The sequence below is a fragment of the Streptomyces odontomachi genome (assembly GCF_024435355.1).
Lineage (GTDB): Bacteria > Actinomycetota > Actinomycetes > Streptomycetales > Streptomycetaceae > Streptomyces > Streptomyces odontomachi.
Genome location: NZ_JAMJWG010000020.1, coordinates 1 through 57,671, shown reverse-complemented (window position 1 = coordinate 57,671; position 57,671 = coordinate 1). Strand labels below are relative to the sequence as shown.

The 57,671-nt window shown below is 70.5% G+C and carries 42 protein-coding genes, 1 pseudogene and 1 CRISPR repeat array (1 of these 44 running past the window's edge); of the genes and pseudogenes, 19 read left to right on the top strand and 24 right to left on the bottom strand.

All coding sequences use genetic code 11. The annotated features are described in order from the left end of the window. The 16 genes from cas6e to NQO67_RS32585 form a co-directional block, all read right to left on the bottom strand. Positions 1 to 759: the 5' portion of a type I-E CRISPR-associated protein Cas6/Cse3/CasE gene (gene cas6e / locus NQO67_RS32650; protein WP_255953973.1), read on the bottom strand. Its footprint begins 24 nt before the window's first position; the window shows 759 of its 783 coding nt (coding positions 1-759); it begins with the start codon at positions 757 to 759; the stop codon falls past the left edge of the window. Then, on the bottom strand, positions 759 to 1,490 hold the full coding sequence (gene cas5e, locus NQO67_RS32645) for a type I-E CRISPR-associated protein Cas5/CasD (RefSeq protein ID WP_255953972.1): 732 nt from the start codon (positions 1,488 to 1,490) through the stop codon (positions 759 to 761). Before cas5e ends, cas6e begins: the two co-directional genes overlap by 1 nt. Next, positions 1,487 to 2,692, bottom strand: coding sequence for a type I-E CRISPR-associated protein Cas7/Cse4/CasC (cas7e, locus tag NQO67_RS32640; protein WP_255953971.1), 1,206 nt, complete (start codon positions 2,690 to 2,692; stop codon positions 1,487 to 1,489). Before cas7e ends, cas5e begins: the two co-directional genes overlap by 4 nt. Further along, positions 2,689 to 3,372 (bottom strand): type I-E CRISPR-associated protein Cse2/CasB, encoded by a 684-nt coding sequence (gene casB, locus NQO67_RS32635; protein ID WP_255953970.1) that lies wholly within the window; start codon positions 3,370 to 3,372, stop codon positions 2,689 to 2,691. Before casB ends, cas7e begins: the two co-directional genes overlap by 4 nt. After that, a complete protein-coding gene (gene casA / locus NQO67_RS32630; protein WP_255953969.1) occupies positions 3,369 to 5,078 on the bottom strand; it encodes a type I-E CRISPR-associated protein Cse1/CasA in 1,710 nt (569 codons plus the stop codon). Before casA ends, casB begins: the two co-directional genes overlap by 4 nt. Next, complete coding sequence (cas3, locus tag NQO67_RS32625) at positions 5,062 to 7,995, bottom strand: CRISPR-associated helicase Cas3' (RefSeq protein ID WP_255953968.1); 2,934 nt, start codon at positions 7,993 to 7,995, stop codon at positions 5,062 to 5,064. The genes casA and cas3 overlap by 17 nt, the downstream gene beginning before the upstream one ends. Before the next feature lie 248 nt (positions 7,996 to 8,243). After that, positions 8,244 to 9,736: a CRISPR direct-repeat array (repeat unit 29 nt; unit sequence CTGCTCCCCGCGCCCGCGGGGATGGTCCC). A gap of 283 nt (positions 9,737 to 10,019) precedes the next feature. Further along, a complete protein-coding gene (locus NQO67_RS32620) occupies positions 10,020 to 10,496 on the bottom strand; it encodes an IS30 family transposase (RefSeq protein ID WP_445195112.1) in 477 nt (158 codons plus the stop codon). A 150-nt stretch (positions 10,497 to 10,646) separates the two neighbouring features. Then, positions 10,647 to 12,077 (bottom strand): pentapeptide repeat-containing protein, encoded by a 1,431-nt coding sequence (locus tag NQO67_RS32615; protein WP_255953967.1) that lies wholly within the window; start codon positions 12,075 to 12,077, stop codon positions 10,647 to 10,649. A 148-nt stretch (positions 12,078 to 12,225) separates the two neighbouring features. Then, a complete protein-coding gene (locus tag NQO67_RS32610; protein ID WP_255953966.1) occupies positions 12,226 to 12,897 on the bottom strand; it encodes a transposase in 672 nt (223 codons plus the stop codon). 181 nt (positions 12,898 to 13,078) lie between these two features. After that, positions 13,079 to 13,861, bottom strand: a complete 783-nt coding sequence (locus NQO67_RS32605) for an ISL3 family transposase (protein ID WP_255953965.1) — start codon at positions 13,859 to 13,861, stop codon at positions 13,079 to 13,081. A gap of 12 nt (positions 13,862 to 13,873) precedes the next feature. Continuing rightward, complete coding sequence (locus tag NQO67_RS44655; RefSeq protein ID WP_374119217.1) at positions 13,874 to 14,551, bottom strand: helix-turn-helix domain-containing protein; 678 nt, start codon at positions 14,549 to 14,551, stop codon at positions 13,874 to 13,876. A 443-nt stretch (positions 14,552 to 14,994) separates the two neighbouring features. Next, positions 14,995 to 15,456 (bottom strand): SAM-dependent methyltransferase, encoded by a 462-nt coding sequence (locus NQO67_RS32600; RefSeq protein ID WP_255953964.1) that lies wholly within the window; start codon positions 15,454 to 15,456, stop codon positions 14,995 to 14,997. Positions 15,457 to 15,490: 34 nt separating this feature from the next. Beyond that, positions 15,491 to 16,459, bottom strand: coding sequence for an NsdA family TPR-like regulatory protein (locus NQO67_RS32595; protein ID WP_255953963.1), 969 nt, complete (start codon positions 16,457 to 16,459; stop codon positions 15,491 to 15,493). Next, on the bottom strand, positions 16,383 to 16,877 hold the full coding sequence (locus NQO67_RS44895) for a hypothetical protein (RefSeq protein WP_508493682.1): 495 nt from the start codon (positions 16,875 to 16,877) through the stop codon (positions 16,383 to 16,385). Before NQO67_RS44895 ends, NQO67_RS32595 begins: the two co-directional genes overlap by 77 nt. Positions 16,878 to 17,259: 382 nt before the next feature. Next, positions 17,260 to 18,294, bottom strand: a complete 1,035-nt coding sequence (locus tag NQO67_RS32590; protein ID WP_255953962.1) for a hypothetical protein — start codon at positions 18,292 to 18,294, stop codon at positions 17,260 to 17,262. A gap of 135 nt (positions 18,295 to 18,429) precedes the next feature. Further along, positions 18,430 to 18,849, bottom strand: coding sequence for an NUDIX hydrolase (locus NQO67_RS32585; protein ID WP_255953961.1), 420 nt, complete (start codon positions 18,847 to 18,849; stop codon positions 18,430 to 18,432). 83 nt (positions 18,850 to 18,932) lie between these two features. On the opposite strand from NQO67_RS32585, the pseudogene NQO67_RS32580 reads away from it, so the two are divergent. The 5 genes and pseudogenes from NQO67_RS32580 to NQO67_RS32560 all read left to right on the top strand — a co-directional run. Next, a pseudogene (locus NQO67_RS32580) lies at positions 18,933 to 19,295 on the top strand (amidohydrolase family protein); the annotation flags it as partial. Positions 19,296 to 19,397: 102 nt separating this feature from the next. Next, positions 19,398 to 22,883: an nSTAND1 domain-containing NTPase gene (locus NQO67_RS32575; protein ID WP_255953960.1), complete on the top strand. Its 3,486-nt coding sequence runs from the start codon at positions 19,398 to 19,400 to the stop codon at positions 22,881 to 22,883. 647 nt (positions 22,884 to 23,530) lie between these two features. Next, on the top strand, positions 23,531 to 24,745 hold the full coding sequence (locus tag NQO67_RS32570) for a helix-turn-helix transcriptional regulator (protein WP_255953959.1): 1,215 nt from the start codon (positions 23,531 to 23,533) through the stop codon (positions 24,743 to 24,745). A gap of 648 nt (positions 24,746 to 25,393) precedes the next feature. Further along, positions 25,394 to 26,392 carry a TIGR03842 family LLM class F420-dependent oxidoreductase gene (locus tag NQO67_RS32565; RefSeq protein WP_255953958.1) on the top strand — a complete coding sequence of 333 codons (999 nt, stop codon included), beginning with the start codon at positions 25,394 to 25,396 and terminating at the stop codon, positions 26,390 to 26,392. 186 nt (positions 26,393 to 26,578) lie between these two features. Next, positions 26,579 to 28,189 carry an NCS1 family nucleobase:cation symporter-1 gene (locus NQO67_RS32560; protein ID WP_255953957.1) on the top strand — a complete coding sequence of 537 codons (1,611 nt, stop codon included), beginning with the start codon at positions 26,579 to 26,581 and terminating at the stop codon, positions 28,187 to 28,189. Positions 28,190 to 28,499: 310 nt separating this feature from the next. On the opposite strand, the gene NQO67_RS32555 is transcribed toward NQO67_RS32560, so the two are convergent. The 6 genes from NQO67_RS32555 to NQO67_RS32530 all read right to left on the bottom strand — a co-directional run bounded on the left by NQO67_RS32555 (position 28,500) and on the right by NQO67_RS32530 (position 36,588). Further along, complete coding sequence (locus NQO67_RS32555) at positions 28,500 to 30,203, bottom strand: FAD-dependent monooxygenase (protein WP_255953956.1); 1,704 nt, start codon at positions 30,201 to 30,203, stop codon at positions 28,500 to 28,502. 157 nt (positions 30,204 to 30,360) lie between these two features. Continuing rightward, positions 30,361 to 32,295 (bottom strand): glycoside hydrolase 5 family protein, encoded by a 1,935-nt coding sequence (locus tag NQO67_RS32550; RefSeq protein ID WP_255953955.1) that lies wholly within the window; start codon positions 32,293 to 32,295, stop codon positions 30,361 to 30,363. Between the two features lie 119 nt (positions 32,296 to 32,414). After that, positions 32,415 to 33,458 carry a LacI family DNA-binding transcriptional regulator gene (locus NQO67_RS32545; protein ID WP_255953954.1) on the bottom strand — a complete coding sequence of 348 codons (1,044 nt, stop codon included), beginning with the start codon at positions 33,456 to 33,458 and terminating at the stop codon, positions 32,415 to 32,417. Continuing rightward, positions 33,455 to 34,282, bottom strand: a complete 828-nt coding sequence (locus NQO67_RS32540) for a carbohydrate ABC transporter permease (RefSeq protein ID WP_255953953.1) — start codon at positions 34,280 to 34,282, stop codon at positions 33,455 to 33,457. Before NQO67_RS32540 ends, NQO67_RS32545 begins: the two co-directional genes overlap by 4 nt. Positions 34,283 to 34,298: 16 nt before the next feature. Beyond that, positions 34,299 to 35,237, bottom strand: coding sequence for a carbohydrate ABC transporter permease (locus NQO67_RS32535; protein WP_255953952.1), 939 nt, complete (start codon positions 35,235 to 35,237; stop codon positions 34,299 to 34,301). 61 nt (positions 35,238 to 35,298) lie between these two features. Next, positions 35,299 to 36,588: an ABC transporter substrate-binding protein gene (locus NQO67_RS32530; RefSeq protein ID WP_255953951.1), complete on the bottom strand. Its 1,290-nt coding sequence runs from the start codon at positions 36,586 to 36,588 to the stop codon at positions 35,299 to 35,301. A gap of 406 nt (positions 36,589 to 36,994) precedes the next feature. Between NQO67_RS32530 and NQO67_RS32525 the strand changes: the two genes are divergently transcribed. The 8 genes from NQO67_RS32525 (at position 36,995) to NQO67_RS32490 (ending at position 46,351) form a co-directional block, all read left to right on the top strand. Beyond that, positions 36,995 to 38,263, top strand: coding sequence for an RICIN domain-containing protein (locus NQO67_RS32525; RefSeq protein ID WP_255953950.1), 1,269 nt, complete (start codon positions 36,995 to 36,997; stop codon positions 38,261 to 38,263). Then, the gene (locus tag NQO67_RS32520; RefSeq protein WP_445195110.1) at positions 38,263 to 39,660 is read left to right on the top strand and encodes a lectin; all 1,398 of its coding nucleotides are present in this window, start codon (positions 38,263 to 38,265) and stop codon (positions 39,658 to 39,660) included. Before NQO67_RS32525 ends, NQO67_RS32520 begins: the two co-directional genes overlap by 1 nt. 272 nt (positions 39,661 to 39,932) lie before the next feature. Next, entirely contained in the window at positions 39,933 to 40,181 is a 249-nt protein-coding gene (locus NQO67_RS32515) for a DUF2630 family protein (protein WP_255953949.1), read from the top strand. Positions 40,182 to 40,631: 450 nt separating this feature from the next. After that, the gene (locus NQO67_RS32510) at positions 40,632 to 42,245 is read left to right on the top strand and encodes an ABC transporter substrate-binding protein (protein WP_374119216.1); all 1,614 of its coding nucleotides are present in this window, start codon (positions 40,632 to 40,634) and stop codon (positions 42,243 to 42,245) included. A 5-nt stretch (positions 42,246 to 42,250) separates the two neighbouring features. Continuing rightward, a complete protein-coding gene (locus NQO67_RS32505) occupies positions 42,251 to 43,204 on the top strand; it encodes an ABC transporter permease (RefSeq protein ID WP_255953947.1) in 954 nt (317 codons plus the stop codon). A 62-nt stretch (positions 43,205 to 43,266) separates the two neighbouring features. Next, on the top strand, positions 43,267 to 44,100 hold the full coding sequence (locus tag NQO67_RS32500; RefSeq protein ID WP_374119220.1) for an ABC transporter permease: 834 nt from the start codon (positions 43,267 to 43,269) through the stop codon (positions 44,098 to 44,100). After that, complete coding sequence (locus NQO67_RS32495) at positions 44,097 to 45,260, top strand: ABC transporter ATP-binding protein (RefSeq protein WP_255953946.1); 1,164 nt, start codon at positions 44,097 to 44,099, stop codon at positions 45,258 to 45,260. The genes NQO67_RS32500 and NQO67_RS32495 overlap by 4 nt, the downstream gene beginning before the upstream one ends. After that, positions 45,257 to 46,351 (top strand): ABC transporter ATP-binding protein, encoded by a 1,095-nt coding sequence (locus tag NQO67_RS32490; RefSeq protein ID WP_374119215.1) that lies wholly within the window; start codon positions 45,257 to 45,259, stop codon positions 46,349 to 46,351. The genes NQO67_RS32495 and NQO67_RS32490 overlap by 4 nt, the downstream gene beginning before the upstream one ends. 256 nt (positions 46,352 to 46,607) lie before the next feature. Here NQO67_RS32490 and NQO67_RS32485 read toward each other — a convergent pair whose 3' ends face one another. Then, positions 46,608 to 47,924, bottom strand: a complete 1,317-nt coding sequence (locus tag NQO67_RS32485; RefSeq protein ID WP_255953945.1) for a polysaccharide deacetylase family protein — start codon at positions 47,922 to 47,924, stop codon at positions 46,608 to 46,610. 309 nt (positions 47,925 to 48,233) lie between these two features. Between NQO67_RS32485 and NQO67_RS32480 the strand changes: the two genes are divergently transcribed. The 6 genes from NQO67_RS32480 to NQO67_RS32455 all read left to right on the top strand — a co-directional run bounded on the left by NQO67_RS32480 (position 48,234) and on the right by NQO67_RS32455 (position 56,624). Then, entirely contained in the window at positions 48,234 to 50,351 is a 2,118-nt protein-coding gene (locus NQO67_RS32480) for a transglycosylase domain-containing protein (protein WP_255953944.1), read from the top strand. A gap of 4 nt (positions 50,352 to 50,355) precedes the next feature. Further along, complete coding sequence (locus NQO67_RS32475) at positions 50,356 to 51,045, top strand: response regulator (protein ID WP_255953943.1); 690 nt, start codon at positions 50,356 to 50,358, stop codon at positions 51,043 to 51,045. 10 nt (positions 51,046 to 51,055) lie between these two features. Then, complete coding sequence (locus NQO67_RS32470) at positions 51,056 to 52,555, top strand: sensor histidine kinase (RefSeq protein ID WP_255953942.1); 1,500 nt, start codon at positions 51,056 to 51,058, stop codon at positions 52,553 to 52,555. Further along, the gene (locus NQO67_RS32465) at positions 52,552 to 53,097 is read left to right on the top strand and encodes a hypothetical protein (RefSeq protein ID WP_255953941.1); all 546 of its coding nucleotides are present in this window, start codon (positions 52,552 to 52,554) and stop codon (positions 53,095 to 53,097) included. Before NQO67_RS32470 ends, NQO67_RS32465 begins: the two co-directional genes overlap by 4 nt. Before the next feature lie 162 nt (positions 53,098 to 53,259). Next, positions 53,260 to 55,062, top strand: coding sequence for a gamma-glutamyltransferase family protein (locus NQO67_RS32460; protein WP_255953940.1), 1,803 nt, complete (start codon positions 53,260 to 53,262; stop codon positions 55,060 to 55,062). A 149-nt stretch (positions 55,063 to 55,211) separates the two neighbouring features. Then, entirely contained in the window at positions 55,212 to 56,624 is a 1,413-nt protein-coding gene (locus NQO67_RS32455) for a phytoene desaturase family protein (protein WP_255954076.1), read from the top strand. A 51-nt stretch (positions 56,625 to 56,675) separates the two neighbouring features. Here NQO67_RS32455 and NQO67_RS32450 read toward each other — a convergent pair whose 3' ends face one another. Then, positions 56,676 to 57,479, bottom strand: a complete 804-nt coding sequence (locus NQO67_RS32450; RefSeq protein ID WP_255953939.1) for a ribonuclease BN — start codon at positions 57,477 to 57,479, stop codon at positions 56,676 to 56,678. Positions 57,480 to 57,671: the final 192 nt, after the last annotated feature.

Below are 57,671 nucleotides of genomic sequence, written 5' to 3'. Positions count from 1 at the left end.
GAGCGGAGCGAGGGTGAGAAGGCCACAGCCATAGGCGCGGGCTCGGCCGATGCCCTGGGTGAGGGAGCGGCGCATCGCGTTCGGGTCGGTGACCTCGAGGTGTCCTTCGAAGGTGACGGTGACGACAGTGACTGGCCCCCTGCGGCCATCGGCGGCGCCGGACTTGTTGAAGGCCAGGGAGCGGGCGTCCCGTATGGCCAGCTCGTACCGGTCGCCGGGGTGGGGCCGCTTCTGATGGGTGGTGCCCTCAGGAAGGAGCCGCCGGTCGTCGGGCTTCTCGCAGATGCGGAAACCGAGGCGCTCCTGGCGCCTGTCGTCGAGCAGCCATCCCATCTGGTGGATGGGTGTCAGATGCGCGGTGATCTTCTGCTCTTCGCCTTCCTTGCGGCGGATCTTGTGCACGGGGTTCGCCGTCAGACGGAACGACCAGCGATCGCCGGCGGTCAGACGATCGAGGAGTGGTGCGTAGGCCCGGGTCTGCCAGCCGGGATTCTCGCGGGTGGCGACGGCGGGCCAGCCGGCCTGCTCCACCAGGTGCGTCAGGTCCGGCTGACCGGGGCTGACGATATAGAGCAGGACCTCGGCGCGAGCCATCTGATCCAGACGCCACAGTACCCGGGGCGAGTCCGGAGGGGGGCTGTCGGAGGGCAGGAGCTGCGGGAACGACGACATGACTGCCGCGTGCATGGCCTGCGGTGAGGAGAGAAGCTTTCGGGCACCGGGCCGCGCAGTGTTGACGCGGAAGCGGGAGATGAACATCAGTCGCGCTCTTCCTCCAGGGCAGCGAGGGCATCGAACGGATCGTGGTTGTCGTTGCGGCTGCTGTCGGCCGGGATGGGCAAGGGGACCGGATCGGAGATGACCGTGCGCAGGGCGTGCCGGCGGTGCGCGGCATCGAAGCTGACGGGCTGGTCACGCAGGACGTCCGCGTTCCTGGCGGACTCGCCGTCGCCCATCTCGCGGAGCACGGGGAGGTTCTGCGGGGCTTGCCGGCGCTTTCGGTACCAGGCGGAGGCCTGCCAGGGCACGTTCGCCAGAACGTCTTCCAGGCACCCGCCCTTGTGCAGGTCGAGGCAGAGGGGCTCGGAGGGCGGGCAGGAGCGTCGCCCGAGGAACGGCGGGTACACCGGAGTGCGTAGTGCGTCCCGCAGGCTGGTGAGCAGAGCGTGGTCGCCCTCGACGGCCGCGACGAACACGGCGTCGGCGAGGTAGAACCTTTCCGACAACGGCATTGATACCCCGGTCACGGCGTGGTGCGCGGTCTGGAAGTCACGGATACGCGTGCCGGGCTGGTCGATACGGACCCCGAACCGCAGCGCGGCCAGGGGTGCGAGGCGGGCGTCGTCGTCGCGATCGATGCCGGCCGCGGAGGCGAGCAGGCCGATGACGCCGCTCTTGGTCGGCGCTGATTCGGTGGTGCGGCGGGTGAAGCGGGATGCGGCTCCCCAGGACTGCAGGGGGCCGGCCAGACGCAGGGCAAGCACGCTCATTCGGGCTTCTCCAGGCGCTCTGTCACGGCCTTGCCAACGGCCTCCACGAGCTCACCCATGGTCTCGGTCTGAGTGCCGAGGTCGACGAGCTTCTGGGTGTTCGGGCCCACGCGCAGCACCCACGTCTGGGTGGTCTCCGGGTCGCCATAGGCGCGTTCGACATCGGACCCGTAGGCGGCGAGCCGGTCGGAGGCCTCACGCACGTGCCCACCGGCGTCGCTGCGGACCGGGTCCTCGAAAGCAGACACGAAGCTGATCGGTCGGGTGGCGCGGAGCTTGACGACGACGGCGTCAGGCTGCGTGTGATGCCCAAACGTGTTGATCTTCCCTGTGGGCAGCGAGGCGATGAAACTGTGCACGAACGCCTCGACGGCACGGCGTACAGGCTCGGTGCGCGGCTCGTCCTCACGCAGGCCCTGGCCGAGGTTGGCGGCGAGCTGGTGCACGCCGAGGGCCGCGTAGCGGTACAGGGTGGCGGAGTTGAAGTCGACGGTGCCGATCATCCCGGCGCCGGTCTCCTCGTCCTTGTTCTCGTCGTCGACGGCCGTGTAGTAGTCGGACTCGTTGTCCACCCGGTGGACGCTGATGGCGTGGGCGACCTGGACGGCGGCGTCGACGTTGATGTCGGCGATGTCTGCGACCATGCGGCCGAAGAGGGCGATGTCGACTGAGTGCCGGGTGTCTGCGATCTCCTTGGCGCGGGCCTTGTTCTCCTTGGTCTTGAGGAACGCTGTGATGTCCGCGGCACCCTCCAGGGCGAGGTGTGCCAGGCCGTCGAGCTGCCGGGAGCTCAGGAAGACCAGGTATTTGCTTTCCGGTGCGGGGGTCGGGGCGTCAGGGTCCTCGTTCTTCTTCGCCTGGTCGGCCTTGCGCTTGGGGACCTCGGTCTTGAAGCCGGCCGCCTTCACCGTCTCGTCGGCCAGCTTCAGTGCCGCCTCACGCTCTACGGTGCCGTCGAGCCCGGCGATCCGGTCGGCGAGGAGCTCCACCACCTTCTTGGTGCGCACACCCAACTCGGCGGGGTCCAAAAGGTGCTCGTCATCGAAGTAGGTGCGGATGGCTCGCTTCCACGCCTGGCTGGAGACACGGGCACGCGGGACACCCCCGTAGACGGCCGTCTTGGGTGCACCCGTGTCGTCCCGGTTGAGGTTGCTGGGCGGGACGGTCTGCAGGGCGTGCACGTCCAGGAAGATGCGGTTCACGAATGGTCCTTGTCGGTGTGCGGAGCGGTGGGGTTGTCGCCTGTGGGCTGCCGGGGCCTGCGCGGCGGGGTGTGGAAGGAACGGCCCCACGCACGGCGCACGGCGGACGGACCGTCGGGCCACTGCCACACGTACAGCTGGCCAGCCAGCAGGCCGTAGTCGAGTGGGATGCTTTTCCGGCGCAGCAGGGCGACGATGTCGCGCAGCCGCTGGGCGAGAGAGACCAGGTCTGGTGCGGTGCCGGCGCGGACCAGGCGCTTGCGTACGGGCTCGTCGATGTCATCGGGTGGCATCAGCCGCCGCACGGCCGCGCCGAGGCTGGCTGGCTGCCCGGGGGAGTGGCACCGGTGCATGGGTTCGCCGCGGGACTGCTGGTGGAATGCCCACAGAGTCAGCGCTGCGTGCACCGCGTTCTCGGCGCGCATCACCTCAGGTTCGCTCAGGTGCCTTGGCCCGCCCTCCTCCTGGGAGTGCAGGGCGCCAGTGTCGATCAACGTCCACAGGTCCGGCGATTCCCCCGCCTCCCGGCCCGCACCACGGCGCAGGCGAGCGAGGGCGGCGACGGAGTGCGACTCGTCGGCGAGGTAGCCCCTCTGCCAGCCGCTGATACTCGCCCTTGTGAGTTCGGCGATGCGCGCGCTCACGCTGGGGTCCTTGGCCGGGGCGGAGCCGGTCGTCATGCGTGCACCTTCGCTTCGGTCGCGGTTTGGTCGGTGTCCGGGCGGCCGCCGCTGTCGGGGGCGTCGGGGTCAGCAAGTTCTCTGGCGAGACGTCCCCGGAACCATCGGTCTGCGAGGCCCGTGTTCAGCCAGTGAGTCGCGTTCTTTCTGTCCGTGTAGACCCGTCCCTCCCACGCAGCGTCACCTGCGGCGGCGATGAGACGATCACCGAGACGACTCACCGTTCCTCGAACCTCGCGCTGCCATGTCTGCCGATGTTCGAAGGGGTCCGTGACCTGGGCCATTTCGGCCAGCCATTGCCGGTATGGATGTTCCAGTGCGTCGAATCCGGTTGTCCGCGCGGCCGACTTGGGGCCCTCCGCCTCGGAACCCACGGCCCGGGCCAGGTCAGCCGCCAGATCTCCGAGGACGCGAACCGCCCTATCGGCTTCCTCAGCCGCGGCGACGGCCTGCCGAGCGTATCTACGGTCTTGTTGGTGAAGGAGGACGACGGGCATCTCCAGGCGGTCGTCGACGACCTCGTCGATCACGGACTGTTGGGTGCCGTAACTGACACCCACCAGTCGGGTGCGTATGAGTGAGTGGCGGGGGAGGTGGCGGTCGGCCACCAGCCGGGCGACCCACTCGAGAATCCCAGGCCGGAGGCGTGGCGCCGCCTCGCTTCCGCCACTGCTCTCCAGCCGGTCGGCGACGAGGGCTGCGATGCCCCGCCAAGCCGAGCGGGCCGGATCGTGTTCCAGGGGCAGATACACCGGGGACTGGCCCAGCTTCTTCTCCTGTGCGGGACTGCGCCGCCACGAAGTCATCGGCTCCTGATCGTGCATGTTCCTTGAGGCGAGCGGATCGCCGTACCCGAGGACAACCCCGTGGACGCCGTCCGTGTCGTAGTGCAGGCGCACTCGTCGGGACTGCCATGTGTAGAGGTCACGCAATCCGGTCGCGGAGCGCTGATCGGATCCGGGCCCGCAGGGCTCGCGGCGCCACGCCGGCAGGTCGCTGGAGGAGAAACTCAGTCCCTCGGTGTCCGCTGCCACCAGGTTGAGCAGCAGGGTTTCACGGAGCGTCGCACCCTCGACGAAGACGCCGCCCAGCCCGCCAGCCCATCCGGTACCGAGGGGGTAGACCTTGCCGCCCTTGACCCGCTTGTCGTCGACCATGCCGGTCTTGATGCCGGAGGTGTCGTAGGCGTGAACGTGGACTACCCAGCGGGCGGCCTCGGCAAAGCTCAGCCGGTCCACGTCCGGCATCCGCGCGCTGAAGAACGGGTCGCCGGCAGGTACGTCGGCCACGATGCGGTTGAGGGAGAAAACCTCGTCCTTCGCTGTGCGGAGCCCGGCGGTCTGCATGAACGGCGCCGTGGGGTGAAGAAGGTCGAACCGGTCGCGGTGCTGCGCCAGATAAGCCTGGACGGGCGCGAAGCAGTCGGGCTCCCCCCACAGTTCGCTCCAGTCCTCGGCGTCATCTGGCCCGTCCAGGGCGTCGTGGGCGACGGCCAGGAGAAGCCGCACGAGAGCGAACTCCTGGGTGGCCAGGTCGCCCACGATCTGCCGCAGATCATTGGCCTGTGCGAAAACCTCGCTCAGTGACAGCTCGTCCTCCGATCCGTTGCACCGGAGCACTCCGATCCACGGTTGGTTGGTCAGATCGAAGGACAGTGCCCCTTCGGCGCCTGTGGCAGCAGCAGGGGGTTCAGTCGTTTGAGTCATGGGTTACCTCAAGGCCGTCTTCCGGGCTGTACCGGAGGGTGAATCCTGCCAGCCGGGTCCGACAGTCCTCGTCGAGAGCGAGGATCAGCTGGTCGGCGAGCCAAGGACTCTCCTTGCCCTGCCAGTGGGGTAGATACAACTGCTCCAGTTCGGCGATGGCACGGTCCATGATCTCGGCGTAGGAGAACTGCATCGGCAGCCGCAGCCCGCAGCTCGCCGCCGTGCGGCCCGCGAAGCGTACTGGTGCCGCGTTCTGCGGGAGTTCGATGCCGGCGCGCGGCCGTTCCCTGCCGTCTGGCTTGAGCCAGGGCAGGGTGGCGAGGCTTCCGTCACCGCGTCGCTGGACGACGACGACTTCCAGGCTGTCCCGGGTGTCACGGACCTGGGCACGCCCGGTCGGAGTGTCGTCGGTGTCTCCCACACCGGCGGCGACCCAGCCGAACAGCGGCCGCCCGGGTTTACCGACATCTCCCAGGCGGAACACGGCGGCACGCTCCGTCTGATCGTCGTGGTGCTGCTTGAACTGCGCGTGGGCTTCGCTGAGCGCGTCCTGCCAATGCTCCGGCCCGACGGGCTCATCGCTGTAAGCGCTCTGCACCAGAGGGCTGATGTCCGCCGGTAACCGCACAGGCCGCTCGGTCCCGCCGTCGAGGTGAGGGCGGAGGACGGCCGCTGACCGCAACAGCGCATACCGCCCGTACACGGCAACAGATCCGTGCACTGGCTCGGGTACATCCGCTTTCCAGTCGACGCCGGTCACCAGGCACCGTGCGGTCCGTAGACGCTCGGGCCGGTCACTCTGGTGTGGCCCGCGCTGATGGCGGTGCAGGCGGCCCATACGCTGCAGGAGAAGGTCCACCGGGCACAGGTCGCTTACCAGCAAGTCAAAGTCGACGTCAAGAGACTGCTCGGCGACCTGGCTCGCCACCACGATGTGCTGCCCGGCGGGCCTGTCGTTCGGCTTCTCGGGAGGACCGAAGAGCCGGAGCAGTGTGCTGTCCTTCTCCGCACGGTCGAGATCGACGAAGCAGGAGTGGGCAACAGTCACGTTCTCGGCGCCGAACCTTGCCCGCAGAACCCGAGCCGTCTCCAGCACCCGCCTGACGGTGTTCCGGATGACCAGTACGCAACCACCGTCCGTCAGTTCACTGTCCAGCCGGTCCGCGAGCACGCTCAGATCGTCGAAGATCCGCTCAACCTCGACCTCTGCGGACCGCGCCGAGGCCTGCGGGTGCCGGACCAGCGCGCTCCCGCCCGGAGCGACGGCAGTCAGCAGCGGGTAGGCACCTGATTCCGCCACATCCTCGGCAGCCGCCCCGGCACGCCCGCCGTAAGCCTCGACGAGCTCTCGGCGACGCGAGGCCGGCAAGGTCGCGGAAAGCACCACGACCGGCACCCGGTACGCCCCCAGCCATGACAGCACCCGATCCAAGTAGACACTCATGTATGTGTCGTAGGCGTGCGCCTCGTCGATGACGACGACCTTTCCGGCAACGGCGAGGTGCCGCAGTGCCAGGTGCCGGCTCTTGAGTCCGGCGAACAACAGTTGGTCGATGGTGCCGGCGACGAACGAGGCCAGCATGGCCCGCTTACGGCCTCGCAGCCAGGCATGCGCCACGAGCTCGGCGCCGGCCCTCCTGTGGTTGTGCCCTGTCCTGGACGTTGCTCGGGATTCGGTGTGAGCGCCATCGAGGTCGACAGCCGCCACGCTGCCGGCCCTGGACATCAGCCCGGCGAATCGCTCGTTGAGAGCGGCTTTGGAGTGCGCCAAGTGCACCGAATAACGAGTGCCGTCTGCCGAGGGCAGCCGGTCCAGCCAGTCGAGCAGTCGCGGAAACATGGCGTTGCCCGTGGCCATCGTGGGCAGCGCGAAGAACACTCCGCCCGCCCCCGAGCGTGCGGCGAAGACCTCCGCAGCGGCGAGCGCCGCCTCCGTCTTGCCTTCTCCCATTGGCGCCTCGATGACCATCAATCCGGGGAAGTCCATCTCCCGCGCCAGGGCCACCGCCGCCTCCTGGACCGGACGCGGCTCGGCACCGTTCGCGAGATCGAAACGGGAGGTGAAGAGGTCCTGCACAGAGCCGTGCGGTTCCTCGACCTGCCACGGAGCGGGCAGATCAAGCCCTCCCCAGGCTCTGCTGAGCCGCTCCTCGTCACTGTGGGATGCGGCATCGGGGAAATACGGGAAGAGGTCCGGGTTGCTCGCGATCCAGTCGGAGACGATGACGATCGAGGTGAGCAGCACCTGAACGGGCTGCGGCAACTTGACAGCCCTGCACGCCTTGAGTAACTCCTCGACACCGAAACGAACGGCGCACGCGTTCAACAGCTCGATCTGCACATGGCGCCAGGTGTTGCTACTTGGACCAGGTGTCCGCAGCAACTCCTCATGGTCGTCCAATGCCTTGATCTGGCCCGGCTCCGGCGGTACACCGTGATGGCCGCCAACGGCCACCGTGAACTGGCCGGTCTGCGCTCCCCGCCAGCCGTGTCGCTCCTCAAGCCACTCGGCGAGCAGGAGCTGCCCGGCAAGGCCATGCGGTGCTAACCGACGATCCCGTCCCATCGCCGCACGGGAACGCATCTCCAGGCCCTGGTCACGCATCGCGTCGGCGAGCAACTCGACCTGGCAGGCGAAGGCAGGCGTGGCCTTACCGATGTCATGAACACCAGCGAGCCATACAGCCAGGGCACGCGCGTCCTCGTCGCCACCTGGGAGCGCTTCGCTGATCAGCCTGCGCACTCCGAGCGGCAGCCACTGATCCCAAAGCAGCCCCGCCACAGCAGCACTGTCTTCCATATGACGCCACAACGGCAGCCAGCCATCAGTATCGCGATCATGCTTCGCCCATACCGCCCGAGCAGGCGCCCCCAGCTTGCTCAGCAGGCTACCGTGGGCACTTCCCCCACTGGTCATATGAGATATGTACATGATGTCTGTATCTCTGGATGGGTGTTTCGATGATATTTCGGCAGTTTCAGCCTTGAGAGTGAGTGGGCGTCATGCCGGTGGGCGGACAGGAGGATCTGGGGGTGGCGAGCCAGAACGTAGTGTGGTTGTACATGTCGAAGATCGGCCGGAGGCCGGAAATGGGCAAATTGCCGGCATCTGTAAAACTTGCTGAACCTGCGCTCTGCTCGTTGTAAAGCTGCAGGTCGTGAAGTCTGCTCCCCGCGCCCGCGGGGATGGTCCCTACCCGCAGACCCTCACCCGGGCGGCGGTCAACTGCTCCCCGCGCCCGCGGGGATGGTCCCTGGCCATGCACGACGCTGACCGAGGACACGGCCTGCTCCCCGCGCCCGCGGGGATGGTCCCTCCAGCTCGGCTCGGGCAACGCGGCCGGCGCCCTGCTCCCCGCGCCCGCGGGGATGGTCCCAAGACCTCACCTGCGCTCCCGGATGTCCTCGCCTGCTCCCCGCGCCCGCGGGGATGGTCCCCCGGCCTGTTCGGCGTCCGCGCTCGTCGACGACTGCTCCCCGCGCCCGCGGGGATGGTCCCTGGGCGGTGAGACGGAGACCGGTGCGCGACAACTGCTCCCCGCGCCCGCGGGGATGGTCCCTATGAGCGCGGCATGACGTTGTGGGAGGTTCACTGCTCCCCGCGCCCGCGGGGATGGTCCCCCGGATTGGCTGCTAGCGGAGGTGCTAGACATCTGCTCCCCGCGCCCACGGAGATGGTCCCGACCCGAAGCATGGGCGCGGACTGTGCGGCCCCTGCTCCCCGCGCCCGCGGGGATGGTCCCTCATGCACGGTGGGCTCGACGGTGCCACGATCCTGCTCCCCGCGCCCGCGGGGATGGTCCCCGAGCCAAGCGGGAAGACGGCACCCTCGACCTCTGCTCCCCGCGCCCGCGGGGATGGTCCCGTTGGCGGCATGCCGGGAGAAGTGGCGGTCGACTGCTCCCCGCGCCCGCGGGGATGGTCCCTCATCGCCGTCCTGCGCGTGCGGGCCGAGGACCTGCTCCCCGCGCCCGCGGGGATGGTCCCTCCATCGGCTGCGTTGGTCTGTGGCAGATCAACTGCTCCCCGCGCCCGCGGGGATGGTCCCGACAGCACCGGTGCGCCGGACCCACAACAGCCCTGCTCCCCGCGCCCGCGGGGATGGTCCCTCTCCTCGGCGAAGCGGCGACCTGGCCTTCGTCTGCTCCCCGCGCCCGCGGGGATGGTCCCGCGCTGTCACTCGATCTGGTGCTGTCCGGTCGCTGCTCCCCGCGCCCGCGGGGATGGTCCCCGGTCCGACTGGACCGGCCGGGACACGACCAGCTGCTCCCCGCGCCCGCGGGGATGGTCCCCGTGCCCGACAGCCCGCGCTCGTCGGCGTGCTCTGCTCCCCGCGCCCGCGGGGATGGTCCTATGCAACCTCGCAGGTCAGGGCCGGTTGAGGGCTGCTCCCCGCGCCCGCGGGGATGGTCCCGCGGGCACCACCCGCCACCGAGCCACAACGGACTGCTCCCCGCGCCCGCGGGGATGGTCCCAACGAAGCCCCGCACCAGACCGGTGCGGGGCTCTGCTCCCCGCGCCCGCGGGGGTGGTCCCGCGGGCGCTCCGGTGGTCGCCGGGTCGAACGCCTGCTCCCCGCGCCCGCGGGGATGGTCCCGTCCGAGCCATCCACGAAGCGGCCGACGAGATCTGCTCCCCGCGCCCGCGGGGATGGTCCCCACGCCGGCCGGGCCGCGCAGAACGCGTTCGACTGTGTCGGCGTCGCTTGAATCGTGACCCGCTGGGGGCGCTTGGGTTCTAAGGCGGATTCGCATGATCGTCGCAACGTTGCAGGCTCAGAGTGCCAGAGCCGCGGCGAATGCCTGAGCCGGGGTCTGCCAACGCAGTGTCTTGCGGGGTCGATTGTTGAGCCGGTGCTCAATGACACGGAGGTCGTCAGCGGTGTGCAGGGACAGGTTCGTGCGCTTGGGCAAGTACTGCCGGATCAAGCCGTTCGTGTTCTCATTCGTCCCTCGCTCCCAGGGACTGCCGGGGCGTGCGAAGAAGATCCCGTCGGTGAAGTAGGGGCGCGAGTTCATGATGACGGGCCATCTCGGAGCCCTGGTCCCAGGTGAGGCTCCGAGGCGCCCGTTCCGGCAGCATGGTGAGGGCGGCGATGAGGGCGTCACGCAACTGGCTGGCCGAGTGCCCCGCCCGCAGCGGGACCAGGCGGAGATAGCGAGTTCGCCGGTCGACGAGTGTGGCGACGGCGGACTGACTGCGGGCGCCCACGACGAGGTCGCCCTCCCAGTCACCGAGACGCTCGCGCAGTTCGATGACCGGTGGCCGACGGTCGATGAGGGCGGCGGGTGCAACGAAACGGGGCATGCGCTGGTCGGGGCGGCGGCGTCGCTTTCTTAGCGGCCGGCCGGTGCGAAGTTTCCTGGTGAGGGTCCTGCTCAAGCCACCCTTGGCACCTTGGTAGAGGGCTCGGTAGATGGTCTCGTGACAGAGGTGGCTATGGCGGCGTTCAGTGGGATCTGTCAGCGATCACGGGAAGTCGTCACGGTCGGTGACAGCTCCCGGACGATGCCACCGCACCTCTGCATTACGTTGTTCGGCGCTGTAGAACCAACAGCGCCGTGGGGTTCATGATGTGGGTGAGGACCACTCTGAGGGCAACAGCAGGCCGAGGGGCAGCGGCTGTCCATTGATGGGCACCAGGCCGTCTGGCGCCGTACCCATCGCAGCCCCCTCGGGTCCGTCCCCGCGAAAGTCGACGGTGCTGCCGGTGAAGTGGACGTCGCGGAAGTCTACGCGCGCGATGAAGCCAGCGCGGGCGAAGATGACAGTGCCGCCGCTGAAGTGGGCGTAGCGGAAGCCGACAGCGCAGGCGCCGAAGCCGGCGTGCGTGAAGTTGACAGTGCCGGCCGCGAAGTGGGCGCTGGCGAACTTGACGGTGATTCTGGTGAAGGGGACTTCGATGAAGTTGACGGTGCTGCCCTCGAAGATGGCTTTGGTGTAGTCGACGGTGCCGTCTTGGAAGGAGGCCCGGGTGTAGTTGACGGTGCCGCCCAGGAAGTGGGCCTCGGTGAAGTTGACGGTGCTGCCGTCGAAGATGGCTTTGGTGTAGTCGACGGTGCCGTCTTGGAAGATGGCCCGGGTGTAGTTGACGGTGCCGGCCGCGAAGTGGGCGCTGGTGAAGTTGACGGTGCTGCCGTCGAAGATGGCTTTGGTGTAGTTGACGGTGCCGCCAAAGAAGTGGGCCTCGGTGAAGTCGACGGTGCCGCCGCGGAAGTGAGCCTCGGTGAAGTTGACAGTACCGCCGAGGAAGTGAGCGTCATGAAATGAGAAGGGGCCGACGAAGTGGGCGTCGGTGAAGTTGACGGTGCCGTCGGAGAAGATTGCCTTCGAGAGGTCGCCTCCGTCGAAGACCGCACCGGTGAGGTCGAAGTCGCGACCTTGCCAGGTGTGGGGGTGGTCGGCGTCCAGACGGAGGTGGTCGCGGATGAGACGGATGACGGTGTGTCGTACTTGGCGTAGAGCGAGGTGGTTGTGCAGGGCGGCCGTGTTGTCGGGAAGATCGGTCTCGGCTGTGTAGGGGAGGCGGAGGTAGGCGCACAGAACGTCAATGCAGGTCTGCCGCAGCCCCGTGGTTGGGGCGTCGTCGGCGAGGCCTGCCAGGGCATGGACACCGCCCAGACATACTGCGGGGGAGGCATCGCCGAGCTGCGTGACCGCGGTGGTGAACCGCTCCGTGTGCAGACGGGTAGCCTCGCGTTTCGCGCCGTCTTCATCAATGCGCTGCCTGCGGTAGGCCACGACAAGGGCGATCAGGCCGCCGGCGCCGGCAACGACACCGAAGGCGAGTTTCACCAGATCGAACAGTGTCTGTGAGGTGAGTCGGTGTTCAGGCTTGAGGCCCTGCACCCCGAGCAGCTTCCAGCCGGTGGTGAAGACCGCTGTGGCGGTGGCGAGCGCGAAGACGAACGTGGCGGCCAGTACGATACCGATCGGCCAGAGTCGTAAGCCGCGTTCACGCCGGCGGCCGACCGAGTTGCGGAAGCGGGTGAGGCTCATGCCTGACAGGATGGTCCACACCCGGTTCGTGGTTGCGGCCGGCTCTCCCTTGCCCGTCGGGGCAGGCTGGTCGCCAGGCCAGCTGACCTCTGGCTCAGACGGCTTGACTCGGGATCTGTCAATGATCACAGGGAGCTGTCACGGTCGGTCACTGAAGCAAAATCATCTTTCGGAGTAGTTCGAGTTCAGCGCGCCCGTATAGCTGCCTTTTGATCTTTTTAATGCGATTCACAGCGCCCTCGGTGCTGCCCGAACTCCAGTGGAGGGTGAGCCCGGCAGTGACGGCATTGAGGTCGCCGGTGAGGCCGTGGGCGAAGCTGATCAGTCCGGGCAGGTTCGCGGTGCGAGTCTCGTCTATCCAGGCGGGCAGGAGGGCACCGGTCTGCTGGGTGAGCATGTCACCGAACTTCCGGACGAGGTGGTGTGCGGTGGCCAGGTCGGGGCTGGCGTTCAGAACGGCTTTGAGACGCTGGTGTTCCTCCTCGGTGAGTGTGGAGGGGTGGCGGGTGAGCCAGCCGGTGACCTGTCGGACGCTCGGTGGTGCCGGAGGCCGGGCAGGATGAGTGGGCCACTGCAGGCGGCTGCGAGCCCAGTCGCGCAGACTGCTGTAAGGAACCGGTTGGCCTTGGCTGGCGAGTTCCTCTCGCAGGGCCTTCAGGGTGATGGCTCCCTCGGTCTCGTCGATGCGTCGCTGCAGGTAGGGGCGGTGGACATCGAGGTGGCTGGTCCGGGTGCGGCGGCCGGTAACGGCGTCCTGCCATCGGACCGCGCGGGCATACCGCTGGACGGTGTGGCGGCCCCAGCCCAGGTGACGGGCCATAGCACGTAGGCCCATGCCCTCGCTCAGGAGGCCATGGACTAGGGCATGATGGGCGCGCATGCGCTCGGCCCGGCGCCCGGTCAGTAACACGTCGTCGGGGATCGACGTCGTTTCACGTGAGCTGTCCGTCGAGGTGGTAGCGACTTCGCCCTGGGGCGCTAAGGTGACGTTCTTGAGGTGATCACGGTAGGGCCGCGACGCACTTCTCGATCGCCTGACCGAGGTTCTGCCACAAATGGAAGCGATCCGCGACCTGCACGGCATTCGGGGCGCCGAGCGCGGCGCCTTCGGCGTAGGCCCCAGCCGTGTCTCTGCAGATCACCTCCACGCCGGGGTGGGCTGTCAGCCATGCGGCCAGTGGCGCTGCCTCGCGGCCCGGCAGCACCTCAATGGGCCGGTGCCGTTCAGCGTCGGTGATCACCGTGGCGTAGGAGTGGCCGCGTTTGGTGGCGAAGTCGTCGACACCGAGCGCGCGCGGGGTGTTGCAGACCGGATCAGGCATTGCCCGGATCCTGTCCAGCAGCCCCATCCTCCCCGTCTCCAGGCCCATGGCCCTGGCCATCTGCGCCCCGGCACGGCCGGCCAAGGCGAGCGCGATCCGGTCCAGCAACACGGCCAGCCCGTCCGTAACGCGAGCATAAGGCCTCGTCAGACCTGGTATCTGCTCGGCAAAGGTACGCTTGAGGCACGCATCGTTAGCACACACGAAGCGCCTGCCACTCAGCAGAATTCGTACTGCGTGTCCGGCCAACGGAAGATCCTGCAAGCGGCGCTCGTAGCCGTCATGCACACGGGCCGATGCCCGGCCACAGGACGGACACGAGCTCGTGACGCGCCGACCGCATAGCCGCACCACTATCCCGTCCGTCCGGTGCACCGCGGTAGAGATCCGCACCTCGAAGCCCTCGAAGAGCAGGTCCTGCCAGGTGATTTCGTTGTGATCCATGTCCTCGACATAGACCACCGACGCGAGGGTTCAATCCGGCACACCCGAACATGTCGGTGCGTCACACCCGATCTTGCGCGGCAGGGCGCACTCCGGCTCGCGGACCCGAATCGAACACCCTCCTTCACTAAACGTGACGGCTCCCCGTGATCGCTGACAGATCCCACTGAACGTCGCCCTAACCAGACAGAGGTGCCGCTCGGGGCGGTCGGGCCAGCGGTTCCTGAGGTGGGCGGCGATCTGCTCCGGGCTCCACTCCCTGTCCAGCTTGGACTGAACCTCTGCTTTGAGCTCGGGATCCGTGGACAGCTTGGAGCGTCGGGAACGTCTGGCGCGTTCGCGGCCGCGGTGGTGGGCCAGGTCGGCGTCGTATCTGCCGTAGTCGTGTGGGCGGCTGTTGCGCCGCAACTCCCGGCTGACCGTCGACGGTGCCCGTCCGAGCAGGCAGGCTATTTTCCGGATCGCCAGGCCGCGGCCACGCAACGAGGCGATCCTCCGGCGCTCCAACAGCGACAAGTACCGGCCCGAACGCGAGGCGTCTGGCAGATAGTCCGGTTGCAGGCCGCCGTTCTCCGCCCGCCACCGGTAGCCCGTCTTGCGCCCGATCCCAAGGCGCCTGTACGCCTCGACGCTGCCTACCCCGGGCGCCAGAAGGCGCCAGTACTCGGCCTCAAGCTCCAGCCTGCGCTTACGTCCCCGCCTCGCCATCAACACTCCATAATGATCAAGGAATGTTGCGACAGGCGTTAGAACCCAAGCGTCGATAGTGGTCTACTTTTCAGCCGTCGCCGACACGACTGCTCCCCGCGCCCGCGGGGATGGTCCCAGGACCTCGGAGTGCACCGAGCCCCACTTGCCCTGCTCCCCGCGCTGGCGGGGATGGTCCCAGCGCGCCGACCTTGCCCTGCTGGCGGATCGCCTGCTCCCCGCGCCTGCGGGGTTGGTCCCGTGTCGGCGGACTCGATGCTGGAGCACATCGTCTGGCTCCCCGCGCCCGCGGGGATGGTCCCCACTTCAACGACACGCCCGCGGGCGGGGCGCTGTGCTCCCTGCCCCAGCCCTGTTCTCATGTGATCGCGACACCGCTTTCCCGCTCAGTTGCCCCGCGCCCCAGGGCCCTACGACGTGGGGTTGTCGGAATCCAGGATCTGTCAGTCCCAGTAGCTCTTGAGCATCTCGCTAGGCCAGGCAGGCTCACGTACTTCCCCACGTGGCCCCATGGCATGGAAGTAGGGCGCGAGATCGTATATGGGGGTTCCGACGACGGCATCGAGGTCGGTGACGTGTAGGGCCAGGCCGTCGACCTTCAGCAGCCGGGGGAAGCTGGTGGCCAGTTGGTTCGGGCGTCGGTGGTTTCTGTGCGCGAACGTTCCCGACGGCGCCCAGCGGGGGTCGTTCCGTGGGCTGCGTGCGTGGAGGGCGACGTCATCAGGGGATGCCTGGTTGAAGTGCCAGGTCACGATCAAATGGGAGAAGGAATCGAGACCTTTGACGACGTCGAGTGGGAACTTCGGGTCGAGTTGGATGATGGATGTGACGCCGCCCCAGTTGTCATCGGCAACCTCTTGACGGCCTTCGACCACGACACCGATGGGCTCGATCTCAATGGTCATGGTCATTCTTCTCCTCGTTCCTGGTGTGACGCGATCAAGCTACCTGTCGGAGGTAGCCGGCGGCCCTGGTTTCCAGCTCCGTAGCAGCGGGAATGCCCCGGCGCCGGTACGGCGAAAGGAGTTGGCGCATCTCCACCACGCGCTGCCTGGCACGCCCGGAGTAGATGCCCTCCTCTATGGCGTCGAGGGCTTTCGACCACGTTGCACATGCCTCTTCTACGGTGCCGGTCGCGATCTGTGTTGCGCCGAGGTACCCGAGCGTCACCGCATGCGTCCGCTTGAATTCGGTGCCTCGGGTCCGCACGCCGCGCTCGAACTGGCCGATCGCCCCCTTGTGATCGTTCAGCTCTCGAAGAGTGCAGGCCATTTCGTGGGCCAGTGACGCTTCGCCGAAGAAGAAGGTGCGGGTGGGTTCTTCGATTCCGTCGTGCGCGTTGCGTAGATCGTCCTCAGCGCGGGCCAGAGCCCTGGCTGACGCATTCTTCTGCCCGGTTGCGGCGAGGCAGCGGGCGTGGACGACGGTGATCAGCGCTCGCTCGCGTGGAGTCGCGGACTGGTAGCGCTGACCGGCGATCGACGCGGAGGACAGGTTCAGAGCGGTGTCGCACAGCCCGAGGTCGAGCGCCTGATGTGCCATGGCGCGCAGGATGTGACCCGAGAGAGGGGCGTCGACTGCGCGGGCCGCCAGCTTGAGGCCGAGTGCGAAGTACGGCTCGGCGATCTCGTGCTCGCCGTTGTCGAAAGCCATCCATCCGCTCAGGTAGGAGGCTTCGGCGGCGGCCGAGAACATGTCCCGGAGGGTTCGGTCGTCGGGGAACCGGCCCACCAGATAGCCGGCAACTTCCTCGCGTAGGTACTGGACAAGGGCCCTGCGGCCGTGGCCGCCCCCGCGGCGTTGGTCAATGCGGGAAAACGCCAGCGTCATCTCACGCACGCTTCTCACGTCGCCGCGGCCGACGCGCTGTGTGCCCTTGTGTTCTGCGTCTGCTGGTCTCTTCGCCATCTCGACCCACCAGGAGTCGGGGGAAGGGTGAGGGTGGTGGCTGAGTACACCCCGCCACGGAGCAGGTTGCGCCGGTTCGGATCCAAGTCGGTGCTCCCAAGTCGTTGAGCGAGATCAGCGGATCAACGCTCCAGTCCAGCACCCCCTGTACTGGCGAGTGTGGTGCTGCAAACCCGGCCTCGCTCGCCGTGACGACGCGTTTCAGCCGACGGGACAGTGCCTCGCACATGATTATGGGGGCCTGCCCAGAGGGCTCATGCCCGGCTACCCAGTGCTGCACGTGTTGCCGCTGCACGTGCACGTACTGGGTGAGCCGACTTTCCTTGGCAACCCGGACGAAGGCAGCGGCTGCCTGAGCCCGTGACCAGTCAGCCTCTTTGAGGAGAGCTTCGAACCGTCTGTTCCGTTCGCGCGCCATCATGCGTCCCGTGCTAGCTATGATCTTGTGTCACTTTTGTCATTCTTAATGGGCTGTGTATGCCCGCGCGGATTCGGTCGTACCAACCTATGGCCGACGTTAGGTATCGGGTCTGGGAATCGCGCGAGACTTCACGCTGAAGGGATGCCCAGTCACGCGGCAACGAAAATGATCTTGTGTCGCGTTTGATGGCGCGGGGCCCCTTCGCTGGTATCCGAGCAGTCTCCTCTCCGGTTGGCTCTACGTATTCAGGAGTGACTCGCTGTGAGGAGAACCAATGGCTCAGCTGTGCAGGCCCGGACGGGCCGATCGCCAAGCCGACCGGTGGGGACGCGAATCTGTCGGCCGAGACAGCCAGCTGACGCCCGCAACCGGAGCCCGTTTACGCAGCGATCTCTTGATGTATCTGATGCAGGGAATCAGCTGCGGCCTCGTTGATCTCCGGCAGCCGCCCCGCCGCCGCACGCATGACGCGCTGCAGTTGGTGAGGAAGGCGCTGGCGGGTGGCCTCGTCGATCGCGGCGTTCAGGTACCGGGCCGCGTTGCTGCAGTCGTTGGCAGTGAGCCGAACATGGGCCACGGTGACGAGCTCGATGACCCGCCATTGCGGTGCAACGGTGGTCGTGGGAGCAGGGCTTCCCTGCTCGACCAGTCGTATCGAGGCCTTGCGCCGGCCGGTGGAGATGAGCCCGCGCAGCTGGATCTCGTGCAGAGAGAAGGGGTTGAACAGCGACGTGTGCTCGACTTCGTCGAGGAGCTGGTCGGCCTCTCGCATCACTCTGTCGAAGAGTTCCTGGTTGCGAAGCGAGCCAGCGGCGCGCGCGAGGAGCGGCAGGGTGGCGGCGCGGGCCGCTCGGTCGGGCGCCAGATCCACCGCACGCAGGAGCCGGTTGACGGCGGCTCCGAGGAGACCGGCTTTCCGCAGCTCGTTGCCGTGCATGCGCATCACCGAGGAGGCGAAGGCGCGGTCGTCGAAGCATCGGGCGATGTCCGTGCTCTTCGCGGTCCAGCGTGCGGCGGTGCTGAGCCGCTCCTCGGGCAGGACGTTGCCGAGGGCGACGCCAAGGCCGACGCGGGCCCGGGCGAGCAGGGGCAGGACGTCCCGCTCGGTATGCCCGTCCTCCACGCGGGCTTCCAACCGGGCAACCAGTGGCCAAAGCTCGGCGACGGCTTCGGAGGCGTGCCCGGACTGGCGGGCGATCCCGGCGAGGCGGACGGTGGACTCGCCGAACTGCACTACGGCGCGGTGGTCGGTGTCGGCGGGGTCGGTGACGCCGAGCACGTGTGGGGGAAGGCTCAGGGCCTGGGCAATGTGCCGGCGGGAGCCGATGTCATCGAGGGTGCGTTTGCCCAGTTCCAGGAGCGAGATGTACGTCTTGTCGTAGCCGAGCTGCTTGCCGAGCTCGGTCTGGTTCATGCCGTGCACGGTGCGGTGGAAGCGCAGGATGGCACCGAGGTCGCGGGCGGCGAGGACGGCTTCGGCCTGCGGAGTGGCCCAGTGCCACAGTGCGTGTCGCGAGCGACGTGTCAGCTGCCCAGCGCTCACGGCCGGTCACGTCCGTTCGTACCAGGCGGCGATGGATTGCTTGTATCCGTCGGGCATGGTCAGGTGGGGGACTTCGTCTGCGGTGAACATGTCCAGTTGTTTGTGCTCGTGGCTGATCACGGGTGCCATGTTCGGGGTGAGGACGTCGCACCCGTAGGTGACGATGACGACCCGCCGGTCCGGCATCGCCTCGGGCAGCGGCTGGTAGATCCAGACGTCCAGGAGCGGGCCTGCCTTCACCGCCCAGCCGGTCTCCTCCTTGATCTCCCGTTCGAGCGTCATCTCTGGTGTGGCATCGGTGGGCTCCAGGCGTCCACCGGGCAGCTCCCACTCCTCGCGTTCGTTCTTCAGCAGCAGCACGCGTCGGTGATTGTCCATCGCCACGCCCTTGACGGAGACGGGCCAGGTGGGGGGCGAGTACGCCATCGCTCTCCTCGGGTTGCGGTCAAGACCCAGGGGCGGTCGGAACGTACCACGCTCCTCACGCGGAACGTCCAACGTGGGCGCATTTGGAGAACCGCATGGACCTGCTCCACCAGGCGGTCGTGGAGGGGCATCTGACGCGCCGGCGCTGGATCGACATCGCCTGTGCCACCCCGGCGCGGATGTTCGGCCTCTACCCCAGGAAGGGCACCATCGCGCCGGGCGCCGACGCCGACGTCGTGCTCTACGACCCGACCGCCGAGCAGACCCTCTCCGCGGCGACCCACCACATGAACGTCGACTACTCGGCGTACGAGGGAAAGCAGATCACCGGCCGGGTGGAGACCGTCCTGTCGCGCGGCACCGTCGTCATCGACCGGCGGGAGTACACGGGCCGCGCCGGACACGGCCGTTACACGCCCCGCGGCACCTGCCAGTACCTGGGATAGGACGGCCGGCGAGCGCCGGCACCCCCGCGCACGGCCCGGCCCGTCCGCCGTGCCGGCCGGCGGCCGGAGCGCGACCACAGGTTCTCCCTATACGGTGACCGGATGGGGCGCCCTGAGAAGCCAGTTGACGTCGAGGAAGGGCCGGTTGCGCGGTTCGCCTCCGCGCTTCGGCAGCTTCGCGAGCAGGCGGGCGGGCCCACCTACCGCCGGCTGGCCGAGCGCACCGGCTACTCGCCGACCGCCCTGTCGCAGGCCGCCGCCGGGCAGCGGCTGCCCTCGCTTGACGTGGTCCTCGCCTACGCCGTCGCGTGCGGCGCCGATCGGGAGGAGTGGGAGCGGCGCTGGCACGAGACCCGCGAGGCGGTACGGGAGGCCGACGACGACCTCAGCTGCCCGTATCCGGGTGCGGCACCGTTCGATGAGGACGAGCACGAACTGTTCTTCGGCCGGGAGCCCCTGGTGCGGCATGTGGCACGTACCGCACGGGACGAGGGCCTGTGCCTGGTGACGGGGCCCTCGGGGGTCGGGCTGACGTCGTTGTTGTGCGCCGGCGTGGCCGCGGCCCTGCGCGGCGACACCTCCGTCCAGGGCGGCGTGCAGCTGGTCCGTCCGGGGAGCGGGTCGCCGGGTGACCAGGACAAGGGTCCCACGGGAGCGTGCGCCTGGCTGGTCCTCGACGACCTGGAGCAGTTCCTCGACGGCCTGCCCGACGAGGGAGCGCGCGAGGAGTTCGTCGGACTGCTGAAGAACGCGCGTGAGCCCGGCGGAACGCTGCGCGTGGTGGCCGGGGTCCGCGCCGACCGGGTCCGCCGGTGGGGCGCGGAACTCGGTGCGGCAGTGGTTCCCGTGGACAGGATGCAGCGGGCAGACGTACGCCGCGCCGTGGTGGAACCGGCCGCTGCCCGCGGTGTCCTGGTCGAGCGGGCCCTAACGGCCCGGTTGATGAGCGACGGCGAGCGCACTTCTTGCGAGCTGCCCTTGTTGGCCACGGCGCTGCGCCGGCTGTGGCGGCTGCGCCATGGCAGGACGCTGACCCTGGAGGCGTACGAGTCCTTCGGCGGCCTCGTCGGGCTGGCCGCGAGCACGGCGGAAGAGGCGTTCGTGGGCATGCCGCCGGAGTTGGCGGGAGCGGCCCGGCAGGTGCTGATGCGGCTGCTCGTGACCGACCCTGCCGGTACGGTACGGGCGCGCGCCGTGGAGTGGGCGGAGTTCGGCGCCGACGCACGGACCAAGGCGGCGCTGGAGCACCTGGCGGCCCGCCGTGTCGTCGTACTGGGCGAGCACACCGTGGAGCTCGCGCACGACGGGCTGGTGCGCGGCTGGCCGCGGCTGGCCGCGTGGGCCACGGAGTACCGCGCGGACATCGAGGTGCAGCGGCTGGTGACCCGGGCCGCGGCCTCGTGGCGGGCGCTCGGCCGTGACCGGGGTGCCCTGTACCGCGGCGAGCAACTTGCCGCCGCCCAGCGGCTGTCGCTGACGGCCTGTGCCGCGGAGCGGGAGTTTCTGGACGCCTCCCGCGACAGCGAGGCGGCGGAGCACGTCCGGATCCGTCGGGCCAATTACCGGTTGCGGATTCTGGCCGGCGCCCTGGTGCTGCTGCTGACCGTGGTGATGACGGTCGCCACGGTGGCCGTGCGGGAGCGGCACACCGCCGAGTCGCGGCAGTACGCGGTCCAGGCGCAGGCCGAGTTGGCGTCCGACCCGGCCGCGGCGCAGCGGCTGGCGATCCGGGCCTACACCACCGCGCACACCGCGGACGCCCGCGGTGCACTGCTCGGCATGGCCTCCTCGCAACCGTTCCAGCGGCGCTTACGACCGGGGGCCGGGCTGGTCAAGGACGTCGACTTCAGCCCTGACGGCCGATTATTGGCCGCGGCCGGGCAGAACGGCACCGCGACCGTGTGGCTTTCCGCCTCGGGCCGCCAGACAGCGGTACTCGGGCGGGCCGGCCCAGCGGCGCGGGCGCTGCGGTTCAGCCCGGACGGGCGGCTGCTGGCCATCGCCGACCGCAGCGGCACGGTCACCTTGTGGAACACCTCCACCTGGCACCAGGCGGGCCGGCTGGAGGGCCCCGAACAGATCCTGGACGGAGTGGCGTTCACCCCCGACGGGACGTCACTGGCGGTCGTGGGCAGCAGCGACGACGTCACCGTCTGGGACGTCGCCGAGCGATCCGTGCGCACGGTGTTGCACGACTGCGGCGGCGCACGGTCCGAAGTGACCTACAGCCCGGACGGCACGTTGCTCGCCTGCGCGGGGCAGGAGGGCGCGGTGGTGGTCTGGGACGCCCGGCACCCGTCCCGGAGCAGGCGGCTGGTGCCGCAGGAGCACCACCCCCTGTACGGAGTGGCCATCAGCCCGGACGGGCAGACGCTGGCAGCCGGGGGTCCGGGCGCCCGCGTCGAACTGTGGAATGCGCACGACGGACACCACCTGGGCACGATTCAGGGCAGCTACACCGCACGCGAGCTGGCCTTCGCGCCCGACGGCATCCTGCTCTCCGCCGACTACGGCGGAGAGGTGATCCGCTGGGACGTCCGGCGCCGGGCCGCGATCTCCTCACTGACCGGGCAGAACGGGGCCGTGATCGCCGTCGCCGTCAGCCCCGACGGCCGTACGGTCGCCTCGGCCGGCGGCGACGGCACCGTGCTGGAGTGGCAGCGCGACCGCATGCCGTTGGCCGGCCACACCGGCTGGGTCACCTCCGTGGACGTCAGCGCGGACGGGAAGCTCGCGGTGTCCGGCAGCGTGGACGGTAGCGTCACCCTGTGGGACACCCGCACCCGCACGCGCCGTGCCGTCCTGTCCGCGCATCCTTCGGATGGCGCTCTCGCGGTGGCCTTCGACCCCGGCGGAGCGTGGTGGGCGGACACCGGCACCGACGGCCGCGTCATCGTCCGTCCGACCGCGCACCCCACCCGTGCCCGCGTCCTGGGGCACGCACCCACGGACCTCACCACTCTGGCCGCGTGGCGCGACGCGGTGGTGACCGGCGGCGGAGACGGACAGGTGCGGATATGGGCGCTGCATCCCGCGCCCGGCCGGGCCGCCTACCGAAAGCTCGGCACGCTGCGCGCCTCGGTGGGCACCGTGGCCGCGGCGCCCGACGGGCACACCGTGGCGGCTGCGACCATCGACGGCGCGGTCCGGGTGTGGGACACCCGCAACGGCGGGCGAGCGTGGTCACCGCCGGGCAACGCCTGCGGTGCGGCAACCGTCGCCATCAGCCCGGACAGCCACCGGCTGGCCTGTGCCGGCACCGACGGCACCATCCACCTGTGGGACCTGCGCACCCACCGGCCCGCCGGTGACCTGCCCACCGCCCACGCCGGGACGGTGCTCACCCTGGTCTTCAGCCCCGACGGGCGCCTGCTCGCCAGTGGTGGCAGCGATCGCACCGTGACGCTCTGGGACACCGCGGGCTCCAGCCGCTGGGCCACCCTCCAGGGCCACACCAACACGATCAACACCGCCCGATTCAGCTCCGACGGCACGGTCCTCTACACCGGCAGCGTGGATCGCACCATCATCCCTTGGACGATCGACCCGGACCAGGCAATGCGTACGCTGCGCGAGGAGGTCGAGTGAAGCGGCCACGGGTTCGGTTTTTCTGACGGTGCCGTGCCGCGGGGTTCCAGCCCTCCTTCCCTGTCGGGTTCTTCTCCGGTTCTTCGCCGTCGCCGGCCTTTTCTCCGCGAACCGGCCCGGCATACTGTTGGCCATTCCTGGTCCGGCCCGTCACGCTCCAGGGATATCACCGTGATCCGTGCGCATCGGCCGACTTTCCGGAGATCGTGAATACGGCCTCGTCCTCTGTGCCGACGAGCCCCCGGTGTGCCGACGAGCCCCCGGCTCCCGTACCCATCGCCGGCCGGCAGCATGTGATCCACCTCGCCTGGCCCGGTCCGAGCCCGCACTGGGAAGCGTTTCGCGGAGGTCGACTCCTGGAGGAGCGGGCGCGGGGCGGTGGCTTCCGGTTGATTAGCACGTCGACCGGGGTTGGTGAACAACGTCGGAGCGTTGTTGTCTCGGATGCGGCGCGATGCCGGAGGCGTTCGGCGCAGCCGCGCGCACCGTGCTCGGGCCTGGCCGCGTTCACCGAACTCCTGCCCCCGGCGGGAAATTCTCCTACGAGACGTTCTTGCCCGCACGAACAGGTCAATTTTCCCCACTCCTTGTTCTTGACGACTCATTGCCGCCAGAAAACAATCGGCACTTGCTCGCTAGGGATCGTGATGATCGACCGCACTACACGGCAGCCCGAACCCCTTCTCGCCCGCGCCGAGCGCCATCTCGACGGGGGCGTCACCGTCCCCCGGATATCGGTGATGCCCGTACATCCCGGCACACCGGCGTCCGAGGGCCATCGAGGAGACACGTGTGACGTTGCCGAGGCCGGCTTACAGCACCAGCCCACCGTCGACACGCAGGTGTCGCGCCTCGACGACGTGAGCAGAGCCCTGTACCTGCGGGCGCTCGCGCACCGCACCATCGACCACCGCGCCGCCGCCGAGGAGCTCGCACTGCCCTGCGAGGACGTGGACGCGGCTCTGCGGACACTGGTGCAGCTGCGGCTGCTGCGCCGCGGGGACGACGAGGAGCAGCTGGTCCCCGTCGACCCCCGCATGGCCGCGTACCAGGCCGCCACGGCATTCGAGCGAAACGTGCGCCAGTACCGGGAAGAGATGAACCAGGCACTGGGCGTCCTGCGTCGCCTGGCGGGCGACTACGACGCGGCCTTCAGGGCCGATGCCGCCACCCGGACGCCGTACGGGTTGGAGGTGCTCCACGATCCCCAGGCGGCTCGCAACCGCCTCAGGCTCGAGGCGGAGCAGTGCCACAACGAGATGATCACGGTCCAACCGGAGGGCGCCCACTGGCCGTACGCCCTGCCCGACCTGCTGTCGGGCTCCACCGTCCACGTGGAGCGCGGGGTGACGACGCGGATCCTGTGCCAGCACACCGTGCGGACCAGCCTGGCCATGCAGCCCAGCGTGCGCGGGGCCGTCGAGGCCGGAGCCGAAGTGCGCACCCTGGCAGAACTCACCACCTGCATGCTGGTCTTCGACCGCAAGGTTGCCTTCGTCCCCCTCGATGATGTGCAGGACCGTTCGAACGGGGCGGTCGTGATCACCGACCGCCATCTCGTCCGCTTCCTCTGCTCGGTCCACGATCGCCTGTGGCGTGAAGCCGTCCCCTACAAGGGACTGGCCAACGGTTACCAGGGAAAGGTCGGGGCCCTGGAGAAGTCGTTGCTGCGCGGCCTCGCCACCGGAGAGAAGGACGAGGTCATCGCCCGCCGGCTGGGGATGTCGGTACGCACCTGCCGACGGCGCATCTCCGCTCTCTTGCAGGAACTCGGGGCGACCAGCCGCTTCCAGGCGGGTGTCAGGGCAGCACGCCTCGGCTGGCTCGACAAACCCGACGGCATGGTGGAACGCGAGCGCTGACCGTACGCGGCGCGTCCCGCGCGACCGCAGGATCTGCCGTGCCGGATCCCTGTGCCGGATCCCTGTGCCGGTGTTCCGCCTGCCCCGCCGCCCGGCCGACTGCCGGGCGGCGGGGCCATGTCCGCTTCCGGGGCCCGGCGCGCTGAGGAGCAAAGGGTGCCCCTTCGGAGTAGAGTTCACCCGAAATGGGTGTTTGATGCCGACCTCTCTGACGGATGGGAGGTGGACGCGTGTAGAACACCCCTTGCAAACCCCTCGGAACGAGTCCAGAGTTGTGCCTTCAAGAAATGCCTTCGAGGCCTCTCAGCACAAGGTCAGGCATGGTCCGGCAGGGAGAGACCTGTCTGATCGCGTCACGCGGGGGCATCGTCCGCGGAGTATCTGCCAACGGGCCCTGCACTACCTGAAGTCCGGGACTTGGGAGAAACCGGTATGCGAACTCGGCTCCATCGTCGGCGACGCCGGCACGTGGGCGCCGCCCGCCTGCCGGGCGTGGAGAAGCGCACGGACCTGCTCCACCAGGCGGTCGTGGCGGGGCAGCCGACGCGCCGCCACCGGACCGCCTGCCCGCACCTGAACTGACCGGCCCCCGCACCCGGTGGGCCCCGTCCGGAGCCCGCCCAGCCCTTGAGGACTAGGAGCGTGCCCATGGACTTCGGTCTCGTCCTGCAGACGGACCCACCGGCCTCCACCGTCGTCGACTTAATGCGACGCGCGGAGCAGTCGGGATTCAGCCATGGTTGGACCTTTGACTCGGCCGTGCTCTGGCAGGAGCCGTTCGTCATCCACAGCCGCATCCTGGAGCACACCGAGCGGCTGAAGGTCGGCACCATGGTCACCAACCCGGGCACCCGCACCTGGGAAGTGACCGCCTCCACCTTCGCGACGCTGAACGAGATGTTCGGCAACCGCACCGTCTGCGGCATCGGCCGGGGCGACTCCGCGATGCGCGTCGCGGGCCGCAAACCGAACACGCTGGCCCGGCTCGGCGAGGCCATCGGCGTCATCCGCGACCTCGCCGAGGGCCGCGAAGCCGAGGTCAACGGCCAGCCGCTCAGGCTGCCCTGGGTCAAGGACGGCCGGCTGCCGGTGTGGATGGCGGCCTACGGACCCAAGGCGCTCGCGCTGGCCGGGCAGTGCGCCGACGGGTTCATCCTGCAACTCGCCGACCCGTACCTGACCGAATGGATGGTCAAGGCGGTCCGGGAAGCGGCCGAGGCGGCCGGCCGTGACCCCGCGGAGCTCACCATCTGCGTGGCGGCACCGGCCTACGTGAGCGACGACCTCGACCACGCACGCGAGCAGTGCCGCTGGTTCGGCGGCATGGTCGGCAACCACGTCGCCGACCTGGTCGCGCGCTACGGCGAGCACTCCGGCATGGTGCCCGACGCGCTCACCGCATACATCAAGGCCCGCCAGGGGTATGACTACGCGCACCACGGCCGCTCCGGCAACCCCGACACGGCCTTCGTCCCCGACGAGATCGTGGACCGCTTCTGCCTGCTCGGCCCGGTGGAGGCACACCTGGAGAAGCTGCGGGCGCTCAAGGATCTGGGCGTGGACCAGTTCGCCATCTATGCGATGCACGACGCACGTGAGAACGTGATCGACGCCTACGGATCGCAGATCATCCCGGCACTCGGCTGACCCCGGTCGGCACCTTTCGTTCCCCATCCGCACCTCCCCCTCCGCGCTCCCACCAGCGCCGCACGGCCACCGGCGCCGCGCGGGGTGGCCACCGGTACCCACCCCGCGCGGCGCCGGCCGGGCAGGCACACCAGGCACCCCCCACGCCCTCGCCAGCGCATCCCTACCAGCGAATGGGATCCGTCCATGACCCATACCGTCCCGCCAGGTCCCCCAGGCCCCCCACGCCCCCTCAGCTCCACCGCATCGATATCGGGCGGCCAGTTCGTCACCGACGACGGCCGCGCAGAACTGCTGCACGGCGCCTTCCCCGAGGAGAGCCGCTTCGCCAACGAGGACCTGCGGCCCATTCCGCTCGCCGACCGCCACTGGGGCACGTACAACTTCACCGCCCTGTGGATCGGCATGGCGCACAACATCCCGTCCTGGACGCTCGCCTCCGGCCTGGTGGCGCTCGGCATGGACTGGAAGCAGGCCGTCTTCACCATCGCACTCGCCAACGTCATCGTGCTGCTGCCGATGCTGCTCACCGGCCACGCCGGGCCCAAGTACGGCATCCCGTTCCCGGTGCTGGCGCGCTCCTCCTTCGGGCTGCGCGGCGCCAACCTGCCGGCGCTGATCCGTGCCGCGGTGGCCTGCGGCTGGTTCGGCATCCAGACCTGGATCGGCGGCCAGGGCATCTACGTGCTGTTCAACAAGGCCTATGGCGGCGACTGGGCACACGCCCGGGAGATCGGCGGCTACCCGTGGACGCTGTGGGCCTGCTTCGTGGTCTTCTGGCTGCTCCAGCTCGCCATCATCCTGCGCGGCATGGAGACGCTGCGCCGGTTCGAGAACTGGGCAGGGCCCTTCGTGCTGGTCGGCGCGCTGGTGCTGTTGTGGTGGATGGCCGACAAGGCGGGCGGCTTCGGGCCGCTGCTCGACCAGCCGTCGCAGCTGGGCTGGGGCGCCGACTTCTGGCCGGTGTTCTTCCCGGCCCTGATGGGCATGATCGGCTTCTGGTCGACGCTGTCGTTGAACATCCCCGACTTCACCCGCTTCGGCAAGGGCCAACGCGCCCAGGTGTGGGGCCAGACGATGGGCCTGCCGACCACCATGACCGCCTTCGCGCTGCTGTCGGTGCTGGTCACCTCGGGCTCCCAGCAGGTCTACGGGGAGCCCATCTGGGAGCCGGTGGACCTCGCCGGCAAGGCGGACAACGTCTTCGGGCTGCTGTTCGCGCTGATCACGGTCCTCATCGCGACCATCTCCACCAACCTCGCGGCGAACGTGGTCTCCCCGGCCTACGACCTGGCCAACCTGGCGCCCAAGCACATCACCTTCCGCGTCGGGGCGGTCATCACCGGCGTCGTGGGCGTGCTGATCTTCCCCTGGAAGCTCATCGCGACGCCCGAGTTCTACATCTTCGTCTGGCTCGGCGTCGTCGGCGGGCTGCTCGGCACCGTCGCCGGCATCCTCATCGCGGACTACTGGTTCGTCCGCCGCACCCACCTCGACCTCGTCGACCTGTACCGCCGCGACGGACGCTACTGGTACGCCGGCGGCTGGAACTGGCGGGCCGTGCTCGCCTTCCTCGTCGGCGGTGCGCTCGCGGTGGGCGGCTCGCACTCCGCCCCCGGCAAGGGCCCGTTCCCCGAGGACGGGCTGATCCCCGTCCTGAAGCCGCTGGCCGACTACGGCTGGGCGGTCGGCCTGGGCTCGGCGCTGGTGCTGTACACACTCCTCATGTCGTCGACGGCCTCGGCCGAGGCACGACGCAGGGCGAGCGAACGCGCGTTGCAGTCCGACGCCGGCTAGGTCCTGTCCGGCGGATCAGGCCGCATGCGGGTGGCGGTCACCTCTCGGCCCAGGTGAGCGGGGTCTGGTGCGTCCAGCTGCAAGGCGGAGGAGGGCGCCGACGCGGCGCGTTGGCAACCGACGACAACGCCGCAGATGGGCGTGCCAGACCCCGCGACCGCGGCAAGATCCGCCGGACAGGACCTGGTGCCGTAGTCGGGAAGGTTCACCGGCCACAGCACCAGGGACCGTCGGCCGTGCGCGCCGCCCACCGCCCGGCCGGGCTCGTGCGGCGTGCCCGGCCGGGGCAGGAGTGGTGCGCACGGCAGGTTCAGGGGCTGGTGGGGAGGGCGGCCGGCTGTTCCGGGCGGGCCAGGGCGCGGGCCAGCGCCCGGTGCAGTTCGGCCTCGGGGTCCAGGCACCGCACGGGTGACGTCCAGGTGACGAAGGCGTCCGGCCGCATCAGCAACGCGCCGCCCTCGTCCAGGCCCAACGCGCCCAGCACCTGCTCACCCTGCGCACGCCCGTCCCTGCTCCCGGCATCCTCGCCCCGACGGCCGGCGGCACCGTGCTGCTCCTCGGCGCCGGGCGCGGCCGTCGCCGGGAGGTGGTGCACGTCGACGTCGACACCGAGGCGGCCGGCCACCACCTCGGCGGCCTTGCCCCAGCGGTCCGCCGCAGGCCCGGCGAGCAGGGCGAAGGTGCGCCCGGCCAGTTCCACGGTGGAGACCGACGCACCGCCGTGCTCCAGCCACGCATGGGGGACGCGGGTACCGGGGCGGCCGCGCGGGGGCCCCGGGACCTCGCACGGCGCGTCGTCGCCGGGCGGGCACGGCGGCAGGGCGGCGGACCGGTAGCGGTAGCCGATCGTCACCGCCAGATGGCTGACCTGGGAGATCCGCTCCCCGGCGGGGGCCTGCGCGGGGGAGTTGTGCTCGACGAAACGGGCGACGGACTGGTCCACGGTGAACGAGGCCACCGGTAGCCGCTCGTCCTGATAGGTGTCCAGCAGCCCGGCACCCGCCCGCCCGTCCAGCACATGGGCCAGCTTCCAGGCCAGGTCGTAGGCGTCCTGGATCCCGGTGTTGGCGCCGAACCCGCCGGCGGGCGGGCAGACGTGGGCGCTGTCCCCGGCCAGGAACACCCGGCCCTGCCGCATGCGGGAGGCGACCCACGCCGACATCGACCAGGCCTGGATGTCCACCACGTCCAGCTCCAGATCGGGCACGCCCACCGCGGTCCGGACCAGTTGCCGGCAGCGCTGCTCGGTGAACTGGTCCGGGCTCTCGCCCGCTTCGGGCCGGTAGGACTTGGTGTACTGCCAGCGCCGCCCGTCGGTGCTCAGCACTCCCTTCGCCTCCGGGTGCTGGACGAAGCACAGGAAGAACTTCCGGCCGCGCAACGGGACGCTCAGATCGGCGTCGAACAGGACGCTGACGTCGTGCTGGAAGGTGCCCACCCCGTGCGTGCCGATGCCCAGCGCCGCCCGCACGGAGCTGTCCGGGCCGTCGGCCCCGATCAGGTAGTCCGCCCGCACCGTCGTGACGGCCCCGTCGCCGAGGTCACGGATCCGCGCGGTGACGCCCGCCCCGTCCTGCTCGAAGTCGACCAGCTCCGTGCCGAACCGTACGTCCGCGCCCAGCTCCACCGCCCGGTCCCGCAGGATCGGCTCCAGCACGTCCTGCGGGCACACCAGGAAACGGCACGGGCTGGCGTCCCCCTGCCCGAAGGTCGGGTCCATCGCGGCCTCCTGCCAGGAGATCTCCGCGCCGGCCAGGGTGTGCACGGTCAACTCGCTGCTGCCGGCCGTGAAGGCGACGCCCGGCGGCCCGCAGCGCCGCACCTCCTGCTCGATGCCGAGCTGCCGCAACAGCTCGGCCGTCCGCATGCTGAAGGCCTTGGCACGCGGATGCACACACGTCTGCTCGCGCCGCTCCACCACCAGCACGGGCACACCACGCCAGGCCAGGAACGCCGCGGCCGACAGACCCACCAGGCTTCCCCCGCACACCAGTACCGGGACCCGCTCCTCCATGTTGCCCTCCGCTTCTCAGAAGTGACTCAAAGTTATAATTTTCAACTCTGGGTATCCGGGAGAAGGGGAGACGCGCCAGGAGAACCAGCCGGCCAGCCGAACGGTCCGGCGGCCCACCCGTGTGCACGGACCGCGGCAGCGGGCCCGCTCAGCGCGGTCAGCGCAGTTCCATCACGCGCACCCCGTACGGGGCGAGCGTCACCTCGTCGGCGGCCGTACCTGAGGTGAGGTCATGCAGGGTGCCGTCGGCGGCGGGGCGCACGGTGATCTCCTCGCCGTGCTGGCTCACCAGCCACACGAAGCGCCGCCCGTCCTCGTGCACCAGGACGTCCGCACCGACGTACGGGCTGTCGACCGTCACGGGGCGCCGGGCGCCGGCGACCCGGGCGAGCGCCGCGTACAGCCGGTGGGTGTCCTCGGGGTTGGCCCGGGCGGTGCGCGCCGCCATGTGCTCCAGGGGGTAGGTGGCCAGCACGGTACGGCCGGACCCGGTCTCGTTGACCAGCAGCGCGGGCCGGTCGTGCGCGTCGACGGCGACCACCCGGGCGCCCTGGGGCACGACGGGCAGATAGGCCCGGCTGTCCGCGTTCCCGGCGACCGGGAAGCGCAGCACGTCCCCCGCCGCCAGCGAGCCGAAGTCCTGCGTGAACGTCATCTCCAGTACCTCGTCCTCGATGGACTCGGCGACCCCGTAGGACAGCTGGTGCGCCACGCCGAAAAGACCGTCCAGGTCGTCGAACCACGGGCCGCGGGTCACCGGGTGCTCGCCGGAGCAGAACGACAGGTAGACCGTGGCGCCCCGGTGGGCCCGGCGCCGGAGCTCGCGCCGGGTGCGGGTGGTGAGCTGGCGGGTGGCCGGCAGCAGGTACAGGGCGGCCTCGTCGGGCAGGCCGTCGGCCTCCCGGGTGAGGCCCACCGGCAGATCGGCGGCGTGGGCCGCCACGTACCCCTGGTGCAGGGACGTGAAGATGAGCGGCCGGTCGGCGGGCCTGCTGTAGGGGTAGCCGCGCTCCAGGAAGGCGGGCACCACCAGCGCGGCGTCCGCGTCGCCGCGGCGGCAGCGCGGGAAGTCGACGGCCTTCAGCACCTCGGCGAACGCGCCGAGCTCCCGCAGCGGCGGCTTCGGGGCACCGGTCGCGTCGGTGATGCCGAAGTGCATCTCGAAGGGATGGTGGTCGTAGGGCGACTGCTCCCACAGGTCGTCGTAGTCGGTGTTGTTCCAGGCCATCCAGCCCGTGGCACCGCCCAGCAGCGAGTTGTGCAGGGTCTGCCGGTAGTACACCGCGGCGTTCTCGTCGGACACCATGTCCGTGGACAGGCCGAACTCCTCCAGGACGACGGGTGCCCCGGTGACGGCCGCCAGCTCGCACTCGAAGGCGGCGCGGTAGTGCTGGCGCGGCCGGTCGGTGTCCGAGCGGTAGACGTGCGGTCCGACGAAGTCGACGTACTCGGCGGTCTCGCGCAGCGAGTAGCCGTTGTCGCGGCCGGTGACCTCGATGCCCCACGCGCCGTCACCGAGCGAGACCGGCTGGGTGCCGCCGGCGGCCCGCACGGCGTTGCACATGGCCTGCGCCCAGGCCGTGACGACCTCGCTGGAGGGCGGGTCGACCTGGTAGACGCGGCCGTAGCCGGGCATCTCGTTGGAGATCAGCCAGCCGGTCACCGCGGGGTGGTCCTTGAATCGGCGGGTCATCTGGGAGACGAACCACGCCTGCCGGCCCACCAGCCACACGTCCTCGTACAGGTCGCGGCCGCCGCGCCAGGCCGGGTCCCAGTTCTCCCCGGACATGTGGCCGACGAGGAAGGTGGGCACGGTGGCCATGCCCGCCTCGGCATGGGCGTCGAGGAAGTCGTGGAAGTGCCCGCACAGGGTCTCGTCGACGCGGTGCGGCTCGGGGTGGAAGTCCGGCCAGTAGAAGAACGACCGGGTCATCGTCAGACCGTGCGCGCGCAGCACGGCCAGTTCCTCGCGTACCGTCGCCGGGTCGTAGCCGCGCCACATCAGGGGCCCGCCGGTGCGGGACCAGAAGTTGGCGCCGAGCCAGGGCAGGACGGCTGGGTCGTGGGTGAGCTGGGCGCTGTGGCGTCGCATGGTGTCGTTCTCCGGTCGTGCGGTTCGGTGCGCACCTCGGTGCGCTGCCCGTCCCGGTCGTTTCCGGGGCGGGTGGCCGTGGGGGAGGGCAGGGGCGCGTGGTGGGCGTCGTGGTGGGGTCAGTCGGGTGCCGGGCCGGTGGACTCGCCTTCCACCAGCCGTGGCCGGCCGTCGAGGACCAGCTCCTCGACGGCCTCGCCGCAGCGGGCCAGCAGCAGCCGGGCGGCGGCCGCGCCGACCTGCTGCACCTGCTGGTCGACGGTGGCCAGCCGGGGGTGCAGCCAGCGGCCGAGCGGCAGGTTGTCGTAGCCGACCACCGACAGGTCGGCGGGGACCCGCAGCCCGCGGCGCTGGGCGGCGCCGACGCCGCACACCGCCATCGAGTCGTTGGCGTACATGATCGCCGTGGGTCGGTCGGCGGCGTCGAGCAGCGCCCCGGTCGTGGCGAGGGCCGCCCGCTCGGTGAAGTCGGTGTGCAGCACGGCGAAGGGCCGCAGGTGCGCCGCCCGCAGCGCCGACTCGAACGCGCCGAGCCGCAGCCGGGTGTGCTGCAACTCGGCGGGCCCGGCCACATAGGCGATGCGCCGGTGGCCGTGGTCCAGCAGATGCCGGACCGCTTCCTGCACTCCGGCGCCCTGCTGCCCGAGGCCGACGCGTGGCACGGCGGCGGTGGGGTCGGGTGCGCCGAGCAGGACCGCGGGCAGGCCCAGGCGGGCCAGCAGGGCGGGGCGGGTGTCGTCGGTGCGTGCGTCGGTGAGGACGGCGCCGTCGACGCGGCCCTCGGCGGCGAACCGCTCGTACAGCACGTTCTCCTCCTGGACGCCGGCGACCAGGTGCAGCAGCAGGCCGTAGCCCAGGGGGGCCAGTTCGCCCTCGATACCGGTGATCAGCTCGCTGAAGTGCGGGTCGGCGCCGAGCACGTCGGTGGGCCGGCGCACCACCAGGGCGAGGGTGCGGGTGCGGGCGCTGCGCAGTGCCGCGGCGGGCCCGTTCGGGGCCCAGCCCAGCTCGAGGGCGGCTTCCAGGATGCGCCGCCTGGTGGGCTCCGACAGCCGGCCCTTGTGGTTGAACGCCTGGGACACGGCCGCCGTCGACACCCCGGCGGCGGCCGCCACCTCCTTGATGGTGGGCCGCCGGGCCGGCTTCGGTGGGGACGCGCTCACATCTTCACCGCGCCGCTGACGAGCGCCTGCTGCATCCGCTTCTGGAGCACCGTGTAGACCACCCACACGGGTACGAGGGTCAGCACGGTGCCGGCGGTGAGCACGCCGTAGTCGGTACCGGTGATGGCCTTCAGGGTGGGCAGGGCCACCTGCACGGTGCGCTGGGCGGGGTCGGGGCCGATGATGACCAGCGAGTACAGGTACTCGTTCCAGAAGGTCAGGAAGTTCAGCAGCAGCACCGTGGCGATACCGGGCAGGCACATCGGCGTGTGGACGTGCCGCAGCACGGCGTAGGTGGACGCGCCGTCCATGCGGGCCGCCTCCTCCATCTCGCGCGGGACGGTCCGCATGAACTGCACCAGGATCACCACCGACAGCGGCATCGCCGTCGCGGGCAGGAAGAGCATCATGAAGGTGCGGGTGTGGAACAGACCGGTCGCCGCGGCCAGCAGGAAGGTCGGGAAGAGCGCCGCGAAGGTGGGGATCAGGAATCCCAGCGCGAAGACCTTCTCCAGCGCCGCGGCCCACCGCCCCGTCGACCGGGCGAGCGCGAACGCCGCCGGCAGCGCGAGCAGCAGCGTCAGCGCCAGGGACACCACCGTCACCAGCGCCGAGTTGACGACGGCGAGGCCCAGGTCGGCGCTGGTGAACGCGGTCTCGAAGTTGCCGAGGCGAAGGGAGTGCGGCAGCGCGAAGGGGTGGCCGAAGATCTCTTCGTTGGTCTTGAACGCGGACGCGACGAAGTAGTAGAGCGGCACGACCAACAGCACCGCGTAGAGCCACACCAGCAGGTGCGCGGGCAGCCAGCGCTTGCTGAACTTCATGTGGTCCGCTCCGATCTCAGTAGGTTTGGCGGAACGCGCGGCGGATGGCGAGCAGCCCGGCGAGCCCGACCAGGAAGAGGAGCACGCCGACGGTCTGGCTGTAGCCGAGGTCGGCCGCGATGAAGGCCTTCTGGTACACGAGGAAGGACAGCGTGGTGGACGAGGTGCCGGGGCCGCCCTGGGTGAGCAGCAGCACGTGCTGGGCGGAGCCGAACAGCGTCCACAGGAACTGGAGCATGGTGACGACGCCGGTGTAGTCGCGTATCACCGGCCAGTGGATGCGCCACATGGTCCGCCAGTGCCCGGCACCGTCCAGCTGGGCCGCCTCGCCGAGCTCGTCCGGGACGCTCCCCAGCCGGGCGGCGAACAGCACCGCGGTGAACCCGATCCCGCTCCAGACGTCCAACGCGATCAGGCACGCCAGGGCCGTCGACGGCGAGGCGAGCCAGGCGTCGGTGAGCGAGCCGAGGCCCGCCGACTTCAGCGCGCCGTTGACGAGCCCGTCCGGGGACAGCGCCGCGTAGAACACCATCGCCTTGGCCGGGGTCGAGATCAGGCCGGGGACGAAGAGCAGATAGCGGATGATCCGGTGGCCGGGCGGCCGCTGCGCGACGTAGTAGCCCAGCATGTAGGCGCACCCGATCATGATCGGCAGTGCCACGACCAGCTGGACGGCGGTGTTGCGCACCGCGTCCCAGAAGACCGGGTCGGCCAGCACCGTGCGCACGTTGCCGAGCCCGGCGAAGGACACCGGCTGGAGCATGCCCGGCCAGCGCAGCGCGGCGACCACGAAGATGGCGACCAGCGGGCCGATCATGAAGACCAGGTACCAGACCAGGGCGGGCACCGCGAGGATCGTGCCGCCCTGCCGGCGCGGTCCGCGACCGGCGCCGGGCAGGGGCGCGCCGGGCGGGCGGACCGCGGTGTGGTCCGGCAGCGGCGTCAACGTCGTCATGAGGGGGCTCCCGTGGGCTGGGGCTCTTCGAGTTGAGGTTCGAGGCGAGGGGGAAGGCGGTTCACGCCGAGCGGTAGGCGGCTTCGAGCGCGGCGCGCACCTTGGCGGCGCCGACCCCGCGGGTGAAGGAGGTGCTGGTGGCGGTGATCAGCGGCTGGGACGCGGTGGGCGGGACGTACACGTCCGGCAGCAGCACCTGGCTCACGCCGGACCCCAGCCGTTGGGCGGCGCCGACGAGCGGGAAGCGGGTGCTGAGGGCGTCGGAGCGCAGCGCCATGTCGCGGCCGCTCTCCCGGATGAACCGCGCGACCGTGTCGGGGCGGTACATGAAGCGCAGGAACCTCTCGACGTGGTCGATCTTCCTGGTGCCGTTCGGGCTGATCCAGAATCCGATCAGGGTGTAGGCCCGCAGGATGGTGGGCCTGTCGTGCACGGCGCCGTCGGCCAGCGGCCAGCCGCCCACCTCGGTGTGCCGCCCCACCTTCTCCGGCACCTGCGCAAGCGCCGACGACATCGCCGACTCGACGGCCGCCGCACCCGTGTTGAACTGGGTGTTCATCGAGTCCGACGTCAGTCCCTGCGCCTTGTCGGAGAACACCCCCGCGTCCCGCAGCGTCACGAAGTAGTCGATGCCCTCCCGCACGCCCCTGCTGCCGAAGTCCCCGGTGGCGTAGGCATGCCGGGCCTCCTCCTCGGTCAGGAAGGTCTGGATGATCTGGGCGAGCAGCTTCTGCCCGGTCCAGTCGTTGCCGCCGACCGTCACGGGCGCGATCCCCTTGGCGCGCAGCTTGCGGGCGGCGCCGATCAACTCGTCCCCGGTGGTGGGGATCCGGTCGACGCCGGCGCGCTCCAGCAGGGCATGGTTGTAGGCGACGGGCCAGTTGGTGGCGAAGTAGGGGAAGGCCCTCAGCCGGCCCTTGTCGTCGGTCCAGTCGCGGAGCGCGGCGGGCAGCACGCGCTCGCGCAGCCCCCAGGCGTCCAGGTAGTGCTCGACGTCGACGGTGGCGCCGACCTCCGTCCACGCCAGCGTCTTGTCGTAGAGGTTCACCATGACGACGTCGGCCTCCTTGCGGGCCAGCCGCGAGGTCTCGTAGACCTGCGCGAGGTCGTCGCCGTTGATGAGGTTCTTGACGGTGATCCCCGGATGCTCCTCGTGGAACCGCTGCACGGCCGCGAGATAGCTCGGCGAGCCGGTGGCGGTGGTGCCGAGTTGGGTGTGCACGACGAGGGTGTCGGGATCGGAGTCCGCCGCTGCCAGCGCGGAGCAGCCGGACAGGGCAGGCAGAGCGGCAGCGGCGGTGAGGCCGGTACCGGCGGCGAACAGGCCGCGCCGAGTCAGCGGTGCGCGCACGACGGGGTGCCTCCAACCAGGCGGTTAACGAGTGGTTAATCGATGTACCTCGGAAGGTGCGAGGAATGTAGGAGGCGCATCGCGTCCGGTCAACCCCTTGACGACCACCTGCTTGGCACCGTTGGGTGCCCGTCCGGAGGGTCGAGTCTGGCGAAAAGTGGTCAACCTTCCGGACCTCTGGGGGAATTGGTCCAGACGTATACCTTGACGGCCCCTTGAGGGGGGCCTTAAATCAACGCTTGAAGTAAGTAGCGTCACATGTTCTCCGCGCGGCTCTCACGCATGGCTCGCACCGTGGCTGCCGCCTGCCCGCTTGCGCATGTCATGGGCATGATCAGCCTCGAAGCCTCGGCCATGACCAGAGTCACCGGCCATGCCCCTCTCACCGAAAGCGATGTGATGCCCCATGCGTCTTCCCCTCAGACGCAGGCTGCTCGTCTGGGCCGCCGCCGCGCTGTGCGCCTCCGGCGCCCTGATCCCGGCCGCAGCGGCGGCCGACCGGGCCACCGCGGCGCCCTCCGCCGCCGAGACCGCCGCGCCGGCCCTCCAGGCCACGTTCACCGAGGACTTCGACGGGTCGGCCGGGTCCGCCGTCAACAGCGGCCGCTGGCAGTTGGAGACCGGTGACAACAGCGGCAACAACCACGAGCGGCAGTACTACACCGCAGGCAACGCCAACGCCGCGCTGGACGGCCAGGGCCACCTGGTCATCACCGCGCGCAAGGAGAACCCGAACAACTACCAGTGCTGGTACGGCAGCTGCCAGTACACCTCGGCCCGGATGAACACCTCCGGCAAGTTCAGCGCCCAGTACGGGCACGTCGAGACGCGGATGAAGATTCCGCGGGGCCAGGGCATGTGGCCGGCGTTCTGGATGCTCGGCACCGACATCGGCAGCGTCGGCTGGCCGAACTCGGGCGAGATCGACATCATGGAGAACATCGGCAAGGAGCCGTCCACGGTGCATGGCACCATCCACGGCCCCGGCTACTCCGGCGCCAACGGCATCGGCGCCGGATACACCCTGCCCGGCGGTGCGGCCTTCGCCGACGCCTTCCACACCTTCGCCGTCGACTGGTCGCCCAACACGATCAAGTGGTCGGTGGACGGCAACGTCTACGAGACCCGCACCTCGGCCGACGTCGGCAGCAACCAGTGGGTGTTCAACAAGCCGTTCTTCATCATCCTGAACCTCGCGGTCGGCGGTGACTGGCCCGGCGACCCGGACGGCAGCACCTCCTTCCCGCAGCAGCTCGTCGTCGACTACGTGCATGTCTCCGAGAGCTCCTCGGGTGGTGGCGGTGGGTCCATCACCGGCCTCGGCGGCAAGTGCGTGGACGTGGCGAGCGCGAGCTCGGCGAACGGCACCCCGGTCCAGCTCTACGACTGCAACGGCACCGCGGCCCAGCAGTGGAGCGTGAACGGTGACTCCCTGCGGGCCCTCGGCAAGTGCCTGGACGTGACCAGCGGCAGTACCGCCGACGGCGCCAAGGTGCAGCTGTGGGACTGCAACGGCACCGGCGCCCAGAGGTGGACCTACAACGCGTCCACCCACGACATCGTCAACCTCCAGGCCAACAAGTGTCTCGACGTGACCGACAACAACTCGGCGAACGGCACCCGGTTGCAGATCTGGACCTGCACCGGCGGCTCCAACCAGAAGTGGACGATGTGATGAGAGCGCCCCGCACCGGATTCCTCAGACGCTCGGGCAGCAGATCCGTACGCCTGCTGCCGCTGCTCGTGGCGCCGCTGCTCGCCCTGGGCATGATCCAGGCACCCACCGCCTCCGCGGACACCGGCACCATCACCGGCCTCGCCGGCAAGTGCGTGGACGTGGCGGCCGCGAGCTCGGCGAACGGCGCCGCGGTCCAGCTCTACGACTGCAACGGCACCGCCGCCCAGCAGTGGTCGGTGAACTCCGACGGCACCATCCGCGCCCTCGGCAAGTGCCTCGACGTGGTCGACAACGGCACCGCCGATGGCGCCAAGGTGCAGCTGTGGGACTGCACCGGCGGCGCCAACCAGAAGTGGAACGCGAACGCGGCCCACGACATCGTCAACACCCAGGCCGACAAGTGCCTGGACGTGACCGACGGCAACTCGGCGAACGGCACCCGGTTGCAGATCTGGACCTGCACCGGTGCCTCCAACCAGAAGTGGACCGCGCCCGCCACCGGCGGTGGCAGCACCCCGGGCACCGGCGCCATGGCCGTCGCGCCCTACCTCTACGAGGGCTGGGGCAGCCCGCCGAACCCCGGCACCGTCATGAGCGCCACCGGCGTCAAGTGGTTCACCCTCGCCTTCGTGCTCAGCAACGGCTACTGCAACCCCCAGTGGGACGGCGGCCGGGCGCTGACCGGGGGAGTGGACCAGCAGACCATCAACACCGTGCGCGGCGCCGGCGGTGACGTCGTCGCGTCCTTCGGCGGCTGGAGCGGCAACAAGCTGGAGAGCTCCTGCTCCAGCGCGAGCGAGCTGGCCGCGGCCTACCAGAAGGTGATCAACGCCTACGGGCTGAAGGCCATCGACATCGACATCGAGGCCGACGCCTACAGCGACGGCGCCACCCAGCAGCGCACCGTGGACGCCCTGAAGACGATCAAGGCCAACAACCCGGGCATCAAGGTGTTCGTCACCTTCGGCACCGGCCAGAGCGGCCCGGACACCAGCCTGATCAACCGGGGCGCGCAGTCCGGCCTGACCGTCGACGGCTGGACGATCATGCCGTTCGACTTCGGCGGCGCCGGCCAGAACATGGGCCAGCTCACCAAGCAGGCGGCGGACGGCCTGAAGAACGCCCTCAAGAACGCGTACGGCTACAGCGACGACGAGGCGTACCGGCACAGCGGCATCTCGTCCATGAACGGGGTCACCGACAACAGCGAGACCGTCACGGTGTCCGACTTCCAGACCATCCTCGGCTACGCCCAGCAGCACCACCTCGCGCGGCTGACCTTCTGGTCGGTCAACCGTGACCGCCCCTGCACGGGCGGCGGTGCCGACACCTGCTCCGGCGTCAGCCAGAGCAACTGGGACTTCACCCGGGTCTTCGCCCAGTACGGCGGGTGACGGCCGCGCGGTGTACGGGGTGGCGCGGTCACCCCGTACACCGGCGCCGAGTGAAGATCGCCGGGCGCCGGGCGAGCAGTGTTCGCCGGCGCCCGGCGCCCGCCGGTGCACCCGGGGCCGTCCGGCGTGGTTGGGCGGCGTGCTGCGGGGTAGTCGGGAGGCGCCCACGAAGGGCGCCGGCCGCGGTACGCCGGTCGCGGCGCGGCCGTGGGCCGCGGTCAGGACGGCTGACCGGCGAGGCGGGACGACCGGTATCCGGGAGGTGTGTCGCGGTGGCATCCGAGTCGGAGGTGCTCGGCCGCATCCGGGCCCTGGTCGAGCAGGAGCGCGAGCTGCGCGGCAGCCGGGAGCGGGACGAGATCAGCGCCGAGAGCGAGCGGCGGCAACTGAAGGCCGTCGAGGTCGAGCGGGACCAGTGCTGGGACCTGCTGCGTCGCCGGCGCGCCCTGCGCGCGAGCGGCCAGGACCCCAACGCCGCGCGGCCTCGCTCCAGCGGCCAGGTCGAGGGCTACATGGGCTGACCGGCCCGGGGCTCGGCCGACCCGGCCGGCACCCTGGGACGGGCCCAGGGCGCGGGCGGGCCTGCCGGTGAGCCGGCACGCAGGACGTCCGCTGCGAAAACCCGCCCCCGCGCGAGACGCGCGACGACGGTCCGGTGCGAAAGCGTCCGGTCAGGGGCCTGAGCGTACCGGACGGATCTGTTCCGGATCCTGTCGTATCCTGCACGGACTGCCGGTCGCGTGCGTGACGGGCACCCTCTGCCGTGCCGAAAGTTCAATGTTCACGCAAAAGCCAGTTCGTGACCTGGTTGCCCCTTGTGCGCGGGACTGTATGCGAAATACGTTCTGCGGTATTCCTTGATCGCGCAACATCACCGTCGATCGCACGTGATCAGGTTCTTCGCTGTCCCCCCCGTTGTCCCCCCCCAGCAGTTCCCCCCAGTACGTCCGATCACTTCACGCGGAGGTGGCGTGCCTTTGCGCCGAACAGCCCTCGCGGCCACGGCCGCGCTGGTCATGACCCTGACGGCAGGGTGCGGCTCCCTACGGACCTCGGCGACCCAGGTCGGTGCGGAGCGGATGACCGACGATCGTCCGGTGCGCGACGGCGGCACCCTCACGGTGGCGCTCAACGCCGACCCCGACAAGCTGGACCCCACGCTCGCCCAGACCCTGGTGGGCCGTACCGTCTTCGCCGCCATGTGCGAGAAGTTGTACGACGTCGACCAGCAGGGCAAGATCATCCCCCAGCTCGCCACCGCACTGCCGAAGACCTCGTCCGACGGTCGCACCGTCACGTTCTCGGTCCGCCCGGACCTCACCTTCAGCGACGGCACCCACCTGGACGCCGCTGCCGTCGTCACTTCGCTGCTGCGCGACCGCGACCTGGCCGGCTCGGCACGTGCCACCGAGCTGTCCCCGCTCAAGAGCGCCGAGGCGACCGGTCGTTACACCGTCCGGCTCACCCTCAAGCAGCCGTACGTGCCGCTCACCGCCGTCCTCGCGGACCGCTCCGGCATGGTGATGTCGCCCACCGCGCTGAAGAAGTACGGCAAGAACTTCACCAACCACCCGTCGTGCGTCGGTGCGTTCAAGTACGCCGAGCGGGTCGGCGGCGACCGCATCGTGCTCGACAAGGACCCGCACTACTACGACGCCAAGAAGATCCACCTGGACCGGGTCGTCTACAAGCCCATCCCGGACGGCACCGTCCGGCTGGCGAACCTGCGCTCCGGCGACATCCAGGTCGGCGACCAGATGACCCCCGTCGACGTGCAGAGCGCCCTGACCGAGCCGAAGCTGCAACTCTTCAACTCCCCCTCGCTCGGCTACCAGGGCATCGGGCTGAACGTCGGCAACGCCAAGGGACTCGGCCAGCCGCCCGGCCCCGTCGACAGCCCGTTCCAGCGCGACGTGCGCATACGCGAGGCGTTCGAGCTCTCCCTGGACCGCCAGCTGATCAACAAGGTCGTCTTCCAGGGCATGTACGAACCCGCCTGCGGGCCCATCGCGCCCGCCTCCGCCATCGCCCCCGGAATGCCGGCGACCAAGTGCCCCGGCCGGGACGTCACGCGCGCGCGGGCGCTGCTGAAGGCGGCCGGAGTGCACACCCCCGTGCACGTCGAGATGAAGATGGCCAACGACCCGCAGACCAACCGGTTCGGCCAGGTCGTGCAGGCCATGGCCAAGGAGGCCGGCTTCGACGTCTCGCTGCGGCCCATGGAGTACGCCTCCATGCTCGCCGACACCGACGACGGGCACTACGACGCCTTCACCAGCGGCTGGTCGGGACGGCTCGACCCGGACGGCAACATCGCCAGCTTCCTCCAGACCCGTGCCGCGATGAACGCCTACGGGTTCTCCGACAAGACCGTCGACCACCTCATCGAGCGCGGCCGCACCGAGTCCGACCCCAAGCGCCGCGCGGCCATCTACGGCCAACTCACCAAGGCCGTGGCCGACCAGCACACCCTCATCTACGTCTACCGACAGAAGAACTACGTGGTGGCCGCAGAGAACGTCTCCGGCATCAGCGTCTACGGCGACGGACTGGTCCGCATCACGCACGCGGGGTACGTCCGATGAATCCCATGACCCGTTACCTGCTGAAGAGGGTGCGCCAGTCCGCCATCACCCTCGTCCTCGTCTCGATCGCGGTCTTCGCCGGCGTCCGCGCGCTGCCCGGCGACCCGGCGCTCGCCCTCGCCGGCGAGGAACGCAGCCCGCAGGCCCTCGCGGCGATCCGTGCCGAGTACGGGCTCAACGACAACATCGCCGTGCAGTACGGGCACTTCGTCGGGCACGCCCTCACCGGGGACCTCGGCAGCTCGGCACGGACCGGGCTGCCCGTCACCGGGGCCATTGCCGACGCGCTGCCCATCACCCTCGAACTCGCCGCGCTCTCCCTGCTGCTGGCGATCGTGCTCGGCATCGGTGCCGGGGTGGTCGCCGCGGTGCGACGGGGCCGGCCCGAGGAGTGGCTGGCCAACATCCTGGCCCTGCTGGGGCTCTCGATCCCGACCTTCTGGCTCGGCATCGTGCTCGTGCTGGCCTTCGCCATCGCGCTGCCGGTGTTCGCCGCCTCCGGGTTCGTGCCGTTCGGCACCGACCCGCTGGACAACCTGCACCGCATGGTGCTTCCCGCGATCGTGCTCGGCTCCGGCTTCGCCGCCGTCGTCATGCGGCAGACCCGCGCCGCCATGCTCGACGCGCTCTCCGCCGACTACGTCCGCACCGCGCGCGCCAAGGGCCTGAGCAGCCGTGCGGTCATCGGCGGCCATGCGCTGCGCAACTCGCTGGTGACCGTGGTCACCGTGCTCGGCCTGCAACTCGGGCAGCTGATCTCCGGTGCGGTCGTCACCGAGCAGATCTTCGTGCTCCCCGGCTTCGGCAAGCTCACCATCGACTCGGTCTTCACCCGCGACTACGCCGTCCTGCAAGGCGTCGTGCTCTGCACCTCGACCGCGTACATCGTCATCAACCTGCTGGTCGACGTCGTCTACTGCGTCATCGACCCACGCATCCGACTCGGAGGAGCCAGGTGACCGCGACCACCACCGCCGACGCGCCCGCCGCGATATCCGACGGCGGCGCGGAACCGGGCCGGCTGCGCATCGCCCTGCGGGGGCTCGTCGCCAACCGGCTCGCCCTCACCGGAGCCGTCGTTGCCGCCGTCTTCGTCATCGCCGCACTGGCCGCCCCGCTCATCGCGCCCTACGACCCCGCGCGGCCCGACTTCGGCCAGGTGCTCCAGGCGCCCGGTTGGGCGCACTGGCTCGGCACCGACGACCTCGGCCGTGACCAGCTCTCCCGCGTCATCTTCGGGGCGCGCGCGTCCATGCAGGTCGGCGTGCTCGCCGTGGTGCTCGCGTTCGTGGTGGGCGTGCCGCTCGGCCTGGTCGCCGGGTTCTACGGCAAGTTCGCCGACAGCGCCGTCTCCCGGCTCACCGACACCATGCTCGCCTTCCCGTTCCTGGTGCTCGCGGTCGGCCTCGCCGCCGTGCTCGGGCCGTCCCTGACCAATGCGACGATCGCCATCGGCATCTCCCAGATCCCGGCCGTCATCCGCATCACCCGCGCCGAGACGCTGCGCCTCGCACACGCCGACTACGTGGCCGCCGCGGTGGCCAGCGGTGGGGGCGACGGCACCGTGCTCTTCCGGCACATCCTGCCGAACGCCAGCTCCGCGCTGATCGTCCAGGCCACCGTCGGCATCCCCACCGCCATCATCGGCGAGGCGCTGCTGAGCTTCCTCGGCCTCGGCGTCCAGCCGCCGGCACCGTCGCTCGGCGTGATGCTCTCCAGCGCCCAGTCGTTCCTCGCGCCCGCGCCCTGGATGGCGGTCTTCCCCGGGCTCGCCGTGGTGGCCGCCACCCTGGCGTTCAACCTGCTCGGCGACGGGCTGCGCGACGTACTCGACCCCCGAGGAGGCACGCTGTGACGGCGACCGGTGCGACAACCGCCACCACGACCAAGCCGGTGCTCGGCGTCCGGGACCTGTCGGTGACCTTCGGGGCGCAGGCGAAGGGGGGCCGGGGCGGCCGCCCCGTGCACGCCGTCGACGGGCTCTGCTACGAACTGGCCCCGGGGGAGGTCCTCGCGGTGGTCGGCGAGTCCGGCTGCGGCAAGTCGGTGTCGGCGATGGCCGTGATGGGGCTGCTGCCGTCCACCGCGCAGCTCTCCGGCTCGGTGACGCTCGGCGGGCGCGAACTCGTCGGCGCCGGCGAGAAGGAGCTGCGCCGGGTGCGCGGCAAGGACATCGCCATGATCTTCCAGGAGCCGATGACCTCCCTGAACCCGGTACTCACCGTCGGCCGCCAGGTCGGCGAGGTGCTCCGCCGGCACCAGGGCCTGAACCGCAGGGAGGCCCGCGAGCGCGCCGCCGAACTGCTCACCCTGGTCGGCATCCCGGCGCCCGACCGACGCCTGGACGAATACCCCCACCAGCTCAGCGGCGGGATGCGGCAGCGCGTCATGATCGCCCTCGCGGTGGCCTGCGACCCCGCGGTGCTGATCGCCGACGAGCCCACCACCGCGCTCGACGTGACGGTCCAGGCGGGCATCCTCGAAGTGCTCAAGAACCTGCGCAACCGCCTGGGCACCTCGATCGTCCTCATCACCCACGACCTGGGCGTGGTGGCCGACATCGCCGACCGGGTGCTCGTGATGTACGCGGGCCGGGCCGTCGAACACGCCCCCGTGCACGAGCTGTTCGCCGCACCCCGCCATCCCTACACCAGGGGGCTGCTCAGCGCCGTACTGCGTCCCGGGCCGGCCCCCGACAACGCCGACAGGCCGCGCCTCACCGAGATCCCCGGCCTGGTGCCCAGCCTGGACACCCAGCCCGACGCCTGCACCTTCGCGCCCCGCTGTGCACGCGCGGACGAGCAGTGCACCGCGAGCCGGCCCCTCCTGGGGGACACCGACCCGGACGACGCCGCCACGGACGCCACCACCGGCGTCATCACCGGCACTCCCGCCGGCGTCATCACGTCCGACACCACCGGTGCCCCCACCGGCACCCACGCCCCGCACCAGGCCGCCTGCTGGCATCCACACCGTGACGCGCTCGTACGCACCCACCAGGAGACCGGACAGTGACCCGCACCCCACCCCCGGCCGACCCCGAGCCGGCCACGGCAGCCGACGCCGCCACGGCCGGCAGCCCGGTACTCGAACTCATCGACCTGGAACGGCACTTCTCCGTGCCGGGCGGTACCGTGCGCGCCGCCGACGGAGTCAGCCTCTCGGTCGGCCGCGGCGAGGTCGTCGGCCTCGTCGGCGAGTCCGGCAGCGGCAAGTCCACCGTCGGACGATGTGCCGTACGCCTCGACGAGCCGACCGGCGGCACGGTGCGGATGCGCGGCACCGACATCACCCGGATGTCGCGGCGGGCCCTGCGCCCCCTGCGCAAGGACTTCCACCTGGTCTTCCAGGACCCCTCGGCGTCGCTGGACCCGCGGATGACGATCGGGGAGATCATCGCGGAGCCGTTGCGGCTGCACCGCATCGCGCGCGGGGACGCGGCACGTGCGCGGGTGGCCGAGCTGCTGGCCCAGGTCGGGCTGCGCCCGGAGCTGGCCGGCCGGCACCCGCACCAGCTCTCCGGCGGTCAGCGGCAGCGGATCTCGCTGGCCCGCGCGCTCTGCGTGGACCCGGCCCTGCTGGTCGCCGACGAGCCGACCTCTGCCCTCGACGTCTCCGTGCAGGCCGCCGTGCTCAACCTGCTCGCCGACCTGCAACGGGAGAGGGGCTTCGGCTGCCTGTTCATCACCCACGACCTGGCCGCCGTGGAGTTCCTCGCCGACCGGATCGCCGTGATGTACCTGGGCGTGATCGTCGAGGAGGCCCCGGCCGCCGCCCTGTTCGCCGGCCCCAAACACCCCTACACCCAGGCGCTGCTGTCCGCTGCGCCGGTCCCCGACCCGGTCACGCAGCGCACCCGGGAGCGGATCGTCCTCAGCGGTGACCTGCCAAGCCCGGTGGCCCCGACCGGGCGCCCCGGAAGTGCCCCGCAGGGCGGCGCCGGCGATGTGTTCAGCGCCTGCCGCTTCCACACCCGCTGCCCGCTCGCCGTGGACCGCTGCCGCAGTGAGGTGCCGCGGCTGCGGACGGTCGGCGGCGGTGCCCACCGGGTCGCCTGCCACCTGGTGGACGACGACGGCACGGCGCCCGACGCGGGGCGCCCCTGAAGGGGCGCGAGGAACTGTGCGAGCAACCCATCACCGGGCCGGTGGTCACGATGCGACAGAAAGAGCGCCTTCGGGCCGGTGGCGATCCGACGGTCTCGTCGTGGCCGATCGCGCAGTTCCCCGCGCCCCTTTGATGGGCACGTAGTGCCCTAAAGGGGGCGCGGGAACTGCGCGAACAACCCCCACCGGTCGGTGGTCCGGATACGACAGAAACAGGCCCTCCGGGACGGTGACGACCCGACGGGGCGGCAACCCGTCACTTGATGAACGTCGACCAGTTCGGGGACTCCGCCGGGTCAAGACCCCGCAGCTGGTCCAGGACCGCCGGGTCCTGGACGTCCAGCCAGTCGCACAGCTCCTTGAACGACACGCAGCGCACGTCCTTGCGGTGGCAGACGTCCTTGACGACGTCCTCCACCGCCTGCATGTATATGCCGCCGTTCCAGGTCTCGAAGTGGTTGCCGACGAACAGCGGCGCGCGGCTGCCGTTGTAGACCCGCTGGAAGCCGTTGAGATAGCCCTGCCGGGTCTCCTGCTCCCACTCGGGGTACCTGGCCGGGTTGCCGTCGGTGTCGTCACCGGACTGGTTGTAGAGGAAGTTGAAGTCCATCGACAGGACCTGGTTGTCCCGGCCCGGGTAGGGCAGCAGCTGGAGCGGGAAGTCCCACAGCCCGCCCTTCCTGGCCGGCCACAGCTGGAAGTCGCCGGGCGAGCTGGCGTCGTAACGCCAGCCGAGCGACTTCGCCGCGGGCAGCAGGTTCTTCTGGCCCTCCAGGCACGGGGCGCGACCGCCGACCAGTTCCTCGGCGTAGTCGAAGGGCAGCGCCGGGATGTCCTTGAAGCCGGTGTTCGTCTTCCAGTGCTGCACGAAGGAGTACGCCTGTTCCGTCTCCTTCTTCCACTGCTCGGTGGTCCAGGTGCCGCCACCGGCCGGGTCGGGGGCGCAGAAGTGGCCGTTGAAGTGGGTGCCGATCTCGTCGCCGTCCTCCCAGGCCCCGCGCAGTTGCTCCAGGGTCCACCGGATGTGCTGATCGGTGGGGAAGTCGATGGCGGCCGAGCCCGCGGCGTGCCCCGGCGGGTGGTAACGGTCGCGCTCGGACTTCGGCAGCAGGTACATGCCGCTGAGGAAGAACGTCATGTGGGCGTCGTTCTCCTCGGCCACCTTCCGGAAGCGGGAGAAGTAGTGGTGGTCGTCCTCCAGGGCCCCGTCCCAGGAGAACACCACGAACTGCGGGGGTTTCTGACCGGGCTTCAGCTTCTCGGGCCTGAGCTGGTGCTGCTGCGGTCCGGTGTACGAGGTCGAGCCGTCGCCGAGCACCTTGACCTTGCCGTCCCACGCCGGGGGCCGGCGGGCCGGTGGCGCCGTCCGCGCCGGCTTGTCCGCCGCGGGCGTGGTCTGCCCGGTCGTGCCGCCGTCGGAGTGCGGACCGGGGGCGGGAACCCCGACGATCAGCGTGCCCAGCAGGCCGGCGGACAGCAGCCCGCACACCGTGTAGGCGGACCCCCGCGCACGCGGCGGCATGGCCCGCCAGCGGCGCTTCGTCGAACGGGGCGAACTGGTTGAACGGGGCATAGGGATTGCCTTCATCGGTGAGGTCGGGGCCGGCACTGCGGGTGGTGTCGGCCGTGGCCCACCCTTCATTCGAAGCGTAATGATCCCTGGCTCAAAGGGTCACGGAACCATAACGGAAGCCTCTGCCGGGGCAGCGGTCGCGGCCGGGGTGGCACGGGATCGTCCCCGACGGAACGCGTCAAGACCTTCGAAACCTGCTGTTACAGAATTGTCGAGAACTCATCGACTGAGCATCCAAGGCGCTTTCTAGGCTCCCCGCTGACACCGGGGCGAGAGCGCCCCATGGGGCGATCCGGCAGGGGCGAACGGATGTTGACAAGACGGCTCATATCGCGGCACCCGCGCGGCCGGCGACGTGCACGCAAGGCGGCCGGCAGGCCCCCGGCCTTCCGCCGGCTCGACCGGTGCACCGAGTGGCTGGCCCGCATCCGGCCCGGCTGGACCGCCAAGCTGCGGCCCCGCTACCCGCGCCCCGGCCGTACCGGCCTGCGCCGCTGGCTGCCGTCGCTCCGCCAGACCCTGCTGGCCGGACTCTGGGTGACGCTCACCCTGGTCACCGCCGTCGGCATCACCTACGCACGGACCCGGGTCCCGGCCGACCTGAACGCCTTCGCCACCCAGCAGGACAACGTCTACTACTGGGCCGACGGCACCGAGATGGCCCGCGTCGGCCCCGTCGACCGGCAGGCGATGTCGCTGGACCGCATCCCCTCCGACGTGCAGTGGGCGGTCCTGGCCGCGGAGAACGCGTCCTTCTACAGCGACCACGGCATCTCCCCGAAGGGCATCGGGCGGGCCGTGTACGCCATGGCGACCGGCGGAGAGACCCAGGGCGGCTCCACCATCACCCAGCAGTACGTCAAGAACGTCTACCTCAACCAGCAGCAGACGCTGTCGAGGAAGATCACCGAGATGTTCCTGTCGGTCAAGATCGACCAGCGCATGGGCAAGCAGCAGATCCTGGAGGGATACCTGAACACCAGCTGGTTCGGCCGCGGCGCCTACGGGGTGCAGCGCGCGGCCACGGCGTACTACGGCAAGGACGTCACCGAGCTGAACGCCAGCGAGGGCGCCGTCCTCGCCACCCTGCTCAAGGGCGCCGGCAACTACGACCCCGCGATCAGCGCCGCCAACCACAAGCGCGCCGTGGACCGCTGGAAGTGGGTGCTGGACCGGATGGTCAGCACAGGTCACCTGTCACCCGCCGAGCGCGCCACGTACCGGACGTTCCCCGAACCGATCGCCCCGCCCAAGCCCGCCGGCCTGGACGGACAGATCGGCTACCTGGTGGACACCGCACGGGAGTACGCACAGCTGCGCGCCGACATCTCGGACGCGCAGTTCGCCCTCGGCGGCTACCAGATCCACACCACCTTCGAAAAGCGCCGGGTGGACGCCCTCGCGGCGGCGGTGCCGAAGAGCACCTCCGCCCTCCACCCGAAGACCCGGCACGCCGACCGCAACGTCCGCGTCGGCGCCGCCACGGTCGCCACCGACGGGCGCATCCTGGCCCTCTACGGCGGACCCGGCTACCTCACCCAGGCCTTCAACGACGCCGACATCAGGGTCGTGCCGGCCGGCACCGTCTACGCCCCCTTCGTGTACGCGGCCGGGCTGCGCGACGGCCGGCTGCTCCGCCGCGACGCGCCCCGTGCCCCGCTCACCCCCGACACCCGGTACGACGCGGACAACAAGGTGCCGGTGCGCACGCCCGAAGGGCCCTACTGGGACCGCAACGGCAAGATCGTGAAGATCGCCAACGACGGCAACCGCTCCTGGGGGACGATCAGCATCGCCAAGGCGATGGCCGAGTCCGTCAACGTCCCCGTCGTGCAACTGGGCATGGACGTCGGCCTGGACCGGGTGCGCCGGGCGTCCGTCGACGCCGGACTGCTGCCCACCGGCTTCGGCGCGCAGGCCCCCACGTTCGCGCTCGGCGCCACCGTCACGCCCAGCCCCATCCGGCTGGCCGGCGCCTACGGGACCTTCCTGGCGTCCGGCACGCACACCGACCCGTACTCGGTGCTCCGCATCACCCAGGACGGCGCCGCGGTCACGCTGCACCGGCCCGCCGTCACCCACCCGTTCTCCTCGGCCGTCGCCCACGACGTGACCGCCGCGCTGTACGGACACGACACACCGGCCCCGGTGGACGGGCACGAAGGTGCGGCGGGCCGGGCGGGGACGAGCCCGGACGGCAAGGCGGGCTGGTTCGTCGGCTACGACCCGTCGGCGGTCACGGCGGTGGCCCTCTTCCGGATCGAGCCCAAGACGCAGCAGGTGCAATCGCTCAAGGGCCTGGCGGGACAGGCCGGGACAGCGGCAGCACGGACCCTTCCCGAGGACATCTGGAAGTCCTACACGAAGACCGCCAGCGCGGCGAAGAGCACCCCCAAGGCGACCGGCGCAGGCCGGTACGGATACTGACGGCATGCCGCGCGTCCTGCTCGTCGAAGACGATCCCGCCGTCCGCCGAGGTGTCGAACTGGCCCTGCGACACCAGGGACATGACGTCTTCGCCGCCGCCACCGGCGAGGAAGGGCTCGCGCTGCTGGCGTCGTTCCGCCCGGACGTCGTGGTGCTCGACCTCATGCTGCCCGGCATCGGCGGACTGGACGTCTGCCGGCGCATCAGGGAGCGCGACCAGGTCCCGATCATCATGGTGACGGCACGCGGCGACGACATCGACATCGTCCTGGGGCTGGAGTCCGGAGCGGACGACTACGTGGTCAAGCCGGTGCGGGCGCGCGTCCTGGAAGCCCGCATACGCGCGGTGCTGCGCCGGCTCGGCACACCCGACTCCGACACCACGCGGCCCCGGACGGAGACGCACGGCGAGCTGACCATCGACCGCTCGGGCCTGACGGTCACCCACCGCGGTCAGTCCGTGGCCCTCGCACCGTCGGAACTCAGGCTGCTGCTCACCCTGTCCGCCGCCCCAGGACGGGTGCTGAGCCGCCAGCACCTGCTCGAAGTCGTCTGGGAGCACGGCTACCACGGCGACATCCGGCTGGTGGACGCCTGCGTCAAGAGACTGCGCAGCAAGCTCGGCGAGCCGAGCGGCGCCCCCCGCTACATCGAGACCGTCCGCGGTTTCGGCTACCGCTTCAGCGCCCGGTGACAGGGATGTGATGGCGAAGATCTTCCCGGCCATGCGAGGCCTGCGCTTCAGGCTCGTCATCGCCTTCGCGCTGGTCGCCGTGGTCAGCGCGCTGAGCACCGGAGCCCTGGCCTTCCGCGAGGCCCGCACCGCGGTGCTGCAACAGAGCCAGGACACGGTCATCCAGCAGTTCCGGGACACCGTCGACGCCCTGGTGCCGCGCTTCGTCCCGGAACCGGACCAGCAGGGGCTCGACGGCCTGGTGAGCCAGGTGGCGCGGGACCACCGGTCGCAGGGCTGGCGGGTGTTCGCCACCTACGGAGGGCGGCGCGCCGGCACCGCGTCCACGGAGACCTTCGACGTGGTGACCCCCGCACTCCTGCGCTCCGTGCAGACCCGCGCCAGCGCCGTCTTCCAGCGGGTCAGCGACGACGGCCGGCCGTACCTCGTCGTCGGGCTGCCGGTCACCTACACCAGCGACGTCGACTCGGTCCCCACGCTCTCCGGGCTCGTGGTGTACCTGCTGGTGCCCCAGAGCACGGAACTGGCCTACGTGCACGCGATGATCACCGCCATCGAGCGCGCCACCCTGTACGCGCTGGCCCCGGCCGTGCTGCTGGCGCTACTCGCCGCACGCGGGGTGCTGCGCCCGGTGCGTGCGCTGCGCCGCGCCACCCGGCAGATGGCCCAGGGGCACCTCGACGTCCGGCTCGCCGTGCACGGCTCCGACGAACTCGCCGACCTGTCCAGTTCCTTCAACGACACGGCCGCCGCGTTGGAGCGGTCCGTCACGGAACTGCGCCGCCTGGAGGCGCAGGCGCGCCGCTTCGCCGCGGACGTCTCCCACGAACTGCGCACCCCGCTGGCCGCGATGTCCGCGGTCACCGACGTGCTCGACGAGGACATCCCGGGCCTGGACGGCGAGCAGGCCGCCGCCGTGGGACTGATCAGCCAGGAGACCGGGCGGCTCATCACGCTGGTGGACGACCTGATGGAGATCTCCCGCTTCGACGCCGGCGCCGCTCGCCTCAACCTCGACGAGATCGACCTGGCCGAGTCGGTGCGGCGCACCCTGGCCGCGCGCGGCTGGCTGGACGACGTCGACATCCGGTTCCCCGCGCCCGGCACCCTGCGGGCCCGGGTGGATCCGCGCCGCCTCGACGTGGTGGTGGCCAACCTGGTCGGCAACGCGCTGCGGCACGGCGAGCCGCCGGTGCGGGTGAGCCTCGGCGTGACGGAGGCAGCACCGGAAGGAGCCCACATCGTGATCGAGGTCGCCGACCACGGCCCCGGCATACCGCAGACCGCGCTGCCGCACATCTTCGAACGGTTCTACAAGGCGGACAGCACCCGCACCCGCAGCGAGAGCAGCGGCCTGGGCCTCGCCATCACGGCCGAGAACGTGCGTCTGCACGGCGGCCGGCTGCGGGCCGAGAACCGCGCGGGCCAGGGCGCGGTCTTCACGGTCGAACTTCCCCTGCGCCGGGACTCCCCGCCGGACGCCGCTGACCGGCCGGCGGACCTGGCATGACCGCCGCTCGCGTCCCCGCGCTGCTCGCCGGCGTCGTGGCAGGGGCGTTCCTGCTGGCCGCGTGCGGCGTGCCGACCTCGGGTGTCGTGCCGGCCGGCGAGCCGGCGACGGGTCTGCCCGCACAGGTCCAGGTCTACTTCCTGATCGGCGACAGGCTGGTGGCGGTGCCCCGCCGGGCCCCCGGCGGATCCGACGTGGCCACCGCGGTGCGGCTGCTGTTCGCAGGCCCCACCGACGCCGAGGCCCAGCAACTCGGCACGGAACTGCCCCTGCTGAACGAGCCGCCGACGATCGCGGTCGCCGGTGACGAGCTGCACGTCACCCTTCCCCAAGGGGCCGGCCACACCGGGGTGCTGGGGCAGCAGCAGCTGGCGTGCACGGTCGCCAGGACGTCGTTCGGCGACCGGGTGGTCGAGAAACCCGCCGTCCCCCCGCTCTCCACCGCGGCGCCCCACGTCGAGCGCACGTTCCGCATCCGGCTCGACGGCCCCGGCTGGGAGGTGGACCTCGGCCCGCGTGCCTGTCCGCTTTCCGGGAGCTGAAACGCCCGCCGGAGGCGACGCCGCGGGTCTCCCGAGCGGTCGATAATCTGCCTGCTGACCAGGTGAACCACGAAGACCTGACAGCAGGCCCCGGCCTCAGGACAGCTCCTGAACGCTGACCGGACCGACGGCTGCGCGTGAAACAGCGAGGTGCACGACCAGATGTTCACTACCAGGCCCACTCTCCAGGGCACCTTCGGCATGGCCTCCTCCACCCACTGGCTCGCCTCCCAGACGGCCATGGCCGTCCTGGAGGACGACGGCAACGCCTTCGACGCTGCGGTGGCCGCGGGCTTCGTGCTGCACGTCGTCGAACCGCACCTCAACGGACCCGCCGGCGAGGTGCCGATCATCCTCGCGCCGTCCGGGGGACAGGTGCAGGTGCTCTGCGGGCAGGGCGTGGCGCCCGCCGGAGCCACCGTCGCGCACTACCGCTCGCTCGGCCTCGACCTGGTCCCCGGCACCGGCCCGCTGGCGTCCGCCGTGCCCGGCGCGTTCGACGCCTGGATGGTGCTGCTGCGCGACCACGGCACCAAGTCGCTCGCCGACGTGCTGTCCTACGCCATCGGATACGCCGCGGACGGCCACCCGCCGGTGGAAAGGGTCCGCGACACCGTCGAGACGGTGCGCGAACTCTTCGAGACCGAATGGACCTCGTCCGCCGAGGTGTACCTGCCCGAAGGGCGTGCCCCGCAGCCCGGCGAGCTGCTGCGCAACCCGGCGCTCGCCGCGACCTGGCGGCGGCTGATCGAGGAGGCGGCGGCGGCCGGCGCCGACCGCACCGAGCAGATCGAGGCGGCGCGCCGCATATGGCGCACCGGCTTCATCGGCGAGGCCCTCGTCCGCCAGGCCCAGCGCCCCACCATGGACACCAGCGGCAGCCGGCACGCGGGCACGCTCACGGCAGCCGACCTGGCTTCCTGGGAGGCCACGTACGAGGCGCCGGTGACCTTCGACTGGCGGGGCTGGACGCTGTGCAAGGCGGGCGGCTGGAGCCAGGGCCCGGTCTTCCTCCAGCAGCTCGCCCTGCTGCCCCCCGAACTGCCGGAGTACGGCTCGGCCGACTACGTCCACCTGCTCGTCGAGGGCTGCAAGCTCGCCATGGCCGACCGGGAGGCGTGGTACGGGGACGCTGCCGAGGTGCCCCTCGACGAGCTGCTGTCGCCCGGCTACAACGCCGACCGGCGCACCCTCGTCGGCGAGTCTGCCTCCCACGAGCTGCGTCCCGGCAGCCCCGGCGGGCGCACGCCCGCGCTGTCCGCGCACACCCGGTCCGTGGCGGCCGGGGAGACGGGAGCGTTCGACGCGCTCGGTGTCGCCGCGGGCGCCGGGGAGCCCACCGTGGCGCCGGACGGGGACACCCGCGGCGACACCTGCCACCTGGACATCGTCGACCGCTGGGGCAACATGATCGCCGCCACGCCGAGCGGCGGCTGGTTGCAGTCCAACCCGGTCGTGCCCGAGCTGGGCTTCCCGCTCGGCACCCGGCTCCAGATGACCTGGCTCGACGAGGGCCTGCCCAACTCGCTCACCCCGGGCCGGCGCCCCCGGACGACCCTGACGCCGTCCCTGGCGCTGCGGGACGGCACACCGGTCATGGCGTTCGGCACGCCGGGCGGTGACCAGCAGGACCAGTGGCAGCTGCACTTCTTCCTCGCCGTCGCACTGCGGTCCGAGGTACGCGGCGGACCCGATCTCCAGGGCGCCATCGACGCCCCCAACTGGCACAACGACAGCTTCCCCAGCTCCTTCTTCCCGCGCGGCATGACCCAGGGCGGCCTCACGGTCGAGTCCCGCATGGCCCCCGAGGTCATCGCCGATCTTGAGCGTCGCGGGCACCGGGTGACGGTGGGGGAGTCCTGGACGGAGGGTCGCCTGTGTGCGGTCGCACGGGACCCGCACTCCGGTGTGCTCTGTGCCGCGGCCAATCCGCGGGGGATGCAGGGGTACGCGGTCGGACGGTGAAGGATCGTTCCGCTCGCCGATGAGCGGCCCGGCCCGGGGCGCGCCCGGGCCGGGCCGTCGCGCCGGGCCGCCGGGGCAGGCCGGTGCGGTCCGGCATATCCTGTGCGGCACTGGCCATCGGCTGACGAAGGAGTCCGACCGTGTCGTCCCTGCTCGATGCCGTCGTCGTGGGTGCCGGACCGAACGGTCTGACCGCCGCGGTCGAACTGGCCCGCCGCGGTTTCTCCGTGGCGGTCTTCGAGGCCCGCGACAGCGTCGGAGGGGGAGCCCGGACCGAGGAGCTCACCCTCCCCGGCTTCCGTCACGACCCGTGTTCCGCCGCGCACCCCCTGGGCATCAGCTCGCCCGTCTTCAAGACGATGCCGCTGCACCGGTACGGCCTTCAGTGGCTGCACGCCGACCTGCCGATGGCGCACCCCTTCCCGGACGGCGACGCCGCCGTCCTGGCCCGCTCCGTCGCCGAGACCGCCGCCTCCTTCGGGCCGCGTGACGCGGGCACCTACCGCAGGCTGGTCGCCCCGTTCACGGACCGCACCGACACCCTCTTCCGTGACTTCATGTCGCTGCCGCGCACCGCGCTGCCCCGCGACCCGGTCACGCTGGCCCGCTTCGGCCTGGCCGGTCTGCCCCCGTCGACCTGGCTGATGCGCCGCTTCAAGGACCACCGCGCCAAGACGCTGTTCGCCGGCCTGGTGGCGCATGTGATGGCCCCGCTCGGCGGGGTCGCCACCAGCGCCGTCGGCCTGGTCTTCGCGCTGGCCGCACACGCGGAGGGCTGGCCGGTGGCCCGCGGTGGCTCCCAGGCGATCTCCGACGCGCTGACCGCGTACCTGACGGACCTCGGCGGCGCGGTGCACACCGACTACGAGGTCAAACGGCTCGACGACCTGCCACCCGCACGCGCCTACGTCTTCGACACCTCGCCCACCGCCGTCGCCAGGATCGCGGGCCTGGGGCACACGTACGAGGGCTACCGGTACGGTGCCGGCGTCTTCAAGGTCGACTATGCGTTGGACGGGCCGGTCCCGTGGACCGCGGAGGAACCACGCCGCGCCGGCACCGTGCAGGTCGCAGCGGACGAGCGGGAGATCGGCACCGCCCTGTACCTGGCGTCACGCGGCGGCAAGGCGCCCGAGCGCCCGTTCCTGATCACCGTGCAGCCCACCGTCGCCGACCCCTCGCGTGCCCCCGAGGGCAAGCACACCTTCTGGGCGTACGGTCATGTGCCGAACGGCTGGCAGGGCGACCTCACCGAGGCGATCGAGCGCCAGCTGGAACGCTTCGCCCCGGGTTTCAGCGACCGCGTGCTGGCGCGCGCCACGGCGGGCCCGCCCGAGCTGGCCACCCGCAACGCCAACTACATCGGCGGCGACATCGGCTGCGGTGCCGCGTCCGGGTTGCAGCTCATGCTCCGCCCCAGGATCAGCGCGTATCCGTACCACACCCCGCACCCGGCGGTCTTCCTCTGCTCGTCGGCGACCCCTCCGGGCCCGGGCGTGCACGGCATGTCGGGACACAACGCGGCGAAGGCGGTGTGGCGCCGGCTGCGGCAGAGCGGCTGACCGGGTGACCGGGGGAGGCCGCCGGGACGCCCGGGCCCGGTGCGCCCGGGCTCAGTGGTCGGCGCGCCGCTGGTACCACTCGAAGACATGCCGTCCGAGCAGCGTGCCGCCGAAGAACACGTAGCCGACGCCGACCAGCCAGGACACCACGATCAGCACCGTGCCCACCGGCCCGTAGGTGATCGCGTTGCTCACCACCAGCGGCTGGAAGACGAGCCAGGAGAACCAGCGCAGGCCCACCAGGCCGAGCATGGTGGCGACCGCCCCGGGCAGCAGGTGCCGGGCCTCCACCTGTCCACCGAGCAGGATGTACTGGCCCCACCAGAAGAAGGCGACGCCCAGGACGAGCACCAGGAACACCCGGATCGCCGTCTGTAGAGCACCCTGCCGCAGCACGAGGCCGCTGTTCGCGACGACGTACAGGTATCCCGTGAGCCCCGCCAGCCACAGCGTCTGTCGCCAGAGCTTGTGCCAGGGCGAGACGGAGCGCTCCCAGACACGGGTGTACGTGGACTGCACCTCGGCCGCGAACGACAGCCCGAAGACCCCCAGCAGCACGGCACCCCACACGCTGGTGGTGGTGACGACGATGCGCGGTGCGGAGAAGACCTCCTGGACCTCGCGTGCGGGCCGGCCCTCGAGGCCCATCCCGTCGATCAGCCACTGCGAGAAGCCGCGTCCACCGCGCGGCTCCAGCGCCGCCACGACGATCAGCAGGGGAGTCAGGGCGACGGAGCCCAGTGCGGCGAAGCCCAGGGAGCGGCGGAGCAACTCCACCTCGGTGCCGTGGGCGAACAGCCGCCCGACCGCCGAGTCGTCCCACGCCCCGCGCCACCGCCGGTACCGATGCCGCACCTCAGCCTCCCAAGACGATGGGTGCGGCGCCACCGTATCGCCGACGGTGGCGAAGTCCGACGTGGAAGGCCGGTGTGTCCTTCGGCGGCTGCGCCCCGATGAGGGTGCCGTATCGTCACCGACCTGAGCGGGCCGCTTTCTGTCGTGTCCGGACCACCGGCGGGTGGTGGGTGTTCGCGCAGTTCCCCGCGC

What these genes read in the sequence shown, in the direction of transcription:
- NQO67_RS44895 (WP_508493682.1), bottom strand. Translation starts at nt 16,877, where the DNA reads ATGGCGCGCGAACGGAACAGACGGTTCGAAGCTCTCCTCAAAGAGGCT.
- NQO67_RS32525 (WP_255953950.1), top strand. Translation starts at nt 36,995, where the DNA reads ATGCGTCTTCCCCTCAGACGCAGGCTGCTCGTCTGGGCCGCCGCCGCG.
- NQO67_RS32520 (WP_445195110.1), top strand. Translation starts at nt 38,263, where the DNA reads ATGAGAGCGCCCCGCACCGGATTCCTCAGACGCTCGGGCAGCAGATCC.
- NQO67_RS32460 (WP_255953940.1), top strand. Translation starts at nt 53,260, where the DNA reads ATGTTCACTACCAGGCCCACTCTCCAGGGCACCTTCGGCATGGCCTCC.
- NQO67_RS32550 (WP_255953955.1), bottom strand. Translation starts at nt 32,295, where the DNA reads ATGCGACGCCACAGCGCCCAGCTCACCCACGACCCAGCCGTCCTGCCC.
- NQO67_RS32595 (WP_255953963.1), bottom strand. Translation starts at nt 16,459, where the DNA reads ATGGCGAAGAGACCAGCAGACGCAGAACACAAGGGCACACAGCGCGTC.
- NQO67_RS32575 (WP_255953960.1), top strand. Translation starts at nt 19,398, where the DNA reads ATGGGGCGCCCTGAGAAGCCAGTTGACGTCGAGGAAGGGCCGGTTGCG.
- cas3 (WP_255953968.1), bottom strand. Translation starts at nt 7,995, where the DNA reads ATGACCAGTGGGGGAAGTGCCCACGGTAGCCTGCTGAGCAAGCTGGGG.
- NQO67_RS32570 (WP_255953959.1), top strand. Translation starts at nt 23,531, where the DNA reads ATGATCGACCGCACTACACGGCAGCCCGAACCCCTTCTCGCCCGCGCC.
- NQO67_RS32470 (WP_255953942.1), top strand. Translation starts at nt 51,056, where the DNA reads ATGGCGAAGATCTTCCCGGCCATGCGAGGCCTGCGCTTCAGGCTCGTC.
- NQO67_RS32600 (WP_255953964.1), bottom strand. Translation starts at nt 15,456, where the DNA reads ATGACCATTGAGATCGAGCCCATCGGTGTCGTGGTCGAAGGCCGTCAA.
- NQO67_RS44655 (WP_374119217.1), bottom strand. Translation starts at nt 14,551, where the DNA reads ATGGCGAGGCGGGGACGTAAGCGCAGGCTGGAGCTTGAGGCCGAGTAC.
- NQO67_RS32590 (WP_255953962.1), bottom strand. Translation starts at nt 18,294, where the DNA reads ATGAACCAGACCGAGCTCGGCAAGCAGCTCGGCTACGACAAGACGTAC.
- casA (WP_255953969.1), bottom strand. Translation starts at nt 5,078, where the DNA reads ATGACTCAAACGACTGAACCCCCTGCTGCTGCCACAGGCGCCGAAGGG.
- NQO67_RS32485 (WP_255953945.1), bottom strand. Translation starts at nt 47,924, where the DNA reads ATGCCCCGTTCAACCAGTTCGCCCCGTTCGACGAAGCGCCGCTGGCGG.
- NQO67_RS32555 (WP_255953956.1), bottom strand. Translation starts at nt 30,203, where the DNA reads ATGGAGGAGCGGGTCCCGGTACTGGTGTGCGGGGGAAGCCTGGTGGGT.
- NQO67_RS32465 (WP_255953941.1), top strand. Translation starts at nt 52,552, where the DNA reads ATGACCGCCGCTCGCGTCCCCGCGCTGCTCGCCGGCGTCGTGGCAGGG.
- NQO67_RS32610 (WP_255953966.1), bottom strand. Translation starts at nt 12,897, where the DNA reads ATGGCCCGTCACCTGGGCTGGGGCCGCCACACCGTCCAGCGGTATGCC.
- NQO67_RS32505 (WP_255953947.1), top strand. Translation starts at nt 42,251, where the DNA reads ATGACCCGTTACCTGCTGAAGAGGGTGCGCCAGTCCGCCATCACCCTC.
- NQO67_RS32565 (WP_255953958.1), top strand. Translation starts at nt 25,394, where the DNA reads ATGGACTTCGGTCTCGTCCTGCAGACGGACCCACCGGCCTCCACCGTC.
- NQO67_RS32540 (WP_255953953.1), bottom strand. Translation starts at nt 34,282, where the DNA reads ATGAAGTTCAGCAAGCGCTGGCTGCCCGCGCACCTGCTGGTGTGGCTC.
- casB (WP_255953970.1), bottom strand. Translation starts at nt 3,372, where the DNA reads ATGACGACCGGCTCCGCCCCGGCCAAGGACCCCAGCGTGAGCGCGCGC.
- NQO67_RS32475 (WP_255953943.1), top strand. Translation starts at nt 50,356, where the DNA reads ATGCCGCGCGTCCTGCTCGTCGAAGACGATCCCGCCGTCCGCCGAGGT.
- cas5e (WP_255953972.1), bottom strand. Translation starts at nt 1,490, where the DNA reads ATGAGCGTGCTTGCCCTGCGTCTGGCCGGCCCCCTGCAGTCCTGGGGA.
- NQO67_RS32560 (WP_255953957.1), top strand. Translation starts at nt 26,579, where the DNA reads ATGACCCATACCGTCCCGCCAGGTCCCCCAGGCCCCCCACGCCCCCTC.
- NQO67_RS32535 (WP_255953952.1), bottom strand. Translation starts at nt 35,237, where the DNA reads ATGACGACGTTGACGCCGCTGCCGGACCACACCGCGGTCCGCCCGCCC.
- NQO67_RS32615 (WP_255953967.1), bottom strand. Translation starts at nt 12,077, where the DNA reads ATGAGCCTCACCCGCTTCCGCAACTCGGTCGGCCGCCGGCGTGAACGC.
- NQO67_RS32585 (WP_255953961.1), bottom strand. Translation starts at nt 18,849, where the DNA reads ATGGCGTACTCGCCCCCCACCTGGCCCGTCTCCGTCAAGGGCGTGGCG.
- NQO67_RS32480 (WP_255953944.1), top strand. Translation starts at nt 48,234, where the DNA reads ATGTTGACAAGACGGCTCATATCGCGGCACCCGCGCGGCCGGCGACGT.